This is a genomic window from Pseudomonas carassii (assembly GCF_036324045.1).
In the GTDB taxonomy this organism is placed as follows: domain Bacteria; phylum Pseudomonadota; class Gammaproteobacteria; order Pseudomonadales; family Pseudomonadaceae; genus Aquipseudomonas; species Aquipseudomonas peradeniyensis.
Map to the genome: position 1 here is coordinate 57,672 of NZ_JAZDCT010000016.1, position 55,893 is coordinate 113,564.

The following is a 55,893-nucleotide window of genomic DNA, read 5'->3' on the forward strand; positions in this document are numbered from 1 at the left end:
AAAGGCGTGCCGCTTCCTTTCGGCGCAATCAATAACCGTCGCAGCCTGGTGGCACTGGATAACCTGGTTGACCTGGTGCTGACCTGCATGGTCCATCCCGCCGCGGCCAACGAGACGTTCCTGGTCAGCGATGGCGAGGACCTTTCCACCACCGATCTGCTCAAGCGCATGGCCAGGGCACTTGGCACGTCGGCGCGGCTGTTGCCGGTACCGGCGATCCTGCTGACGCTGGGGGCGACACTGCTGGGCAAGCGCTCTCTGTCGCAGCGCTTGTGCGGATCGCTGCAGGTCGATATCGAAAAGACCCGCACACTGCTGGGCTGGGTTCCTCCGGTCGGTGTGGACCAGGCGTTGGCTCAGGCCGCACGGCATTTTCAGGACAATGTGAATAAATGACTCAATGGTGGCTGGTGCCTTTCGTGGCGCTGATTTCCCTTCTGATGACCGCGGGTCTGCGTCGTTACGCATTGGCCAGAAGCATCATCGATATCCCCAACGCCCGCAGTTCGCATGTGGTGCCGACGCCGCGAGGCGGGGGCGTGGCGATTGTCGTCTCGTTCCTGTTGGTGGTGGTGGCGCTCGGTGTCGCCGGTCAGTTGGCCTCCGGTCAGTTGATCGGGCTGGCGGGGGCGGGTGGGCTGATCGCGGTTATCGGGTTTCTTGATGATCATGGCCATATCGCCGCACGCTGGCGGTTGCTGGGGCATTTCATTGCGGCGGCCTGGGGCCTCTACTGGCTCGGCGGCATGCCGCCCCTGCAGGTGTTCGGGGTGGTTGTCGACCTGGGCTGGTTGGGGGCGGTGTTCGCGGTGTTCTACCTGGTGTGGCTGCTCAATCTCTACAACTTCATGGACGGTATCGATGGCATTGCCAGTGTCGAGGCCATCTGTGTCTGCGCGGGGGCTTGCCTGCTTTACTGGTTGGGTGGTTTCGAGCAACTGATCGCACTGCCGTTGATCCTGATCATGTCGGTCAGCGGCTTCCTGTACTGGAATTTCCCGCCTGCGAAGATTTTCATGGGCGATGCCGGCAGCGGCTTCCTTGGTATCGTTCTGGGCCTGCTGTCGCTTCAGGCGGCCTGGGTATCGTCGCAGCTGTTCTGGTGCTGGCTGATTCTGCTTGGGGTGTTCGTGGTGGATGCGACCTTCACCCTGATCCGCAGATTGCTGCGTGGCGAGAAGGTCTATGAGGCCCATCGCAGCCATGCCTACCAGTTTGCTTCGCGCCGGGTGGGTGGTCATTTGCCGGTCACACTGGCGGTGGCGCTGCTCAACCTGTGCTGGCTGCTGCCGGTCGCGCTCGGCGTACTGCTGTTCGATCTCGACGGGTTCCTGGCGCTCCTGGTTGCCTACCTGCCGCTGGTGGGGTTGGCCGTCGCCTATCATGCAGGTGCTGCCGAGCGTTGACCGGCTCGGCAGGAAGTTGATGGGCCTGGATTTCAGAAGAAGAATTAGCTTTGCTGATGAGGAGCGGTACAGTGGTAGGAAGGGGATGGGAAAGAATGCGGACGTCGCTGCTGGGGTTGCCGCGGGCCAAGAAACGGCTGGTGCAGGTGCTGGCCGATGTCGTGCTCGTGTGGGTGGCCCTGTGGCTGGCGTTTGTCGTTCGCCTGGGGATCGACGAGTACGCCGCGCCATTTCGTGATCACGTGTGGCTGTTCGTTTGCGTGCCACTGGTCTCGATTCCGTTGTTCATCCGCTTCGGCATGTATCGCGCGGTAATGCGCTACTTCGGCAATGACGCGTTGATCGTCATCATCAAGGCGGTGACGCTCTCGTCGCTTATCCTGGGTGTCATCGTCTACTGGTCCGCCAACCATCAGTACCTGGTGCCGCGCTCCATCATCTTCAACTACTGGTGGTTGAGCCTGGTGTTGGTGGGCGGCTTGCGCCTGGCCATGCGTCAGTACTTCATGGGGGACTGGTTCTTCGCCTCGCAGCACATGCCGTTCAGCAATCGTGACGATGGTTTGCCCAGGGTGGCCATCTATGGCGCGGGCAGCGCGGGCAATCAGCTGGTTGCGGCGCTGCGCATGGGCAAGGTCATGCGGCCTGTGGCGTTCATCGATGATGACGGCAGTATCGCCGATCGGGTGATCGCGGGCTTGCACGTCTATCGTCCCGAGCAGATCCAGCGGATGATTGATGTCACTGGAGCCCAGGAGTTGCTGCTGGCCATACCTTCGGTCAACCGCATGCGCCGGCGCGAGATTCTTGGGCTGCTCGAAGGCTATCCGTTGCACGTGCGCAGTGTGCCAGGGTTCATGGATCTGGCCAGCGGCCGGGTCAAGGTCGACGACCTGCAGGAAGTGGACATCGCGGACCTGTTGGGGCGAGACGCTGTGCCGGCGCAGGCCGACCTGCTCGAGCATTGCGTGAAAGGCAAGGTGGTTCTGGTCACGGGGGCCGGCGGTTCGATCGGCTCGGAACTGTGCCGACAGATCCTGAGGCTTCAGCCCAGTACCTTGTTGTTGCTCGAGCACAGTGAATTCAATCTCTACAGCATTCTCAGCGAGCTCGAGAAGAGCATCCGCCGTGGTTCGTTGCCAACCCGGGTCCTGCCGATCCTCGGTTCCGTGCGCAATGCCGCGCAACTGTTGGACGTGATGTCCACCTGGCGCGTCGAGACCGTCTATCATGCGGCAGCCTACAAGCATGTGCCGATGGTCGAGCACAATATTGCCGAGGGTGTACTGAACAACGTGATCGGCACGTTGAATACCGCGCAGGCGGCGCTGCAATCCGGTGTGGCCAACTTCGTGCTGATTTCCACCGACAAGGCGGTGCGCCCGACGAATGTCATGGGCAGTACCAAGCGCCTGGCCGAGATGGTGCTTCAGGCGTTGAGCCGCGAGCTGGCGCCGGTACTGTTCAATGACCCCGGCAATGTCTCTAGAGTCAACAAGACCCGTTTCACCATGGTGCGTTTCGGCAATGTACTTGGTTCTTCGGGCTCGGTCATTCCCTTGTTCCATCAGCAGATCAAGTCGGGCGGCCCCTTGACGGTGACCCATCCGAAAATCACGCGCTACTTCATGACCATTCCCGAGGCCGCGCAGCTGGTGATCCAGGCCGGGTCCATGGGGCAGGGAGGGGATGTGTTCGTGCTCGACATGGGGGAGCCGGTCAAGATCGTCGAACTGGCCGAGAAGATGATCCACCTGTCCGGTCTGAGCGTGCGTTCCGATACCAATCCGCATGGCGACATTTCCATAGAATTTACCGGTTTGCGACCCGGCGAAAAGCTCTACGAAGAGTTGCTGATCGGTGACAATGTGGTCTCTACCCGACACCCGATGATCATGAGCGCCCAGGAAGACTATCTGGATTGGGAGTCACTCAAGTCGCGGCTGACCGTGCTGCTCGAGGCGATTTCGTCCGACGACTACGCCATGGTCAGGCAGCAGTTGCGGGAAATGGTCAGTGGCTACAATCCCGATGGCGAGATCGTCGACTGGATCTATCTGCAGCGCCGTCGGGAGCCCTGAGCCTAAAGATCGCTGAGGCGGCAGGTGGTAATCTGCTCCCGCCCCAGTTCGATGAGCGTCAGCGCACCATCGGAAAATGAGCAGCCCGTGTCGATGTAGATCACGTTTCCCAGTCGTAGTACCTGCGGTACCGTAGAGTGACCTACATACAGACGGTCTACCCCATTGACCGGGCGGGTGTCCATCGAGGTGATGCGATTTCTGGCGTATAGCGCCTGGGTCTGGGCCTTCCGTCGAATTTGTGGATCGCTGGCTTGCAGAAGTGTCATGGCCCTACCCCAATCGGGAGTGGGGGGGCTTTCCGGCAAGTCTGCATGAATGACGCCAATTGGCTCGCCGCACGTGCGCTGGATTTCAATCGCCAATGGCAGGGTTGCCAGGGCGGCAGCGATGCGTTGCTGCTCGGCCGGCGCCAGCCGATGGAACCATTCGCCACCATTACGTGCGTGACGGGCCGGGTCGCCAACCCCTGCTGCGCAATCGATGGCCATCTGCTCATGATTGCCACGTACGGCGTGAAGCCAGGGATAGGCTAGCCACTCCAGCGCTTGCTCGGAGAAGGGGCCGCGATCGACCAGATCTCCAGTGGAGAACAGACGATCATGAAGGGGGGCAAAGCGCACCTTCGACAGCAGCTGACGCAGCAGCTCAAAGTGCCCATGAACATCGCCCACGACAAAATCCCGCCCTTTGAAATTGGGAGTTACAGATTTGAGTGGGGGAGTGAAGTCAGGGAGAGGCACGCCAATGCTCTGTAGGAAAAGTCATCAAAATATCTGGCGCGAGTTTATCAGGAGCGCACGGGGCATGGCACTTTTCGAGGGCTCGGCATGCGCTGTCGCTGGAGGGTGGCAACTGATAGGGCGCGTTTCACAGCGGTGAAAGTGCCGATTTATTTACCTGTCACCTCGCAGGAGTCCGCGCAGTGGCAACACACCTGATCGAATGGGTATCTGACGGCGAAAATACTCGGCATGATGTCATGGCGCCATCCTGGGCGCAACTGTCAGGAGGTGGTTAGACTATGCAACACAGCTGCATCCGGCTAAGATCATTGACTGTCAACTGATGATGATGCTCATGTGGCCGTGGGGGCTTCGGAAAAAGGGAGTTTTGTGACTGTATTTGCTTATACCGGGATGTCTTCCAATCGCGTCGATCAACGAGAAAGCCCAGTGTCGCCTGCCGTTGCAATTCTGATGGCAACCTATAATGGTGGGGGGTATTTGCGTGAGCAACTGGACTCTTTCGAGCATCAGAGCCACAAGCACTGGGTGTTGCATGTGTCCGACGATGGCTCAACTGACGATACGCTAAAGCAGCTTGAAGCATTCGGTGTGCGCTGTGGTGGAAAATTGCAATTGGTTCAGGGGCCTCGGCGTGGGTATGTGGCAAACTTCCTGTCGCTGGTCTGCCGGGTCAAGGGGGACTACCAGTACTACGCTTGGTCCGACCAGGACGATATCTGGAACGTAGACAAGCTTGAAAGGGCAGTTGCACGCTTGGCCACTGTGCCGGAGTCGGTGCCAGCCCTCTATTGTGCTCGCACTCAGTTGGTCGACGCCAAGGGTGCGGCCATCGGCTTTTCACCTCGCTTTCTCCTGCCGCCGACGTTCTCCAATGCATTGGTGCAGAGCATCGGTGGTGGTAACACCATGGTCTTCAATCGTGCTGCCTGCGAGCTGTTGCGTGAGGCGGGTATGGAACTGGAGCTACCGTCCCATGACTGGTGGGCTTATCAGCTCGTTAGTGGTGTTGGCGGGAGAGTCTTCTATGACGAAGTTCCTGTTTTGCTGTATCGGCAGCATGACGGAAACCTGATTGGCAGTAACTCGAGTTGGCAGGCCCGCCTGGTGCGCATACGCCTTCTGCTACAGGGGCGATTCTGCGAGTGGAGCGAAATGAATGTTGCAGCACTTGAGGCAATGCGCCATCGCTTGAACAGTGGCAGTCAGCAAGTGTTGGCGGACTTTATGCGTGCACGAAAAGCTAAGTTGCCCTTGCGTCTGTTGCTGGTGCTCAAGGCGAGGCTTTACCGTCAGACACTGTTCGGTAACTTGGGGCTTATGGTCGCGGTCCTGCTAAAAAAAATATGACGATAAACGACGCGGTGCTCTTCGGTCGTTTCTGTTTATGCGCTGTGTGCAATTTTCTGTAGAGCGGCCTATGAAGATATTGTTGCTAGGGAAGAACGGCCAAGTGGGTTGGGAGCTGCAGCGCAGTCTTTCCCCTTTGGGCGAGCTTATTGCCCTTGATTCTAGAAGTTCCGATTTTTGCGGTGATCTTGAAAATACAGCTGGTCTTGTCGACTCGCTTCAACTCATTAAGCCGGATGTCATTGTCAATGCGGCTGCTTATACCGCAGTCGATAAGGCTGAGGGCGAGCAGGATAAAGTCTTCCGAATCAATGCGCAGGCGGTGAGTGTGCTTGCTGAGCAGGCTGCACGGCTTGACGCATTGCTTGTTCATTACTCTTCTGACTATGTCTTTGGTGGGGCGGGTGCGCATTATCAGCAGGAGTCAGAGGCTGTTGCGCCCTTGAATTGCTATGGTGCGAGCAAGGCGGCTGGGGAGCTGGCCATTCTGCAAGCTGGCTGCAGGTTTTTGACGTTTCGCAGTAGTTGGGTTCACAGCGCTCATGGTCAGAATTTCACCAAGACCATTTTGCGCCTGGCTCAGGAGCGGGAAAACTTGAGCGTGATCAATGATCAGTTTGGGGCGCCGACCGGGGCCGACCTGCTTGCCGATGTGACGGCTCATGCCATCCTGGCGGTGGGGCGCCGCGCCGAGTTGGCCGGCCTTTACCATCTGGTTGCGCAAGGGGAGACCACATGGTGTGATTATGCCCGTTTTGTCCTGGAGCAAGCCCGCTCGGCCGGACTGGTGCTTAAGGTCCAGCCTGAGGATGTCCGTGCCATTGCAACGTCGGATTACCCAACTCCTGCAAGGCGCCCAGGTAACTCAAGATTGTCCACCGCTAAACTGCGAAGCGCGTTTGAGTTGAACGTTCCGTTCTGGAAGGATGGGGTGGCGCGCACAGTGGCTGAAATATTCGAGCGTAGGTAGGGCCTGCGAAGGGGCGCCTTGGTTGCGCTCTCGGTGGAAGGTTGGAATAGGGAGATTGAAGAGATGAAAGTAACGCCTCTGGATATTCCGGAAGTCTTACTGCTGGAGCCTCGGGTGTTCGGTGATGATCGCGGCTTTTTCTTCGAGAGCTTCAATAGCAAGCGTTTCGAGGAGGCCGTCGGGCACCCGGTGACGTTCGTGCAGGACAATGAGTCGTGCTCGAAGCAAGGGGTTTTGCGTGGCATGCACTACCAGGTGGAGTGCCCCCAAGGCAAGCTGGTTCGGGTGACCGAGGGGCAGGTGTTCGATGTCGCGGTCGATATCCGCAAAGGCTCACCGACGTTTGGACGGTGGGTCGGTGAGTATCTTTCGGCGCAAAATAACAAGCAGCTGTGGATTCCGGCAGGTTTTGCGCACGGTTTTCTGGTACTTTCCGAAACGGCGCGTTTCAACTACAAGGTCACCGACTACTGGTACCCGGAGCACGAACGGTGCATCCGCTTTGACGATCCGCAGATCCAGATTCAATGGCCGGTTAACGCAAGTATTCCGTCGCTCGCGCCCATCCTGTCCGACAAGGACCGGGAAGGGGCGATGCTGAAGGATGCAGATCTACTTTAAGGGAATGGTGGGTTTACAAAATGGCAATACAACTGTTTGTACCGAACTTCAGGGTCGACGAGTGCCTCGCTGAAATTCGCGAGTGCCTGGAGAAGGGCTGGACTGGCCTGGGCTTCAAGACCGTGGCAATGGAGGAGGACTGGAAAACCTACACAGGGCTGCCCCACGCTCACTTCCTGAGCTCCAATACAGTTGGTCTGCACTTGGCAATCGAACTGTACAAAACCAAATTCGGCTGGGCGGATGATGATGAGGTTATCACCACCCCGTTGACCTTCGTTTCCACCAATCACGCCATCCTGTATGCCGGAATGAAACCGGTCTTTGCTGATGTCGACCAATACCTGTGCCTTGATCCGGAAAGTGTGGCCAAGCGTATTACACCGAAGACCAAAGCTCTGATTTTTGTTGGTATCGGTGGTAATACTGGTCAGTACGAAAAAATCGTCAAGCTGTGCCAGGATAACGGCATCAAGTTGATTCTCGACGCGGCTCACATGTCGGGCAGCCGCTTGAACGGCAAGCATGTTGGTGTCGATGCGGACGTGACTGTCTTCAGTTTCCAGGCGGTGAAAAACCTGCCAACCGCTGACTCGGGCATGATCTGCTTCAAGGAGAAAGAAGATGATGATCGCGTTCGTAAGCTGACTTGGTTGGGCATCAACAAGGACACCTATGCGCGTACCGCTGCGCAGGGTGCCTACAAATGGATGTACGATGTCGAGGAGCTGGGCTACAAGTACCACGGTAACTCGATCATGGCGGCCATCGGTCTGGTGCAGCTCAAATACCTCGATCAGGACAACGCCTACCGTCGCCAACTGGCCAGCTGGTACCGTGAAAACCTGGCGAATCAACCGGCTATCCGAATTGTTGATGTCGCACCTGGATGCGAGTCTTCCACTCACCTGTTGCAGGTTCGTGTGAGCAATCGTGATGAGCTGATGGTTGCACTTAACGAAAATCAGATTTATCCGGGTGTGCACTACCGGGACAATACTGAGTACGGACTGTATTCCTTCGGTGAGGGCACCTGCCCACAAGCCGCCCAGGCCAGCCGTGAAATCCTGTCGATGCCAATGCACATGGGCCTGACCCGTGCGGATGTCGATACTGTCTGCGACCTGCTGATCCGCTACGCGAAATGAAGCGCCAGGTCTCTCCTTTCGGCGATGGCGTAGTGGAACTACGCCTACTCGAGGAGCGTGACCTGCACACCACCTTGTCCTGGCGAAACCGGGACGAGGCTCGGGTGTGGTTCAAGACTTCGGCGCCGTTGACCATGGACCAGCATGCAGGTTGGTTCTCCAAGTATCAGCAGAAGAATGATGACTTCCTGTTCGTTGTCGAGTCCGGGGGGATGCCGGTAGGGCAGGCTTCGGTCTATGCCATCGATTGGGAAAAACGCAGTGCTGAAGTCGGGCGCTTTCTGGTTGCACCAGAAGGTTCTGGCAAAGGCTTCATTGGTCGGGCATGCGCCGAGCTAGTAACTTTTTCACGGGACGTTCTGGGGCTGGGTTACATCTTCCTGGAGGTGCTCGAGAGCAATGAGCGTGCTATCCGTCTGTACCTGCAGAACGGCTTCAGTGAAGAGGGTCGTAGTGATGGCCTGATTCGCATGGGCCAGTCGTTGTCTCCGGTGGGCGCCAAATGATGCGAATTGCAAAGCTCAGCAGAGACAGTTTCCGCTCGCTGATGATGTGGCGAGTCTGGATGTTTCTTGGGGGGCAGGATATCAAGGCCAGGTTCCGCAGGTCGTTTTTTGGACCGCTGTGGATGGTGATGACAACCGCATTTTTCGTGGGGGGGGTCGGCGCGGTTTACGGTCTACTGTTTGGCCAACCTGTTGCAGAGTTTCTGCCCTATCTCGCTTGTGGATTCACCATCTGGGGTTTTTTAGTGACCTCGATTGTGGAGGCCAGTACCGCTTATGTCAGGGCTGAGGGCTACATCAAGCAGTTTTCCTACCCCAAGCAAATATACTTGTTGCGAAATTTGGTCTCTGCTTCCATTGCGCTGCTGATTGGTTTGCTGGTGATTGTGCCCGTGCAGGGGTTCTTCCACCAATTAAATGTGATGGGATGGCTGCTGGCAATTCCTGGGGTAATGCTTCTGCTGCTGGCCGCGCTGGGGCATATTACTGTCAGTGCCTATCTTGGTACTCGCTTTCGGGACTTTCCCCACGCCATGAGCGTACTGCTGCAAATGCTGTTTTTTATCACGCCTATCATGTTCCCGGCTAAAGTATTGCAAGCGAAGGGGCTAGACTTTGTTTATCAGTTCAACCCGCTTTACTATCTCATTGATGTAGTGCGAACTCCAATTTTGACTGCGGACTTTGCAAGCGTTGAGAGTTACGCATTTGCTGCTCTCTATATCGTGTGCTGCTGGTTCGTGGCGCTTTTGATCGCGCTCAAGCTCGATTCTCGTGTGGTTTTCCTATTATGAGCCAGGCATCGCTTTCCCTAAAAAATGTTGATGTTACCTTCCAGGGTACATTGAGTACGCACGAGGGATTGAAAGGTCTCGTCAAGGGGCTTGCTGGCAGGCGTACGGAGGGCGGCACCGGTAGTTATCAGATTCAGGCGCTGAAAAATATCTCACTGGAAGTTTCACAAGGTGAGCGAGTTGGTTTGATTGGTCTGAATGGAGCAGGTAAAAGTACCCTGCTCAAGGTGCTCGCTGATATCTATCCTCCTACATCGGGCTCTGTCAAGATTAAAGGCCATGTGTGCCCAATGTTTGAGTTTGCCACTGGATTCGAGATGAACCAGTCTGGCTGGGATAACATCCGCATTCGTGGGCTGCTCCTCGGTATGACGCCGGCGGCAATTGAGGCAAAACTTCCGGAAATTGCAGAGTTTACCGAGCTGGGCGAGTTTCTTGACTATCCAGTGCGTACGTATTCTTCAGGGATGTTTATTCGCCTGGCGTTCGCGGTATCGACCAGTATCAATCCTGAAATCTTGTTGATTGACGAGGTCATGGGCGCTGGAGACATTGCGTTTGCTGAAAAGGCGAAGCGCAGGATGTTTCAGTTCATGGAGCAAGGGAAAATATTGGTATTTACGACTCATAATTTCAATATGCTTAAAGATTTTTGCAGTCGCACCATTTGGCTCAATAAGGGCGAAGTTGTAGCGGATGGTGCGACTGCTGATGTAGTCAAGGAATACAGTTCTGCTTATGCGGGTTGAGCGGATTTTAGTGTTATAATTATTAAATTCAATATTGTTCAGGTTTTGTCTCGGGGTGGCTTCCGAGATGATTGCCTGGATCGGATGAAGTTGTAGTTAATTTTTAGCACCTTGGATGGTGCGCCCTGGGGTGGTGTGGTGAAAGTAGAAAAGTTGCTGTCTGCTTATAAGTTTGAATCGGCTGATGGTTTTGAGGCGCTTGAGCCTGATGTTTCAATTATTTTGCCAACCTATTCTCGCGCAGCTAGTGGTCTGTTTGAGCGGGTGGTCAGAAGCATATTAAGCCAGCACCTTTCCAACTTTGAGCTGATCATCATCGACGACGCTTCTACGGATGGAACTGAGGCGCTCATCAAGCAATTTATGGCGGAAGACTCGCGGATTGCGACCCTTCGCTACGCACAACGAATTGGCTTGCCTGCCATCTCGGTCAATCTGGGGTTCGAATATTCGCGCGGGCAGCGAATACTATTTGCTTTTGACGATAACGTACTGACACCGCACGGTCTGTTGGCTTTATATGACCATATGCAGCATGGCAGCGTGCGCATATGCTATGGTCAAACGCGCATGAAGACCGAGCTGGGCTGGGTATTGCTGGGCGATGGAGACTTTGATAGTCACTTTGCCCGCTATAACAACAGCATCGGCAATGGGGCAATTCTCTTTGATCGCACTGTCTTCGATGAAGTCGGTCTGTATGATCCGCATGTTATTATTGCGAGGCTTTGCGATTGGGACCTTTGGCGGCGCATGAAGCACATTGGCTTCCATCGGGTAGACACTGTCGTAAACGAAGAGCACGGGGTAACCTTGGCAGACTCGTTGGGCAACTCGCTCAATGGTGACTATGTTGCAGCTTTGGAGTGGGCGCATACCAGTCGAAATGACAAGTTGAAGCCGTCTGTGTGGAAACAGTATGAGATGCTCCAGCCCCCACCTTTCCTGAGTTATCCACGGGTTCTCAAACTCGCAGAAATGGTCGAGCAGTCGTATGGGCATCTGGGCGAGCCTGTCGAACCGATGAGGGACGATACGACGCAGGGATATCTGTTGGTATTGGGCGATATGCCGGTGAGCGGTGAACTTGTTTTTTCGGTCAAGACAGAGCAGATCATAGAAGGCCTTGATCTCAATGTCTTCATGAATTACAAGGAGGACTTCCTTCAGGGGTGTCGTGCTGTAATTATCAGCAGGGTCATCAATAAGAGCGTTGTCGCGCTTGTGGATGTGCTGCGTAAGGCGGGAGTGCCATATTATTATTATCTTGACGATATCCTTGTCTCGGATAAGTATAAAAATCTCTTTTCCCAGCCCGAGTTGATCGAAGCGGCTGCCTTCTATTCATCTCCCGAAGCGCTAGACCTCATTCGTCATGCCCAGGCAGTGCTGGCGACTTCAGACAATCTGGTCAAGGCCATGCAGGCCTATAATGACAAGGTGTTGCGTATTAATTGCACTCCACCACTTGCACTTGGCGAGAGCCATGTAGAAAGTGTCAGCCACTTTTCGCTTTCCGAGGGGGAGTGCATTCGGGTTGGCTTCTTCTCTTCTATTAGCAAGATCAAGGCTTTTCTTCAGTATAAGGCCGTATTCGAGCGGATTCATCAGGAGACCGGACGAAAGGTTGAACTATACATTCCTTGTTTTCCCGCACAAATGCCAGAGCTGGAAGCGTTTTTCGCTGATGCGATGGCCTATGTACGCCTTAAGCTGGTAGTGCGTGAGTCTAGTTATGTAGACTTTATTTTTAAGGCTCGAGCTGAACGCCTTCACTATTTGATTCACTCGTACAATGCCGAGGAAGTGTCGGGTACGGATTTCTATCTGTATAAGACATTTAATATATTGATTTCGGCTTACTTGTGTAATGTTGTCCCCGTTGTCCCTTTGCGACCACCCTTTGGAGAGCTTAAGGACAGTAATCCTGTGCTGGGTGAATTGATCACTACTTCGGATGATGAAGTTTTTGCAGTTATGATGGCTTCCCTGAATAAGCCTTCTGTTGCGCGACGCTATATAAAGGCGATGGATGCGTATATTCAGCGCTATTATCCAAATAGTATTAATCAAACGGTGCTCGACGATATTTTGCGAGCGCATCCGGCGCAGTATGATAATGTACTTGAGCTGGATATGTCCGATCTTGTTGTTCCACGATTAGTGTTCCCCAGGCGGCCTGTTGCCCTACGCCGTGACAGTGCGGTTCCGGTGGCACAATTCCGGGAAGACAACGTGGAGGATAAACCGTTCGTACTAATCCACCATCCGGATGCCGCTTACTTCCGTCGTAATCAACTGATTGTGGAGGCGCTGCAGGCTTACCCGGTAATCTGTTTCATACCCAATGCGTCGCCTGGGTTGCTGAAGGGGCTGTCAGACGAGTACCGCGGAAGCAATATTCAATGGTGTGCCGACATGCGCGCAATATTGGAGTGCATGGCGTCCGTGGGGTTGCTGATCAGCCCGTTTGTATTGCCCATCCCTTCTCACGAGTCAGCGTGGCCTCTGCTTATGAGCGCCCGTCGCCTGAAAATTCCGGTGCTGGGCGTCCAGCATGGTTTGTTCCAGTTAGGGTTGAATCAGCGTGACGGCGGAGCTCACGGAATCGTCTCGTACAGCGGTCCCGTATTCTCGATGCCCATGCGACCGGTATGCGATGTCATGCTCGACTGGTTTGATGGCGAAAGCGGCATTGGTTATGCGCGTGACACATCAGTTGTTCGCGGTGTCAAGCGGGGAACTTCCGTGCTCATCGCCGCAAATCTCAACTGGCATATCTATACCCGTAACGAGCGCATGGCCTTCGTTACGGCGGTATTGCAACTGGTACGGCAGTACCCGGATCAGCAGTTCATCTGGAAAATGCACCCAAATGAGAAGTCATCTCCGCAGTGCCAGGAAATGCGAGCCGCCATTCAAGCTGCTGTCGAGGAGTTGGATAATCTGGAAATTCCCGATGCGGTCCTGCCGACCGAATCGCTCATTGCACGGGCCCGCCTGCTGATTACGGCGCCATCCACATTGATATTGGACGCGGAAGCGTCGGCATGTCCGACCGTAGTCTTCAATTGTGCTGCCAATTCGAGCCTGGTCAGCGCAATTGGCCATGAGGCGCGTTTTGGTAATTTCCTGGAGCTGCATAACGTTTTTGTTGACGCCATGGCGGATATACACGCTTGTGTGTTGTCCACAGGACTGCTTAAACCTTTCAACGAACCGCGATTCATCGCATTGGTCGATCAACATCTTCGGCGTGAACCTGCTGATGCTTTTGAAGCGATCAATTGCGCGCGAGAGTTTATGGGGGCTGCTGTAGCGGGTGCTGCCGTGCCTGCGGTACTGCGCCAGGAAATCGCGGCGTTGAAAGTGGAGGTCGCGCGTAATCGCAAGGAGGCGCTGTCCCAACGCGTGTTTATCCAGCGAACGTTGTCCGCCATGCACGCCCAAGCCAAGGGCGTCAAGGGTGACAAGCCATATGTAGCCTGGGAGTCGCTGCCGGCAGGCTTCGATATGCTGAAAGCTTTCACCCAGGCCCGTTTCAGCCGTATCAGCAAGCGAAAGCTGGTACTCAGTCGTGACCTGCGGTCCAGCGTCTATCAAGAATTCATCATGCCCATTGATGTGAGTGGGCTAAAACGGATATCCCTTGCTGTCAGCCCACTGTTGCCGGTCAGCGATGGCGAGTTTGGCGTAGAAATCATCAGTCATGAACAGAAGATTGTTGCTCAGGCGGTAGTCCCGTTCAGTGCAGTGGCTCACGAAGCTCCAACCCATATCGCCTTGGCGTCGGCAATTTCCGAGCTGAAAGCCGGTTGGGGGTTGCGGGTCTTTGTGAGAAACGTCGAAGTACCGGTATTTATTTATGAACTGGGTCGCAACTCTTTGATTAGACGTAGGTCTGCTTCGCTACCTTTGTTGTCATTGCACTGATTTTTGGAGGGTTTGTGACGGAGTCTGTCGTCAATGTATTGATGGTGGTCGAAGGGGACATAGCGACCACCCAGTTGCTCGAGCAGATTCTTGCCTCGGGGCGACGAGAGGGCATTGCCTATCGTAAGGTTATGTTGGTCGACCTGAAGGTCGAGGATATACAGCAGGACACGGTCCCGCTGTTTATTCGTTGTGGTGATCCCTCTTTGAGGTTGTGGATCGAGCGCTTATGTGACGCGCGGCATCCGTATCTTTATTATCTCGATGATAATTTCTGGGAAATTGGAGGGAACTCACCGATCGCCGAATATTATCGGCATCCCTCGGTGCGTGCATCGTTGGAACTGGCGGTGAGCCAGGCGGAAAGAGTATTGACCAACTCGGATGTGCTGGCCGCGTTCCTGGCGCAGTTTAATAAAAGTATAGATATTCTTCCCGCGTCATTCGATTTTTCTTTGATCGAGATCGAGAAATTAGCACCTCAAGAAGAGATTCGAATTGGATTCGCGGGTAGCCCGTCAAGAGTTGATGATCTGGATATCATCAAGCCGATTATGGAGCCGCTCCTCAAAAAGTTTCCGGGGTTAGTGTTCGAGTTCGCCGGGGTCTTGCCAGCTGGCGTGGTTGAGAGTGCACAGGTCAGGTACTTCCCTCATGTGGGTAATTATAATGAGTTTATCGAGTTCAAGCAAAGCCGTCGGTGGTCGATAGGCCTGGCACCTTTGCGTGACACCCCAGCCAATCGCTGTAAAACGGACAACAAATATCGTGAGTACAGTGCTTGCGGTATACCCGCTGTCTACTCGAACATTCCTCCTTATTCTGGATCCGTGACGCCTGATGTGACTGGCCTGTTGGTACCAGACACCGCATTAGCTTGGTGCGAGGCTATCGAACGCCTGCTGGACGATGCAGATTTGCGTTCGGTGATGGCTAAGGCGGCCTACGCAGATGTATTGCAAAGGCACTCGGTGGAAGTGGTGGCGAGCAAGTGGGCAAATTTACTGAAGGATACTGCGCGGCTTGTCGAGCGGTCAGACGTCCAGCCGCTGCAGGAGCATAAACCACAGGTATGGCTGCGGGGGGTTGTATTAGAACTGGAGTCGATCTTGGTCAGGGTTCGTATCGTACATGCCGATGCGGGCCCTTGGGGTGTAATCAAGAAAGCAATTGTCTGGGTGGGTAGAAAAGTATCAATGATCTTCAGTGTTTTCCCTGTCAGAAAGTAAAGTTTCGTTCGCGAGTTGTGTTTTTTTCTGACATGGATGCTTGTGGTAACATTTTAGCTGAATCTTGGGTTGCGTTTGTTGAGTTGGCTGCATAAGGTTCATGGGGCAGCGCAGGAGATGCTGCTGTGTAATCCTCAAGGAGCTAAATATGCGAAGTACAGTCTTTTCCTATCTGTTCTTGCCACTGTTCACTTGCTTAAGCCTCTCAACTACCGCAGCACCTACTGTCGAGCATCCATTGCCGACAGTGAGTGTTGCAGGTACTGCGCAAGGCATGGAAATAAATGTGAATACCGTAGATGCCGCAACACTTGAGAAAGAGTTGTTAGGTATTGGTAGAGCCAAGGCGCAAGCTATCATTACCTATCGCGACACCCATGGTGTCTTCAATTCGCTCGATGAGTTGCTCGAAGTTAACGGTATTGGTAAGGCATTACTAGACCGTAATCGTGATAGGCTGGTGGTAAAGTGATTTAAGCTTTATGGCCGGGCAGGTCTGCTGCCCGGCCAGTATTCATCAAGCTTTATTTATGGTTGGCTTCTTTGGCATCCATTTCAGCATTTCGTTCATGTACTTTTTTTAACTGTTCCTCGGTCAAAGGTAGTTTTTTGGCTGTGTCCCGCAGTAGTAGAAGGCCACCGATGATCGAGCCCAGCGCTAACACGAGTATAAGCCACGCGTACCAAGGCATGGTATTTCTCCTCTCAAGGTCGACGCCTATGGATTATGAGTGAACCATTGGCCTAGGGTTCAATTATAGTAGAGATAGTGGTGCCCCCAAGTGGCCCCACTTCGTTTACAATGCGCGCCGTTTACGACTTGCCAAGAGACCCTGCCCATGTCCGCCTGCCAGACGCCCCTGATCGTCGCCCTGGATTTCCCCACCCGTGACGCCGCCCTGAAGCTGGCCGACCAGCTCGACCCCGCCCTGTGCCGGGTCAAGGTGGGCAAGGAACTGTTCACCAGCAGCGCCTCGGGCATCGTCGAAACCTTGTGCAGCAAGGGTTTCGAGGTGTTCCTCGACCTCAAGTTCCACGATATCCCCAACACCACCGCCATGGCGGTCAAGGCCGCGGCCGAGATGGGTGTGTGGATGGTCAATGTGCACTGCTCCGGTGGCCTGCGCATGATGTCGGCCTGCCGCGAAGAGCTGGCCAAGCGCAGCGGCCCGCAGCCGCTGCTGATCGGCGTGACCGTGCTGACCAGCATGGAGCGCGAGGACCTGGCCGGCATCGGCCTGGATGTCGACCCGCAGGAGCAGGTGCTGCGCCTGGCGGCGCTGGCGCAGAAGGCCGGCATGGACGGCCTGGTGTGCTCGGCGCTGGAAGCGCCGGCACTGAAGGCGGCGCACCCGTCGCTGCAGCTGGTGACCCCGGGTATTCGCCCGGCGGGCAGCGCCCAGGATGACCAGCGCCGGATTCTGACCCCGCGTCAGGCACTGGACGCCGGCTCCGATTACCTGGTGATCGGGCGTCCGATCAGCCAGGCGGCGGATCCGGCCCAGGCGCTGGCTGCCGTGGTGGCTGAAATCCGCGGTTGAATCAGGGTTCGTGGGAGCGGGCTTGCCCCGCGATGGCGTCAGCTCAGGCAATCGCCATCGCGGGGCAAGCACGCTTCCACAAAGTGCCTGGCTGCTGATCTCAGACCTTCAACACCAGCTTGCCGAAATTCTCCCCGCTGAACAGCTTGAGCAGCGTCTCGGGGAAGGTCTCCAGGCCCTCCACCACATCCTCCTTGCTCTTCACCTTGCCGCTGGCCAGCCAGCCGGCCATTTCCTGCGCGGCCTTGCCGTACTCCTTGACGTAGTCCATCACCACGAAGCCTTCCATGCGCGCACGGTTGACCAGCAGCGACAGGTAGTTGGCCGGGCCCTTGACCGCCTCCTTGTTGTTGTACTGGCTGATGGCGCCGCAGATCACCACTCGGGCCTTGAAGCTCAGGCGCGACAGCACGGCATCGAGGATATCGCCGCCGACGTTGTCGAAGTACACATCCACGCCATTGGGGCATTCACGCTTGAGGCCGGCGAGCACGTCCTCGGCCTTGTAGTCGATGACCCCGTCGAAGCCCAGCTCATCCAGCAGGTACTGGCACTTCTGCGCGCCACCGGCTATGCCCACCACGCGGCAGCCCTTGAGCTTGGCGATCTGCCCGGCAATGCTGCCGACCGCGCCGGCGGCGCCGGAGATCACCACGGTTTCGCCGGCCTTGGGCTGGCCGACATCGAGCAGGGCGAAGTAGGCGGTCATGCCGGTCATGCCCAGGGCGGACAGGTAGCGGGGCAGGGGCGCCAGGCGCGGGTCGATCCGGTGCAGGCCCTGGGGCTCCCCGGTGAAGTAATCCTGCACGCCGAGGGCACCGCTGACATGGTCGCCGGGCTTGTAGTCCGGGTGCTTGGAGCTGATCACCTCGCCGACGCCGAGGGCGCGCATGACCTGGCCCAGGCCCACGGGCGGGATATACGACTTGCCTTCGTTCATCCAGCCGCGCATGGCCGGATCCAGCGACAGGTAGAGGTTCTTCACCAGTACCTGGCCTTCGCCCGGCTCGCTGGCGGGCACCTGCTCGTAGGTGAAGTCGTCACGACGCACGGCGCCGACCGGGCGCTTGGTCAGCAGGAAACGGCGGTTGGTGTGGGGCATGGCGGGTTCTCCTGAGCGAGTGTGAAGGGCTGATGATCGGCGGGTTGAATGGGCCGCGTCACGCAAGATCACCGCGAACGATAGTAGTCCAACCGTGCCCTTGATGATGCTGCCCAGCCCGGCGGTGCCCTGACTAGACTCAGCCACGACTTCCCATCCTTTTGCAGGAGCCAGTGATGAGCATGACTTTCTCCGGCCAGGTTGCCCTGGTCACCGGTGGCGCGGCGGGTATCGGCCGGGCGACGGCCCAGGCATTCGCCGCCGAGGGGCTCAAGGTGGTGGTGGCCGACCGTGACGCGACCGGGGGCGAAGCCACCGTGGCGCTGATTCGCCAGGCTGGCGGCGAGGCGCTGTTCGTCGCCTGCGATGTCACCCGCGACGACGACGTGCGTCAGCTGCATGAGCAGGTCATTACGGCCTATGGCCGGCTCGACTATGCCTTCAACAACGCCGGTATCGAGATCGAGAAGGGGCGCCTGGCGGAGGGTAGCGAGGCGGAGTTCGATGCGATCATGGGTGTCAACGTCAAGGGTGTGTGGCTGTGCATGAAGTACCAACTGCCCCTGCTGCTGGCCCAGGGCGGCGGCGCCATCGTCAACACCGCCTCGGTGGCAGGGCTGTCGGCGGCGCCGAAAATGAGCATCTACGCGGCGTCCAAGCATGCGGTGATTGGCCTGACCAAGTCGGCGGCCATCGAGTATGCGAAGAAGGGCATCCGGGTCAACGCGGTGTGCCCGGCGGTGATCGACACCGACATGTTCCGCCGCGCCTACGAGGCCGATCCGCGCAAGGCCGAGTTCGCCGCGGCGATGCATCCGGTCGGGCGCATCGGCAAGGTCGAGGAGATCGCCAGCGCGGTGCTGTACCTGTGCAGCGATGGCGCGGCGTTCACGACGGGGCACAGCCTGACTGTCGATGGCGGCGCGTTGGCGATTTGACTGAGGTTATCCACAAGGTCAGTGCCACGGCTGCGCAGCCGAGCAGCAACACGCCGCCGAAGGCGATCAGCGCCAGTCGCGAGCCGAGCCGGTCACTGAGCAGCCCGGTAAAGATCACCGGCAGGCTGAACCCCAGGTAGGCAAGCAGGAAGAACCCGGCACTGGCCCGGGTCTTCTCGCTCCCGGCCAACTCATTCACCGCCGCCAAGCCGCCCAGGTAGATGAAGCCATAGCAGGCGCTGCTCGCGGCCACGGCGCCCAACAGCACACCCAGCAGATTGCCGCTGTCGGCCCCCCAGGCCAGCAGCGCGTAGCTGCACGGCAGGATCAGCAGCCCCAGCAAGGTCGCCTGGGCACTGGCCAGGCGCCGGGCCAGCGGCTGGAACAGCAAGCCGCAGCTGATCACGCAGAAGGTCGAGAACCCCGACCAGGCGCTCAGCCCGTGCTGGCGCAGGATCCCCGGCAGCAGGGCGATCACCAGCCCGACACAAGCCCAGGCCAGCAGGATCGCCAGGCCATAGGCCAGGCTGCCGGCGGGGTAGCAGGGCAGGCGCAGCATGGCGCTGCGCTGTGCCGGGCGAGGGTCGGGCAGGCGCCAGACCAGCAGCAGGGCGACGGCGGCCAATGCAAGTTGCAGGTGGAAACTGCCGGGGGTGAGGGTCGGCCCGCTTAGCAGGAACAGGCTGGTCAGTGCCGCGCCCAGGCCGAAGCCGAGCGACGTGCTGGCGGTGACCCAGGTGGCGGCGCGGCCACCGGCGTCCGGCGCCATCAGTTCGCTCATGTAGGCAGTGGCGGTGGCCGAGGCAAGGCCTGTGCCCAGCCCCAGGAACAGGCGCGCCAGGCCCAGCATCTGCAGGCTCGGCGCCAGCAGCATGAGCAGCGTGGCGACCATCGACAGGGCCAGCGCGACCAGGATCAGCGGGCGCCGACCTACCCGATCGGCCAGCCCGCCGAGGGCCAGCAGCACCGGCAGCACGCCGAGCACATAGCCGGAGAAGGCCACGGCGGTTGCCGCCGCGCCTTGCCCGGACAGGTCGGCGTAGGTGATGTACAGCGGGGCCTGCAGGTTCACCGCCAGGGTGATCAGGCACAGGGCGAAAGCCAGCAAGGCTGGGGCATGGCGAGTGGACATCGGTACGGATCCGCAAGGCAGTGACAGTGACTGGCAGCATCGGCCTTGGCAGAGGCGCTCGCCAAGGCACACTCGCGGGGCATTTATGCTTAACTGTTTGCCTGAAAGCAGCGAACACTTGCCATGCATTTTCATCTTGATCGTAACCTTCCCATCCCCTTGGTCCAGCAACTGACCGAGCACCTGCAGGCCTGGATCGAACAGCAGCGCCTGCGCCCCGGTGCGCGCCTGCCGTCGATCCGCGCGCTGGCCAAGGCGCAGTCGGTAAGCGCCTCGTGTGTGATCGAGGCCTACGACCGCCTGGCGGCCAACGGCTGGCTGGAGGCGCGACATGGTGCGGGCTTCTTTGTCGCCGAGCGCAAACCGGGCCTGCGGCCCGACCCTGGGGAGCCCTGGGGCGAGGCGATCGACGGCAGTTGGCGGCAGTTTCGCGAAGGGCATGAACAGTTGCTCAAGCTTGGCTGCGGCTGGCTGCCGGTGGCCTGGCGCGCCGAAGCCGAGCTGGCCCAGGCCATCCGCCAGGTCAGCCGCGGCGCGCCCGAGGCGTTGTTCGACTACTGCCCGCCCCAGGGCCTGGCCAGCCTGCGCCTGCAACTGCACAAGGGTTTGGCGCGGCTGGACATCGCCGCCGAGCCGGAGCGGATCCTCACCACCCAAGGCGCCAGCCATGCCCTGGACCTATTGGTGCGAACCTTGCTGAAGCCGGGCGACACGGTGCTGGTGGAGCGCCCCGGCTACTACAACCTGTACAACTTGTTGCGCCTGCACGGTGTGCGCATGCTCGAGGTGCCGCGCACCGCCACTGGCCCGGACCTGGTGGTGCTCGAGCAGTTGCTGGCCGAGCACCAGCCCCGTTGCCTGTTCATCAATAGCCTGTACCAGAACCCGACTGGCACCAGCCTGACACCCAAGGTCGCCTACCGCCTGCTGGAGCTGGCCCGCGAGCATGACCTGCGGATCGTCGAGGACGACCTGTACGCGGACTTCCAGGACGGCCCGGCCACGCGCCTGGCGACCCTCGACAGCGAGCAGCGGGTGATCTACCTGGGCAGCTTCTCCAAGACCCTCAGCAGTTCGTTGCGCGTCGGCTACCTGGTGGCCGACCCGCCTTTGATCGCGCGCCTGGCCGAACTGAAGATGGTGGCCGGCATCGGCACTTCGCGCTTCGCCGAGCAGGTGGTCGGGCAGATGCTCGCCAATGGCGGCTACCGCAAGAGTGTGCAGCGCCTGCGATTGCGCTTGGGTCAGCACCGGGCCAGGACGCTTGGGCAATTGGAGGCCTGCGGCTGGGAGGTGTTCTGCGAGCCGGTCGGCGGTATGTTCGTCTGGGCCAGGGTGCCCGGACGCGACTTTGCCGAGCTGGAGCGACTGGCGTTGGAGCACGCGGTATTGCTCACCCCGGGCAGCGCCTTCGATCCGCAGGGGCGGGCCAGTGACTGGCTGCGGATCAATGTCGCCTATGGGCAGGATTCCCGAGCCCAAGCGTTCTTCCGGCATGCGGGGCGACCTCCGGCGGTCTGAAAGCGACACGCTCATAGCTAAATGACACCATTCGCGCACGCGGCCCTTGTGACGAGGTCGGCGCCATTGTCACTCTTGCCGTTGGCAGAGGGCCAAAGGCGAGGAGGGCGGTGATGACAGCGACCAAGCACGGTGTATTGGCCAACCTGGGCATGGCGCGCAAGCTGGGCCTGGGTTTCGCCCTGGTGTTGCTGCTCACCCTGGTGGTGGCCGCCATCGGTGTGTATGCCCTGGCCAACGTCGGCCAGCGCTTCGAGGGGCTGCGGCAGATGGCCCAGTTCAATACCGACCTGTTGAAGCTGCGCCAACATGAGCAGGCCTTCGCCCTGCGTTCGGATATCAAGGAGGCCGATGCGCTGCGCACGGGCCTTCAAGGGCTGGTGGAGCGGGCCCGCGCCGCGCCTGCGCTGACTTCCGTCGAGGCCGATCTCAGTGCCTACGGACAGGCCTTCGACCAGTTCGTCCAGGCCGTGCAGGCCAAAGAGCTGGCGCTGGACATGGCCAGCTGGTCGGTGTCGAGCGTGGCCAACAACCTCGATGTGCTGCAGGCCGGTCTGGCCGATGACGGCACCTACACCCTCAAGCAGTCCCAGGGCCAGCAAGGCGGCGAGTTCCTCGAGCAGGCCGGGCAGGTGGCGCAGGTGTCGCGGCTGATGCTCCAGGCCATGGACGAGGCCCGGGTGCGACTGGAACAGAGCCGCAAGGGCGGCGAGGCCGTTGCCGAGGGGCGCATCGCCCAGACAGTGGAGGCAGCCAGCCTGGTGGAGCAGCTCAAGTCGGCGGTGACCGACGCCGGCTACCAGAGCGTGCTGGGCGAAGTGGCCGGGCATATCGCCAGTTTCTCCGAGAAGCTCAACGAGTACACCGACCTGCTGGCCCAGGAACGGGGTATCAAGGACCAGCTGCAGGCCCGGGCCGAGCAGGTCACCACGCGGGTCGACCAGGCCTACCTCGCCCAGGAGCAGGCCATGCAGGCGGAGCTGGCGCGAAACACCGTGGCCATCGCCGCAGCCACGGCACTGGCGTTGCTGGTGGGCGTGCTGGCGGCCTGGTTGATCACCCGCGCCGTGGTTGCGCCGCTCAAGCGGGTGATCAGCCGCGCCCGGCGCATTGCCGCGGGCGAGCTGGGCATCGAGGCTGAGCCGCCGCGTGGCGACGAAGTCGGTCAGCTGCTGCAGGCCATGCAGCAGATGGCCGAGGGGCTGTCTGGCATCGTCAGTGGCTTGCAACAGGGCATCGATCAGCTGGCCGGCAGCGCCCAGGCCTTGTCGGCGGTCACCGAGCAGACCAACCGCGAAGTCGGTAGCCAGAAGGATGAGACCGAGCAGGTGGCCACTGCCATGCAGCAGATGACCGCCACCGTCCATGACGTGGCGCGCAACGCCGAGCAGGCGGCCCAGGCGGCCCAGGATGCCGATGACAAGGTCGAGTCGGGGCAGCAGGTGGTGCGCCAGAGCATGCAGCGCATCGAACAGCTGGCGGCGGCGGCCGAGACCGCCAGCAGCGGTATCGACAGCCTCAGCGCCGAGATCCATACCATCGGTGATGTGCTCGAGGTGATCAAGAGCGTGGCCGAACAGACCAACCTACTGGCGCTCAACGCGGCGATCGAGGCGGCCCGCGCCGGCGAGCAGGGCCGTGGCTTCGCCGTGGTTGCCGACGAGGTGCGCGCCTTGGCCCGGCGCACCCGGCAGTCCACCGAGGAGATCGAGCGGCTGGTCGCCAGCCTGCGCGGCAATGCCCAGCAGTCGGTGACGCAGATTCGCGGCAGCACCGAGCTGGTGCGCCTTGCGGTGGCCGACACGCTGCAGACCGAGAGCGCCCTGGGCAGCATCGCCGCGGCAGTGTCGTTGATCCAGCAGATGAATCAGCAGATCGCCGCGGCGGCCGAGCAGCAGAGTTCGGTGGCCGAGGAGATCAGCCGCAGCGTCACGCAGATTCGCGGCAGTGCCGACCAGGCGGCGCTGGCGATGGAGGACAATGCCCGCTCAAGCGTCGAGCTGGCGCAGTTGGGGATCGACCTCAAGAGCATGGTTGGCCACTTCAGGCTGTGAAGGACCCTGTAGGAGCGGCCTTGTGTCGCGAAAGGGCTGCTCAGCAGCCCTCGATCTCATCGTAGGCGCATAAATCGCCGGGGCCGCTTTGCGGCCCTTTCGCGGCACGAGGCCGCTCCTACAGTGGGTGCGCGCAGGGCTTTAGACCCTGCGCGGACTGAGGATCAGCAAGGTCAGCACCCCCGCCACGATCCCCCAGAACGCCGAGCCGATCGAGAACAGGGTGAACCCCGACGCCGTGACCATGAAGGTGATCAGCGCCGCCTCGCGCTCGCGCGCCTCGCCCATGGCCACGCTCAGGCCGTTCATGATCGAGCCGAACAGCGCCAGGGCGGCGATCGACAGCACCAGTTCCTTGGGCAGGGCGCCGAACAGCGCTGCCAGGGTCGCGCCGAAGGTGCCGGCGATACCGTAGAAGATCCCGCACCACACCGCCGCCGTGTAGCGCTTGGCCGGGTCTTCATGGGCGTGCGGCCCGGTGCAGATCGCCGCGCTGATCGCCGCCAGGTTGATGCCGTGGGAGCCGAACGGCGCCAGCAGCAGCGAGGCGAACCCGGTGGCCGAGATCAGCGGCGAGGCCGGCACCTGGTAGCCGTCGGCGCGCAGCACGGCGACGCCGGGCATGTTCTGCGAGGTCATGGCCACCACGAACAGCGGGATGCCGATGCTGATCGTCGCCGCCAGCGAGAAGCTCGGCATGGTCCACACCGGGGTGGCGATCTCCAGCTGGAAGCCGCTGAAGTCCAGCAGCCCCAGGGCGCCGGACAGCGCCGTGCCGACCAGCAGCGCGGCCAGCACGCAGTAGCGCGGTGACAGGCGCTTGACCAGCAGGTAGCTGAAGAACATGCCCAGTACCAGCAGCGTGCGATGCTGGGCGGCGACAAAGATCTCGCTGCCGATCTTGAACAGGATGCCGGCCAGCAGGGCCGAGGCGAGCGAGGCGGGGATGCGCCGCACCAGGCGCTCGAAACTGCCGGTCAGGCCGCATATCAGCACCAGCACGGCGCAGGTGATATAGGCACCGATGGCCTCGCCGTAGGTGACGCCGCCGAGGCTGGTGATCAGCAGCGCCGCGCCGGGTGTCGACCAGGCCACGGTGACCGGAGTACGGTAGCGCAGCGACAGGCCGATGCTGCACACCGCCATGCCGATCGACAGGGCCCAGATCCACGACGAGATCTGCGCGCTGGTCAGGCCGGCGGCCTGGCCGGCCTGGAACATCAGCACCAGCGAGCTGGTATAGCCGGTGAGCATGGCGATGAAGCCGGCGACAACCGCCGACGGGGAGCTGTCCGCCAGCGGCCGCAGGCGCGCGGAGGTGGCATCGGTCATGGGGAATTCCTTGTACAGGTGTAAGCAGTTTTTTCAGGCTACCGTGCAATGGCGTGATCCTTGCCATACAGCAGGCATTGCATTTAGCCGTACAGTCGCCAACTATGGGGTATTACTGCGCAACTGCGTGAAAGGGGAGGGGCGATGTACAAGGTGTATGGGGATTACCAGTCGGGCAACTGCTACAAGGTCAAGCTGATGCTGAGCCTGCTCGACCGTCAGTATGAGTGGCACCCGGTGGATATTCTCAAGGGCGAGACGGAAACGCCCGAGTTCCTGGCCATGAACCCCAACGGCAAGGTGCCGGTGCTCAAGCTTGAGGACGGCACCTGCCTGTGGGAGTCCAACGCGATTCTCAACTACCTGGCCGATGGCAGCGAGTTCCTGCCCAGCGAGCCACGCCTGCGCACCCAGGTGCTGCAGTGGCAGTTCTTCGAGCAGTACAGCCACGAGCCGTACATTGCCGTGGCGCGCTTCATCCAGTTCTACCTGGGGTTGCCCGACGAACGCCTGGAGGAGTACAGGGGGCTGCACAAGGGCGGCTACAAGGCGCTCAAGGTGATGAACAAGCAGCTGGAAATGACGCCTTACCTGGTCGGCGAGCAGTATTCGATTGCCGATGTGGCGTTGTATGCCTATACCCATGTGGCGCATCAGGGGGGCTTCGACCTGACCGAATATCCGGCGGTGAAAGCCTGGCTGGCGCGGGTGGCCAGTCATCCACGGCATGTGCCGATGGTGGATTGACTCGCTGTCGCCCCCTGTAGGAGCGGCCTTGTGTCGCGAAAGGGCTGCGCAGCAGCCCTCGGTCTCAGCGTCGACGCATAAATCGCCGGGGCCGCGTTGCGGCCCTTTCGCGACACAAGGCCGCTCCTACAGGGGTTGTGTACGTGCTTCAGACCGCCGCGAAGCGCTTGTCCAGATAGGCAATGATGTCCTTGGACTCATACATCCAGGTCACCTTGCCGTCCTCCTCGATCCGCAGGCACGGCACTTTCACCCGACCGCCGCCTTCGAGCAGCGCCTGGCGGTGCTGGGCATCGTTCTTGGCATCGCGCAGCGACACCGGCACGTTCAGGCGGTGCAGGGTGCGGCGGGTCTTCACGCAGAACGGGCAGGCGTGGAACTGGTACAGCGCCAGGCCCTTGGCCTGCTGCTCGACCTGGGCCTGGGCCGCGGCATCGCGCTGCTTTTTCGCCGGGCGGCTGATCCAGTCGCCGAACACGATTAGCTGGCCGAGGCCGACCCGCAGGGCTTTGACGATCATGGGCAACTCCTGAAATGAAAAAGCCGACCCCATGGGGTCGGCTCGGGACACAGGCCGATCACTTGATCAGGCTGAGGAACTCGCTGCGGGTGGAGGCGTTGTCGCGGAACTCGCCGAGCATCACCGAGGTGAGCATGGTCGAGTTCTGCTTTTCGACACCGCGCATCATCATGCACATGTGCTTGGCCTCGATGACCACCGCCACGCCCGCGGCGCCGGTCACCTGCTGCACGGCCTCGGCGATCTGGCGGCTGAGGTTTTCCTGGATCTGCAGGCGACGGGCGTACATGTCGACGATCCGCGCCACCTTGGACAGGCCCAGCACCTTGCCCTTGGGCAGGTAGGCCACATGGGCCTTGCCGATGAACGGCAGCATATGGTGTTCGCACATCGAGTACAGCTCGATATCCCGGACCAGCACCATTTCGCTGTTGTCGGAGGTGAACAACGCGCCGTTGGTCACTTCTTCCAGGGTTTGCTCATAACCGCGGCAAAGGTACTTCATGGCCTTTGCGGCCCGCTTGGGCGTGTCGAGCAGGCCCTCGCGGGAGACGTCCTCGCCGATCTGGCTGAGGATCGCGGTGTAGTTCTGTTCCAGGGACATGGATCTACCTGTGGAAAATTTCGCAAAGACGAAGGGTACGGCGACGACGGCGGCGCTGCAAGCGCGATGTCACTCGTCGCGGCCTTCGAGCATGGTTCGCTTGAGCATCACGTACACCGCGCCGGTGCCGCCGTGGCGGGCCTGGCACGAGGCGAAACCGAGCACCTGCGGGTGCTGGCGCAGCCAGGTGTTGACGTGGCTCTTGATCATCGGGCGCTTGCCGTCCAGGCGCGCGGCCTTGCCGTGGGTGACGCGCACGCAGCGTACTTCGAGCTTGGTCGCCTCGGCGATGAAGTCCCACAGTGTCTCGCGGGCCTTCTCGACGCTCATGCCGTGCAGGTCGAGGCTGCCCTCGAAGGCGATCTGGCCGAGCTTGAGCTTGCGGATCTGGGTTTCCTGGACGCCGTCACGGCGCCACATCAGTTCGTCCTCGGCGCCGACGTCGATGACGAACTGGTCGGACAGGCCGTCGATCACCAGCGGCTGGTCGCTGCGGATGGTCGCCGCCTGGCGCAGGCCGGCCAGCTGCTTGCGGTCGGCCTTGGGTTTGCCGACTTCGGCGCGGTCGTGCTTGATCGGCTTGACGCCCTGCACTTGGCTGCGGAAGAGGGAAAAGTCGTCGTCTTGCATGGTGCCTCCACGTGGGCGGCGTAGTTTACGCGACTGTGCGTCGGAGTGAAGCCCTGAGCTGCGCGCGGTTTGTGTAGGAGCGGCCTTGCGTCGCGAAAGGGCTGCAAAGCAGCCCCAGGATTTCCGCTTCGATGCATAGATCGCAGGGGCCGCTTTGCGGCCCTTTCGCGGCACAAGGCCGCTCCTACAGGGGGGGCGTAAATCTGTCAGTCGTGCTTCTTCATCAGGTGCGGCGACAGGTTCAGCTCGCGCCCGCGGCGCAGGCGGATGCGGCTGCGTCGCCAGACGCGCACGCCGATCCACAGCAGCAACAGCCCGACCACGACGAGAATTGCCGCCAGCGGGCGGTTGGCATTGAGCTCGGCCAGCGCGGCGTAATTGCCCAGCAGGCCGGCAAAGCCGGCCATGGCGAGCAGTATGCCGAGGGTGGCCAGCAGCACGGAAAGGGCGGCGGCAACCCGCGCGCCCCAGTTGCTCGGCTCGCGCTGGCGCAGGCGCTTGGCATCGAAACTGCCTTTGAGCTTCATTCGAATTCCTCAGGATCTGGTGGAGCTGATCCGGATTTCGACCTGCGGGTCACCTTGGGGTTCCGCCCGTCCGCCGGGCGGTCGTGGCTCAGACCAGGCTGGCGGTGGGGGCGACGCAGGCGAAGTTGTCGGCCATCACGGCCATTTCGCACTGGTGGATCTGCGCGGCGGGGATCACGGTGTCCTTCAGGGCCAGGTCACGGGTCGCCGAGGCGTCTTCCACCAGGGTGCAGCGATAACCATAGTCCTTGGCGCGGCGCACGGTGGTGCTGACGCTGGAGTGGCTCATGAAACCGCAGACGATCAGGTCGAGATGGCCGAGCTCCTGCAGCGTTTCGTGCAGCTTGGTGTTCTTGAAGGCGTTGGGCATGCGCTTTTCGATGACGATCTCACCGGCGCGCGGCTCCAGGCCCGGGATGAACTCGCCCGCCGGACCCTGGGGGTCGAAACGACCGCCGACGGTGCCGAGGTGGCGCACGTGGATGATCGGGCGGCCGGCCTTGCGGGCGGCATCGAGCAACCTGGCAATGTTCGCCACGGCCTCGTCCATGCCCGACAGCGCCAGCGGACCGCTCAGGTATTCCTTCTGCGCGTCGATGACGATCAGGCTGGCTTGGCCCAGCTTGGCCGGCGGGTAGTCGCGGCCAGTGAGGCGGAACATCGTGGTTGGAACGGACATCAAGGGCTCCTTGGGTAGGGCTTTTGTATACCTATTCTCCCTTGCCTTGACGTCAATGTGAATGGTTGACAGCGCAGACAGCGTGGTTGCTGGCTTGTGGCTATCTGTTTGGCTATCGGAGGAAACAAATGTGCGGTGTGGGCTGTTAGACTTTTGTCCTGTCTGAAAAGGAGTACCCCGTGATCACATCCCGCCTGCGCACCCTGCGCGACCATATCCGCTGGGCGGTCAGCCGCTTCCATGAACACGAGCTGTTCTTCGGCCACGGTGCCGATAACGCCTGGGACGAAGCCCGCCTGCTGGTGCTCGGCGCGGTGCACCTGCCCTGGGAGGTGGCCGACAGCTACCTGGACTGCGCGCTGGAGGATGACGAAACGGTACGCCTGCAGCACCTGCTCAAGCGCCGCATCGAAGAGCGCGTGCCCACCGCCTACCTGTTGGGCGAGGCCTGGTTCTGCGGCATGTCGTTCATCGTCGACGAGCGGGTGCTGGTGCCGCGCTCGCCCATTGGCGAGCTGATCGAGAAACGCTTCGAGCCGTGGCTGGCCGCGGAGCCTGCGCGCATCCTCGACCTGTGCACCGGCTCCGGCTGCATCGGCATCGTAGCCGCCGAGGTGTTTCAGGACGCCGAGGTAGTGCTGGCCGACCTGTCCTTCGACGCGCTGGAGGTGGCCAACCAGAACATCGAGCGGCATGGCCTCGATGAGCGGGTGTACACCGTGCAGGGCGATGGCTTCGCCGGCCTGCCGGGGCAGCGCTTCGACCTGATCCTTTCCAACCCGCCGTATGTCGATGCCGAGGATTTCGGCGACATGCCGGCCGAGTACCACCACGAGCCCGAGCTGGGCCTGGCCTGCGGCAACGATGGCCTGGACCTGGTGCGGCGCATGCTGGCCGAGGCGGCCGACCACTTGACCGACAAGGGCCTGATGATCGTCGAGGTGGGCAACAGCCAGGTGCACGTCGAGTCGCTCTATCCCGAGGTGGACTTCGCCTGGCTGGAATTCGAGCGCGGTGGCCACGGAGTGTTCATGCTGACCGCCGAGCAGTGCCGGCAGCATCAGGAGCTGTTCAAGGCGCGGGTCTGACGGATTCACACCGCCCCCCTGTAGGAGCGGCCTTGCCGAGGCGTCGGACCGGTCGGAAAGGGCTGCGTAGCGGCCCCAGGATTTCAGTGTTGACGCAAAGATCGCTGGGGCCGCTTTGCGGCCCTTTCGCGACGCAAGGCCGCTCCTACAGGGATCGCGTAGGGCGGGTCAGCGGGTGGCGATCCAGATCAGCAACCCGGCCTGGAACACCGCGAACGCCACCAGGCAGGTGATGGTGAAGCGCAGGCCGCTGTCCTCGCGGCGGTACTTGGCCACCCGCTCGTCACGCTCGCGCAGCTGGGCTTCCTTCTCCATCAGGTTCTGCTCGGCCTGCTGCAGCATGCCGGCGGCCTCGAGGTTGTCCACGCGCTGCACCTTCTCGGTGTTCCAGCCACCCTTGAGCTGGCCCACCGGCGTTTCCACCACGCGGCCCTTGAGCAACTGGCCGTCGGTGTATTCCACCGCCAGGCCGACGCTGCTCAGCACATGATCGCGGCGCAGGCGGGTGTCTTCGTTCAGGGCGTCCTTGTTCGGCAGGCTCATGCCCTCGACCCGGTAATGCGAGCAACGCTGCTGCAGCCACTGCACCGCCTGCGCCAGCAGATAGCGGCCAAGGCCTCGGTTCAGCGGCTCCAGTTGCAGGCCGGCCGCGTCGCCGATACGTACCGTGCGCGCTTCGTGGTCGACGCGGATGTCCAGCTGGTTCTGTTCCTTGCGCACCTTCTGCCCCGGCAGGCGGATTTCCATGCGCAGCAGGCTGTGGGCCTTGTCGTGGCGCTCGGCATAGCCGAACTGGACAAAGCGCAGCGGGCGGGCGCCGCTGTTGCGGTCGGTCGGCAGCGGCGCCAGACGCAGCAACTGGAAGTGCTCGGCGGCAAGGTCCGCCCAGGGCAGCGGGGCGCTTTCCGGGGCTTGTTCTTCGGTCGCCTCGGCGGCGGGGGCATCGGTCATCAGGGAATCCTCAGGTGCACGGCGGCCGGGTGCCGGTACCTGCAAGGACATCGCAGATGTGGGCTTGCCCGCGATCAGGGCGCGCATGCCCCCGGATCACTGCCTTCTTAGCCGCGTTATCGGCAGGCCTGGTCAATACCTGAGGGCGCTTTCAGGCCTGCGGCAACCCGTGAATGAACAGGACGATGCGTTCCCCCAACTCACGGGCCAGCGGCAACTCGGGATTGCGGTAGCTGTCCCGCTGCAGGCCCATCTCCCGCGGGCTGATGCGCAGCATGTGATTCATGCCGTCGATCAGCGCCAGCTGGGCGTCGGGCTTGGCCGCCTTGAGGCGCTCGGCGTCGGCCACCTCCACCTGGATGTCGTTGCGGCCCTGGACGATCAGCGCGGGCACCTTGAGCCGGGCGAATGCGGCCGCCGGATCCTGGTGCAGCAGGGTGATCAGGTACGGCTGCACGCTGGGGCGGAACACCTGGCGCAGCGGGGCGGGCACGTCGAGGCTGGTCTGCCCGGCCTGCAAGCGGTCGATCAGCGCCACGCCTCTGGCCAGTTGCGCCGGGGGCAGACGCTGGGCCAGTTGTTCGCGCAGCACGTCGGCCACCGGCCGGCCGCTGCCGGCCAGGGTGATCACCGCGCTGGCGCCGGCCTGTTCGGCGGCCAGGCTGGCGATCAGCGCGCCTTCGCTGTGGCCGACCAGAATCAGCGGGCCGAAGCGCGGGTCCTGGCGCAACGCGCGCCCCCAGGCCACCACGTCGGCGACATAGCGTTCGACGCTGAGGTCGCGTTCGTCGGGGGTGGCCGGCTGGCTGGCGGCCACGCCGCGCTTGTCGAATCGCACGCTGGCGATGTGCTCGCCGGCCAGCAGCAGGGCGAGGCGCTTGAGGTTGTCGATGCGTCCGGAGGCGGGGTTGTTGCCATCGCGGTCGGTAGGGCCGGAGCCGGCGATGATCAGCACCACTGGCGGCGGGGTGGCTTGTTGCGGCAGCAGCAGACTGCCATGCAGCACGCCCTGGCCGGTGTCCAGGTCGATGGGGCGCTGCAGCACGGTGGGGGCGGCCTGGGCGAGGCTGGCGCAGAACAGCAGGAGCAGGGCGGCGAGGCGCGACTTCATGGACGGGGTACTACATGGGAAGTTGTGGGTTCGACATTACGCCACCGCGAAGGTTCGCCGACCTCATGGCCCCGGCAAAACCGTTTCGTGGGAGCGGGCTTGCCCCGCGATAAGGCCCGCACGCCCCCCAAATCCCCGCTGTTTTCCGTATACTGCCGCTTTCGACCACTTCAGGCAGATTCGCGGAGCGTCCATGTCCGGCAATACCTACGGCAAGCTGTTCACTGTCACCACCGCTGGCGAGAGCCATGGCCCGGCGTTGGTCGCCATTGTCGACGGCTGCCCGCCAGGCCTGGATATCTCCCTCGCCGACCTGCAGCACGACCTCGACCGGCGCAAGCCCGGCACCAGCCGGCACACCACCCAGCGCCAGGAACCGGACGAAGTGGAGATCCTCTCCGGCGTGTTCGAAGGGCGCACCACCGGCTGCTCGATTGGCCTGCTGATCCGCAACACCGACCAGAAGTCCAAGGACTACTCGGCGATCAAGGACCTGTTCCGCCCGGCTCACGCCGACTACACCTACCACCACAAGTACGGCATCCGCGACTACCGTGGCGGTGGCCGCAGCTCGGCGCGCGAGACCGCCATGCGCGTGGCGGCTGGCGCCATTGCCAAGAAGTACCTGGCCACCCAGGGTATTCGCGTGCGCGGCTACATGAGCCAGCTCGGCCCGATCGAGATCCCGTTCAAGACCTGGGACTCGGTCGAGCAGAACGCCTTCTTCAGCCCTGATCCGGACAAGGTGCCGGAGCTCGAGGCCTACATGGACCAGCTGCGCCGCGACCAGGACTCGGTGGGGGCGAAGATCACCGTGGTCGCCGAAGGCGTGATGCCGGGCCTGGGCGAGCCGATCTTCGATCGCCTCGATGCCGAGCTTGCCCATGCGCTGATGAGCATCAACGCGGTCAAGGGCGTGGAAATCGGCGCCGGCTTTGCCAGCGTCGCCCAGCGTGGCACCGAGCACCGTGACGAACTGACCCCCGAGGGCTTCCTCAGCAACAACGCCGGCGGCATCCTCGGCGGTATCTCCTCGGGCCAGCCGATCGTCGCCCACCTGGCGCTCAAGCCGACCTCGAGCATCACCACCCCGGGCCGTTCGATCGACGTCGACGGCAACCCGGTCGAGGTGATCACCAAGGGCCGTCACGACCCGTGCGTCGGCATCCGCGCCACGCCGATCGCCGAGGCGATGATGGCCATCGCCTTGATGGACCACCTGCTGCGTCACCGGGCGCAGAATGCCGATGTTCGGGTAGATACGCCGGTCTTGCGTTGATCGACTCATCCTGGGGCCGCGTTGCGGCCCATCGCGACACAAGGCCGCTCCCACAGGGGACATGCGATTCCTGTGGGAGCGGCCTTGTGTCGCGAAAGGGGCGCGCAGCGCCCCTACGGGGTTGACGCATGCCCCCGATCCCCTACTGGCGCCTCTCCAGCTTCTACCTCTTCTACTTCGCCCTGCTCGGCTCCACCGCGCCGTTCCTGGCCCTGTACTTCGATCACCTGGGCTTCTCCCCGGCGCGCATCGGCGAGCTGGTGGCCATCCCCATGCTGATGCGCTGCGTCGCCCCCAACCTGTGGGGCTGGCTGGGTGACCGCAGCGGCCAGCGCCTGCTGATTGTGCGCCTGGGCGCGCTGTCGACCCTGGCGACCTTTTCGCTGATCTTCTTCGGCCAGAGCTATGCCTGGCTGGCGATGGTCATGGCCCTGCACGCGTTCTTCTGGCACGCGGTGCTGCCGCAGTTCGAGGTGATCACCCTGGCCCACCTGCATGGGCAGACCGCGCGCTACAGCCAGGTGCGGCTGTGGGGCTCGATCGGCTTCATCCTCACCGTGGTTGGCCTTGGGCGCCTGTTCGAATGGCTGAGCCTGGACATTTATCCTGTGGCGCTGGTGGCGATCATGGCCGGGATCGTCGCCGCCAGCCTCTGGGTGCCCAACGCGCAACCCGTGGAGCAGACCGAACGACGCGGGGCAGGGGGCTTCCTCGCGCAGGTACGGGCGCCCGGCGTGCTGGCCTTCTATGTGTGCGTGGCCCTCATGCAGCTCAGCCACGGGCCGTACTACACCTTCCTTACCCTGCACCTGGAGCACCTGGGCTACAGCCGCGGCGCCATCGGCCTGCTGTGGGCGCTCGGGGTGGTGGCCGAGGTGCTGGTGTTCATGGCCATGAGCCGGATCTTTGGCCGTTTTTCCGTGCGCAAGGTGCTGCTGGCGAGCTTCCTGCTGGCCGCCTTGCGCTGGTTGTTACTGGGCAACCTGGCCGATATCCCGGCGGTGCTGGTGTTCGCCCAGGTGCTGCACGCGGCCACGTTCGGTTGTTTCCACGCCGCGGCCATCGCCTTCGTCCAGGCCAGTTTCGGCGCCCGCCAGCAGGGCCAGGGCCAGGCGCTGTACGCGGCGCTCTCGGGCACCGGCGGCGCGCTGGGTGCCTTGTACTCGGGCTACAGCTGGAAACTGCTGGGCCCGCACTTCACCTTTGGTATGGCCAGCGTCGCGGCGCTCGCGGCAGCCGTTATCATTGCCTTCCGACTCAAAGACAGCAGGAACCACCCCTGATGAGCATCCTCAGCGTATTCGACCCGTCCAGCCCGGAACTGCCGCACAAGGTGCTGACCCACCACGACGACATCGCCGCGACCCTGGCCGAGCAGGGCGTGCGCTTCGGCCGCTGGCAGTCCGGCGCGCGCCTGCGTCCGGGCAGCAGCCAGGATGAGGTGGTCGCTGCGTGCCGTGGGCCGCTCGACCAGCTGATGACCGCTCATGGCAGTGGGGTGTTCGCTGTGCTCAGCCGCGATGGCGTCGACCCGAGCCAGGCCGACCTGCGCGACGAGCACGTGCATGACGGCGAGGAAGTGTTCGCGCTGATCAGCGGGCGCGGCCAGGTCAGCCTTCGCCTGGGGGATGCGGTGTACGCCGTGTTGTGCGAGAAGGACGACATGCTGGTGGTGCCGGCCGGCACACGCCGCTGGCTGGACCTGGGCGACACGCCGTTTTGCCTGGCCCTGCGCCTGTTCGCCAACGAGCAGGCGCTGCAGCCGCGTTTTACCGGCGATGTCACGGCCCGGCAATTTGCCGGGCTCGACGAACTCTAAGGAAATTGGCTCGCGGGGTCGCCTCTGCTCACGCCGTCCGTGGGTGAGCGCAGGCGTGCCCCGCGAAGAGGGGCGCGCGATCAGCGGTAGGTCGGCAGGGCGAAGCGTTGCTGGCTCTGCAGCATCGAGATCACCGGCAGCTCGCTCGGTTGCCCGGCCAGGTCGCGGCGGATGGCGCTGATCGCCCAGGACAGTTGCTCGGCGCTGTGCAGCTGCGCATAGGTCAGCACGCGGCGGGTGACCACGCCGTCGCTGGCGCGCAGGGTCAGCAGGACACCACCGTCCGGACGCGGTTGGGTGGTGACCTGGTAGGCGGCGAAGACCGAGGCGAATTTTTCCTGGATGAGGTCCATATCAACTCCTGACTGTTGTACTGGCAGACTTGAGTTGATGATTGCAGCGACCGTGCCAGTCTTTGCATCAAGAAAAAACCTTTAAAATCAATATCTTAAATTTGATTTTGGAAGATCGTGCATTGCAATCTGCACGCCCGTGCATTTTGCACAGTGCATTTTGCACGGTCATAGCCTGGCTCTCTGCCGCCGATAGAATCTGAACCTTGGACCGCTCGCCGCTGCCTGATGGACACTTGGCCCATTGCCAGATGCCAGGAGGTTCCCGATGTCCGATCACCAGCCCACCACCATGACCGCCGAAGAAACCGCGGCCTTCGCCGAGGAGGTCTTCGAGCGCGCCCGCCGCGGCGACGCGACCATGCTCGGTCGCCTGCTCGACGGTGGCCTGCCCGCCGACCTGCGCAACCACAAGGGCGATACCTTGCTGATGCTGGCCAGCTACCACGGCCACCACGACGCTGTGCGGGTGCTGCTGGCCCATGGCGCCGATCCGCTGATCGCCAATGACAACGGCCAGTTGCCGATGGCCGGCGCCGCCTTCAAGGGCGACCTGGCGATGATCCGCCTGCTGCTCGAGCACGGCGTGCCGGTGGATGCCGCCGCCGCGGACGGCCGCACCGCGCTGATGCTGGCGGCGATGTTCAACCGCCTGGAGATCATCGACTACCTGCTGGCCCAAGGGGCCGATCCGGCGCGACGTGACGCGGCCGGCGCCACCGCGCTGGCGGCTGCGCGCACCATGGGCGCGGTGGATGCCGCCGCACGCCTGGAGGCGAAGGCCGGCTAACCCTTCAGGGGCGTTTGCGGCTATCCTTGGCGCCTTTCACGCCAACCCGCAGGGCCCCCCATGAAAGACCAGTTGCTCGAACTCATCCGCCTCATCGGCGCCGGCTGCATGCGCGATGAGGATATCGAGCGCATCGCCGCCGAGGCCGCCCAGGCCTACGCCGACCCCGCCGCCTTCCTCGCCGCCAACCCGGACATCAACTACGACGACACCTTCCCGTTCCCGCTGGGCGAATGGGTGGTGGTCGGCAGCCTGCCCGATACCGTGCTGTTCCAGGCCGACAGCTACCAGGACCTGTTCCAGCGGATCAGCGACTCGTTCGACAAGAGCGTGCCGTTCACCCTCAAGCCCAAGCAGCTGGCGCGCACCGAGGCGCTGACCGCGCTCAACCGCATCCAGGTGCAGATGGGCGCGCTGAACAAGGAAGCCGGGGGCTACGTGCTGCTGAACTTCAGCCAGTTGCTCGATGACGAGCTGCAGATGGTGATGGTGGGGCAGAACGACCTGGCCCGTGTGCTGGAGTTGGGTGAGGCAGTCGGCATCAAGGTGGAGCCGGCGCTGGAGGCGCTGAAGGTGGCGGTGCACGTCTAAGCAACGATTCCCCTTGTAGGAGCGGCCTTGTGCCGCGAAAGGGCCGCAAAGCGGCCCCGGCGATATCAGCTTGATACACGAATCCTGGGGGCGCTTCGCACCCCTTTCGCGGCACAAGGCCGCTCCTACAGGGATTGCGTATTGGCCTTTCAGCCCAGCGCGGTATCAAGAAACATCATCACCGCGAACCCGCCCATCAGCCCCAGCGTCGCCGCGGTCTGGTGCCCATTGCGATGGGTCTCCGGAATCACCTCGTGGGACACCACGAAGATCATCGCCCCCGCCGCCAGGCCCATGCTGATCGGGTAGGCCAGGGCGAAGCCGGTGGAAATGCCCAGGCCAATCACCGCGCCCAGCGGCTCCATCAGGCCTGAACCGATCGCCACCATCATCGCCTTGAAGTTCGACAGCCCCGTGGCGCGCAGGGCCAGGGCCACGGCCAGGCCTTCGGGAATGTCCTGGATGGCGATGGCGCTGGTCAGCGGCAGGCCGATGTTCATGTCGCCGTTGGCGAAGCTCACGCCGATGGCCATGCCCTCTGGCAGGTTGTGCAGGGTGATGGCCAGCACGAACAGCCACACACGGTTGACCCGCTCGGCCTGCGGCCCGCAAGGGCCGGTGCTTTCATGCTCGTGCGGGGTGAAGCGGTCCAGGCCCAGCATCAGCAGTACCCCGAGGCCCATGCCCAGGACCACGGTGAAGGCCGCCGCCGGGCCGTTGCCGGTGATCTCGCGGGCGGCGTCCAGGCCCGGCAGGATCAGCGAGAACGAACTGGCGGCGAGCATCATGCCGGCGGCAAAGCCCAGCATCACATCCTGGGTGCGGGCGTTGACGTCGCGCAGGATCACCGCCAGCACCGCGCCCAGGGCGGTGGCGCCGAAGCCCGACAGCCCGCCGAGCAGGGCCAGGTGCAGGTTGTCGGCGTGGTCGCCGTTGACCGCGTTCCAGAGGCTCGCCAGCAACAGCGCGGCGACGGCCAGCAAGCTCAGCGCCAGGCCGGCGCTGAGCCAGGGCGTTTCCTGGGCCTGTTGTCGCCAGGCGCTGAACAGTGAGTCGGGGGCGGCGCTTTGGGTGTGGGCGGGGGGCATGGGAACCTCGGGACAGTGGATGCCGGCAGTCTAGCCACTGGCCGGTACGCCTCGCCAAGGATTCCCTTCTATCGAGGCCATAGCCAGCTATGCTCTTGAACACATTTACCGTGCGGGAGCGCCACCATGGGGTCCACCTTCAACAGCCTGGTCGGCCTGATCATTCTGGCCCTGGACATCTGGGCCATTCTCAATGTACTCAAGAGTGGCGCCGAGGTCGGCATCAAGGTGCTGTGGATCCTGCTGATCCTGCTGCTGCCGGTGCTGGGGCTGATCATCTGGGCGATCGCCGGGCCGCGGGGCAATGTGCGGATCTGACTATGGGGACATGGCACCGGCGTTGCCGGTGATCGCGGGGCAAGCCCGCTCCTACAGGTTATGTAAGCGATAGTTGCTCTCGACAAAATTTTCACACTCGATTTTTGAAAATCCGCGCCGCACAATGCGGCCTTGGTCTCACCTCGCGTGCGAGGTGGCGATCACCAGGCTGTCGGCGACTTCGCCTTCCCGCAAACCGCAATCCTAGGACCTCTCCATTCATGGCTAACACGGACGCCTTGAAGCAACAGGGCGTGCGAGGCTCGTTCTCGCCGACCCTGAAATCCCACCTGGCCTACACGTTGCTCAGTGGCCTGGTGATCATGCTGATGCTCAGCCTGGTGCGCCTGGCGCTGCTGGTCTACAACAGCGACATGATCGGCGACACGCCGAACTCGACCGTCGCCGAAGGCTTCCTCAACGGTCTGCGCTTCGACCTGCGGGTGGTGGTGTACATCAGCATCCCGTTGCTGCTGGCGCTGCTCAGCCCCTGGCTGATGGCGCGCCGTGGGCTGTTCCGCTTCTGGCTGACCATCGCCTCGAGCGTGGTGATGTTCCTCGGCCTGATGGAGATGGACTTCTACCGCGAATTCCACCAGCGCCTGAACGGCCTGGTATTCCAGTACATCAAGGAAGACCCCAAGACCGTCATGAGCATGCTCTGGTACGGCTTCCCGGTGGTCCGCTACCTGCTGGCCTGGCTGGTCGGCACCTGGCTGCTGAGCCTGCTGTTCAAGGGCATCGATCGCCTGACCCGTGGCGAGCAAAGCGTCCAGCCCGCCAGTAGCCGCAAGCTCGCGCCGTGGTATGGCCGCCTGGCAGTGTTCATGGTCGTGCTCCTGGTAGCCGTGGTCGCCGCCCGCGGCACCCTGCGCCAGGGGCCGCCGATGCGCTGGGGCGATGCCTTCACCACCGACTCGAACTTCGTCAACCAGCTGGGCCTGAACGGCACGCTGACCCTGATCGACGCCGCCAAGAGCCGCTTCGGCGAGGACCGCGCCAACATCTGGAAGCCGGTACTCGAGCAGCCGCTGGCCACCCAGACCGTGCGCGAGCAGCTGCTGACCGCCAACGACACCCTGGTCGATGCCGACGAGGCCGCGATTCGTCGCGACTTCGTGCCGCCCGTGGCGAACACGCTGCCGGTCAAGAACGTCGTGGTCATCCTCATGGAAAGCTTCGCCGGCCACTCGGTGGGCGCCCTGGGCAGCCCGAACAACATCACCCCGTACTTCGACAAGCTGGCCAAGGAGGGTCTGCTGTTCGACCGCTTCTTCTCCAACGGCACCCATACCCACCAGGGCATGTTCGCCACCATGGCCTGCTTCCCCAACCTGCCGGGCTTCGAGTACCTGATGCAGACCCCGGAAGGCGGCCACAAGCTGTCCGGCCTGCCGGCGCTGCTCAGTGCCCGCGACTATGACGATGTCTACGTCTACAACGGCGACTTCGCCTGGGACAACCAGTCCGGGTTCTTCGGCAACCAGGGCATGACCACCTTCATCGGCCGCAACGACTTCGTCGACCCGGTGTTCTCCGACCCGACCTGGGGCGTGTCCGACCAGGACATGTTCAACCGTGGCAACGAAGAGCTGGCCAAGCATGATGGCAAGAAGCCGATCTACGCGTTGCTGCAGACCCTCTCCAACCACACGCCGTACGCCTTGCCCAAGGACCTGCCGGTGGAGAAGGTCACCGGGCAAGGGCGCCTGGACGAGCACCTGACCGCCATGCGCTATTCCGACTGGGCGCTGGGCCAGTTCTTCGAGAAGGCCCGCAAGGAGCCGTACTTCAAGGACACCCTGTTCGTCATCGTCGGTGACCATGGCTTCGGCAATCACCAGCAGGTCACCGAGCTGGACCTGGGCCGCTTCAACGTGCCGCTGCTGCTGATCGCTCCAAGGATCCAGGAGAAGTTCGGCGCGGTCAACCACACCGTGGGTACCCAGGTCGACATCGTGCCGACCATCATGGGCCGCCTGGGGGGCCAGGCCCGTCACCAGTGCTGGGGCCGCGACCTGCTCAACCTGCCTGAGGGCGACCAGGGCGTGGGCATGATCAAGCCGTCGGGCAGCGAGCAGATCGTCGGCCTGGTGCAGGGCGACCGCATCCTCATCGAGTCCAAGGACATGACCCCGCGGATGTACCGCTACCAGCTGGGCCGCGAGTTCAAGGCCGAGCTGATCGAAAGCCCGGATCAACCGGAAATGCTCAAGAAACTCGAGGCCTATATCCAGACCGCGACCAAGAGCCTGCTGGACAACACCGCCGGTGTCGTCCACGGCACGCCGAAGTAAGGCCGCCGCCGGCCTCATGAAGCCCGCCCTGAACCGGCGGGCTTTTTTCATGCGGTTTCATGTATGTGGCTGAACATTTATCCCAGCGCCATGGTCAAGTGAGTACGCCGTTCCATTCACCGTTGCGTCAGCGAGGGTTGATCGATGAAAGCATGGGAAGTCAGCTTTGCCGACCAGAAGGGCGAGCCGCAGACGCTGCTGCTTGATGCCGAGCAATGCCCCAGCGAGGAGGATGCCGCCCGCGCGATCCGTTCGCGGCTGTTTCCGCTCATGGACGAACTGGACCTCAACGACTTCCAGGACCGCAGCTTTTCCCCCACGGCACGTTGGCTCAAGGAACAGAGCGGCGTGACCATCACCACCATTCGCGAAGCGCCCTGAACCGGGTGTCTCTGGCGTAGCGCCAACGCAGGCGCTACGCTCAAGTCAGGCGCCGGCCTTCTCTGCGGGCCGCTGCCGTTTCCATCGCGTCTTGCAATCCGCTCGTATTGTCAGGCATTCCCTGTGTGCCAGGCAGGTGCGTTGTGCACGGAAAGTCTATCCATTGCTTTGCAGGAGGACGTTTCATGAGCAGCCAGAACGACGACATCAGCAGCAGTGTCCTGCGCCAGATGAAAGCTGGCGGTTTCGATTTCACCCGCATCCACCCCATCGAATTCTATGCCGTGTTTCCCAGCGAGGCCGGTGCCCGCCGGGCGGCGGGGCAGTTTCGCGGCGAATCGCTCAACGCCCAGGTGAGCGAGCGCGACGACGGCGCCTGGCACCTGGAGTTGAGCAAGGTGATGTACGCCACCCATGGCGGCATCGGTGCCTTCGAGCAGGCCTTCGAACGGGTGGTTTCGCCCTACGGCGGCGAAGTCGAGGGCTGGGGCGTCAAGCAGGAAAGGCCGATCGCCTAGGCCCTGCCAGGGCGTCAGTGCGCTTTGCGCCCCGCCATGTGCTTCAGGTAGGCCAGCACGGCATCGAGTTCCGTCTCGTCCAGCACCTGGGTGGGAAACCCGGGCATCTTCGCCTGCGGCCAGTGCCGCAGGCTTTGCGGGTCGCGAATGTACTGGCGCAGGTAGACCGGCTGAAAGTACTCGGTGGGGTTGTGCGGCAGGTTCAGGTCCGGGCCCAGGTGCGCGTCGCCGGCGCCATTGAGGCGATGACAGGCCAGGCAGTTCTGCTGGAACAGGGCAAAGCCCCGGCGTACCGGGTCGTTCTCGGGCACTGCCGGGTCGGGCAGCAGGGCGGGGAAGCGTGTCTCGACCGGGGGTAGGCGGCGGATGCTGGCGATCTGATACGGCCATTGTTCCGGGCGAATACCGCTGGCCTGGGGTTGGGTCCACACCAGGTAGAACGGCCCGGCGCCTGGTTTGCCTTTGCTCAGCGCGGGCCAAGGGTGGCTGGGGTCTTCGATGGCCAGCCAGGCCTGCGCCGGACCCGCCTGCAACAGCGCCCCTGCGGGCATCTCGGCGGCGAAGCCATCGAGGGCCACGGCCTGCAGGTGATCGCTCGGTTTCACGCCCTGCAGCAGCACAGCCAGAGGCACGGCGCGGTAATGCAGGGTGCGCTTGTAGGCCACGTCCTGTTCGATGGTAATGTCCTGCACCTGGGGGTGGGCCAGAAGTTGTTCGCTGGTCCAGTGGCTGCTGTTGTCGCCCAGTTCGAGGTTCAGCTGCGCCGCCGGCAATGTCGGGGCGAGCAGCAGGCAGAGCAGGGCAAGACACAGGCGCATGGGCAATCTCCAACCATCAAGGTCGGCAGAGTACCCGTGCGTGATCGGAGAAGGCCACCGCCGCGTTCAGCCGAACAGCCGGGTGAGGTTCGGCAGGATCAGCAGCAGCGTCGTGGCGAAGAGTATGAGGCCGGCTTGGCGTACCTTGGATTGTCTGAACATGGCGGACCGCCTTCTTGTTGTTATTCCTGAATAACCCTTGGCTTCCTTGTCTAGCGTCGGGTCGATCGCAGCGGCGTGATGGCACGCCGTTTCTGCTTGCCGCGTGTATCTGGATATACAACCAACAGTAGGGCCCGCGTCATCCCTGTTTCAGAACCCTTTGTTCTAAGATTTATCATGTCGATTCCTCATGGCTTTAAGGCCACTGGCCACCCCGCTGGCACGCTCAGGCTAGACGAGTGCGCGGCAGGGGTTACCAAGGGTTACAGGGCCTACCGTTCGTCCGGACATCCTACTTGCTTGTGCGGCCCTTTCGCGTCAGTCTCTACAGCAAATCCCACCCACATGTCGTTCAGGACTACCCCTATGTCGTTACGCATCTGCATCCTTGAAACCGATGTCCTGCGACCGGAGTTGATCGCGCAGTACCAGGGCTACGGAAGGATGTTCGAGCAGCTGTTCTCGCGTCAGCCGATCGCGGCCGAATTCGATGTGTACAACGTGATGAACGGCGACTATCCCCCGGACGGCGAACGCTTCGATGCGTACCTGGTGACCGGCAGCAAGGCCGACTCGTTCGGCGACGATCCGTGGATCCAGACGCTCAAGGCCTACCTGCTCAAGCTCTACGAACGTGGCGAGAAGCTGTTGGGCGTGTGTTTCGGTCACCAACTGCTGGCGCTTACCCTCGGCGGCAAGGCCGAGCGCGCCGACAAGGGCTGGGGCGTGGGGGTTCACCGCTACAGCCTGGCGGCCCATGCGCCGTGGATGGACCCGCAGGTGTCCGAGCTGACCCTGCTGATCAGCCACCAGGACCAGGTCACCGAGCTGCCCGAAGGGGCCACGGTGATCGCCTCCAGTGACTTCTGCCCGAACGCCGCCTACCACATCCGTGACCAGGTACTGTGCTTCCAGGGGCACCCGGAGTTCGTCCATGACTACTCCCGGGCATTGCTCGACGCGCGGCAGGCGTCGCTGGGTAATGAAGTCTATGAGAAGGCGGTGGCCAGCCTGGCCACCGAACACCAGGGGGATCTGGTGGGCGAGTGGATGCTGCGTTTCGTCCAGCAGTCCGGCACTCGCGCGACCTGAGATCCGCATCGACGCCAATCGCGGGCTCGCCCGCGATTGGCGTTACAGCCAGCCCGAACGCTTGAAGCTGTAATACAGCCCCGAACAGCCCAGGGCGATCACCCCCAGCACGCCGAAGTAACCGTAGCGCCATGCCAGCTCCGGCATGTTCTCGAAGTTCATCCCGTAGATCCCGGCGACCGCCGTGGGAAACGCCAGGATCGCCGCCCAGGCCGCGAACTTGCGCTGGGTGATGCTTTGCCGTGACGACTCCAGCAGCATGCCGATCTCGATGGTCTGGCTGGCGATGTCGCGGATCCCGGCCAGATCTTCCATCTGCCGCGTGACATGGATCTGCACATCGCGAAAGTACGGGCGCATGTTCTTGTCGATGAACGGGAAGCTCAGGCGCTGCAGCTCCTCGCTGATCTCCACCATCGGCGCCACGTAGCGGCGCAGGCGCAGGATGTCGCGGCGCAGGCTGTGCAGGCGCTGGATGTCCTCTTCCTTGAGCGAATTGCCGAGCACACTCTGCTCCAGCTCCTCGATCTCGCCGTGGATGGCCTCGCTCACCGGCTGGTAGTTCTCGGTGACGAAATCCAGCAGGGCATAGAGCACGAAGTCCTCGCCGTGCTCGAGCAGCAGCGGGCGCGCCTCGCAGCGCTGGCGCACCAGGGCGTAGGACTTCGAGTGGCCGTTGCGGCAGGTGATGATGTAGCCGTTGCCAGCGAAGATATGGGTCTCGATGAACTCGAGCTTTCCTTCGTGGCGCACTGGCGAGTAGGTGACGATGAACAGCGCGTCACCAAAGGTTTCAAGCTTGGGCCGGCTATGTTTCTCCAGGGCGTCCTCAATGGCCAGTTCGTGCAGGCCGAACTGGCGCTGCAGGTTGGCCAGTTCCTCGGCGTTGGGCTCTTCCAGGCCGATCCAGACGAAGTGTCCGGGCTTGCGCGCCCATTCAGCGCCCTCGTCGAGGCTGATGTTGGTGACCTTCCTGCCGGCGCTGTACACCGCCGATGCGACGACTCGACCCATGGTTGTCCGCTTATCCGATTGAACACGCTACACAGCTTGGGCTGTGAAGCGGCACGGGGCAAGTCCGCGCGCCGATCAGGGCGCGGTGACTTCGCTTTCCATATGGTCGATGCAATGCTGCATCTGGCTGCGGCATTGCTCGATCAGCGCGGGCAGGTCCTGTTGGGTCAGGCCCGCGGTGGCGATGGGGGCCAGCGAGCGAATGATCACGGTGCGCTGGCGCCAGCTGTTCAGGCCCAGGCGCTGGGTGTAGCGGCTGACGCACACCGGCACGATCGGCACGCCGGCCTCGATCGCCATGTGGAAGGCGCCCTTCTTGAACGCCAGCAACTGCTCGCCGGGGTTGCGCGTGCCTTCGGGGAAGATCCAGATCGAGGTGTCGTCGCGCAGGGTCCGGGTGGTGGTCTGCATGGCCTTGCGCGCCTGGTAGGCGTTCTTGCGGTCGATCAGCACATTGCCGCCCAGCCAGAACAGCTGGCCGAACAGCGGGATCCAGCCCAGGCTCTTCTTGCCGATGGCCACGGTGCGGCGCGGCACGACCTGGCCGATGATGAACAGGTCATAGTTGGACTGGTGGTTGGCGATGATCACGCAGCCGGGGGGCTGGTCCCACAGTGGGCCGACCTCGGCCTTGACCTTGATGCGCATGAGCCAGGCGGCCGGCACGCTGTACAGGCGGGCGAACAGGCGGCTGTTGTCGGGGTTGAACGGGCGCAGCAGGCCGATCACCAGACCGACGACACCCACGAGCAGGAAGTGCAGCGCCAACAGGAGCATGCGAAGCATATAAAGCATGGTACGACTCACACCGGACAGTCGCGGCGCAGTGTACGGGTGTGCACTGTCAGGGGCAAACCTTGCAGTGCTTCTTGTCGGCGGGGCATCTGTGGGAGCGGGTTTACCCGCGAATGCGTCGGTGGATCCACCGCAGCCTTCAGGTACTACGCCAACCTGTAGGAGCGGCCTTGTGTCGCGAAAGGGCTGCACAGCAGCCCCAGGATTTCAGCGTTGTTGCAAAGATCGCCGGGGCCGCTTTGCGGCCCTTTCGCGACGCAAGGCCGCTCCTACAGAGATCACGCCAGTTGATAAATCCCAGCAAGACTGTTGCTCCCACAGGTCTTGCATCAGCTGTTCAGATCAGCCCAAGTGGTTCTGATCCGCCAGGATCGCTTCGTCCAGCGCCTCCAGCAGCGCCTTGCGTACCTTCAGCTTGGTGTTCTTGTGCGCCAGCATGTTCAGCTTCTTGAATTCGCGGGCCGCGGCCAGGGCGGTTTCCTGCAGCTGCTCGGCGGGCACCACCTTGTCGAGGAAGCCGGCTTCACGGGCGCCCTGCGGGTCGAACACCTCGGCGTTGTTCACCGAGCGCTGGAACGCCGCGCGGCCCAGGCGGTCGCGGGCCAGCTCGATACCGGCGTGGTGCATGGTCATGCCGATCTGCACTTCGTTCAGGCAGATCTTGTAGGGGCCTTCGACCCCGATGCGGTAGTCACCCGACAGCAGCAGGAAGGCGCCCTTGGCCACGGCATTGCCGGGGCAGGCGACGATCACCGGGAACGGGTGCGACAGCAGGCGGCGGGCCAGGGTGGAACCGGCGGTCACCAGGCCGACGGCCTCCTTGGGGCCGGCGGTCATCACCTTGAGGTCGTAGCCGCCGGAGAGAATGCCCGGCTGACCGGTGATGATCACCACCGCGCGCTCCTCGATGGCGCGATCGAGCGCGGCGTTGAAGGCTTTGATGACTTCCGGGGAGATGGCGTTGACCTTGCCGTTGTTCAGGGTCAGGGTGGCGATGCCGTCTTCGGCATGGTAGGTAATCAGCTCGCTCATGGCAGAGTCCTTTGGAGGGCGTGGCGATGACGTTACCCAGCGGCACCGGCCAGGTAAAGCGCCAAGACTGACTGATCAGTCAGCGTCGCGTCCTTGTGCCCTGTGCCACCGGGGCGGGGGCGCGAGGCGCGGGAAAAGCGCTGGGCACAATGGCAGCATTGCCCTGATTGCCCCGGCTTTTTGGCCAATTGGCTTAAGCGCATGAAAATTCTAAAAAAAATGCTTGCCAAAGGAAAAGGCTTCTACTAAATTAGCGCGCCTCGACAGGCTGAATAGCTTGAAGAGAAAACGGTGAAGTGTCCGAGTGGTCGAAGGAGCACGCCTGGAAAGTGTGTATACGAGAAATCGTATCAAGGGTTCAAATCCCTTCTTCACCGCCACATTCTACGAAAAGCCCCCGAATCGAAAGGTTCGGGGGCTTTTTGTTTGTCTCGCGTTTTTGTTGAAGCCCTGATCGCGGGGCAAGCCCGCTCCCTTTGGCGTGGGAGCGGGCTTGCCCCGCGATGGCGCTGTCAGAAACTGACGGAAGCCGACAGGCGTGCCGTGCGCGGTGCTCCCTGGAACAGGTAGTTGTCGCCCAGGTAGTCGCCCACGTCGCGCCAGTAGCGCTTGTCGAAGACGTTGTCCACGGTCAGGCGCAGCACCGTGTCGTAACCGCCGATGGTCGTGCGGTAGCGGCTGCCGACGTCGAACACGGTATAGCCGCCGACTTCTGCGTCGCCCGTGTGGCTGGCGTACTTGCTGGCGCTGTAGCGAGCGCCGCCGAGCAGGGCCAGGCCGGGCACGGGCAGGGCGTAGTCGGCCTGCAGCGCCGCGCGCAGGCGCGGGACGTTGATCGCCTGGTGGCCTTCGTAGGCGTCGGTGTCGCTGTTCTGCACGCGGGCGCGGATCGCCGCGGCGCTGGCCTGGATCTGCAGATTGGAAGTCACCCAGCCGCTGGCGCCGAGTTCGAGACCGGTATTTTTTTGCTGGCCCGACTGCACGTAGGTCGGCGCCGGGGTGTCGTCGGGGCGGGCATATTGGTAGGCCTGGCGGATCTGGAACAGTGCCGCGCTGAAGCTCATGCCCTGCCAGTCACGCTTGATGCCGACTTCGAGCTGGCGCGACAGGGTGGGGGCGAGGATTTCGAACGGGTTGCTGGCGAACCAAGGTGCCGTGCCGCCTGCTGAAAGACCCTTCGAATAGCTGGCGTGGAGTGTGGTGTCCGGTTGAGGTTTATAGATCAACGCGGCGTTGGGCAGCAGTTGGTACTGCTGGGTATGGCGCTTGGCGACACCGTTCTGGTCCCAGGTTTTCTCATCCAGGCGTACTTCCCGGGCACCGATCACCGTCTGCCAGTGTTCGTTGAATGTTATGCGGTCGCTGACGAACAGGCCGTACTGGCGGCTGTCGAGGCGGCGCTCGCTATGGCCAAGCGGATTGTCGGAAGGATCCAGCGCGGGGATGCCGGTGTAGATGTTGCCGGGGTGTAGCGGATCGAGCAGCTCGTTGAAGCTGGGGCGCTGGTCGAGCGTACGGCGCTGGGCGCTGCTGCCCAGGGTCAGTTCGTGGCCTACGCCGAGGGCGTCGAAGCGCCCGTCGAGCATGGCCTGGGCCTCGTCGATGCGGCGGGTGTCGTCGGGGCTGCGGAAGTCGTAGATATCATAATTGCCCTCAGGGCTGAAATGCGATGACCAGCCCCCGTTGCTGCCCCAGGCAAACGCACTGTAGTCATCGATCACCACCTTGCTGCGCGAAGCGCTCAAGGTGCCGTTCCAGTTGTCGTTGAACTGGTACTTGAAGCGCCCGCCCAGGTTCAGCGAGTCGTTCTGCACCGGCTTGGCCCAGGACTGCCAGGCCAGGTGATCCTTGGGATCGACGCCGTGGGGCAGCTGGCTGCCACCGAGCAGTTGATAGCCCGGTACCGAATATTGCTCGCGGTGCTGGTACTCGGCGTCCAGTTCCAGCACGGCATTCGGGTTGATCTGCCAGTCGAGCGCCAGGGAGGCGAAATCCCGCTTGCCGTCGGCGTGGTCGACATAGGAACGGATGTCCTCGTGGGCCAGGTTGACCCGCAGGCCGAACTGGCGTTCGGCGCCGAACCAGCCGCCCAGGTCGGTGGCCAGGTAGCGTTCGCCCTGTTCGTTGCTCGAGACCGTGACCGAGCGCACGTCCTCGGCGCGCTTGGTCACGTAGTTGACCAGCCCGCCGGGCTCCGACACGCCGCTCTGCAACCCCGAGAGCCCCTTGAGCAGTTCCACCTGCTGCTTGTTTTCCAGCGCCACGTTCTGCTCACCGGCGATGGTCTGGCCGTTGATCCGGTAGCTGCTGGCGGCATTGAGCTCGAAGCCGCGCACGTTGAAGTTCTCGTAGTAGCCGATCGGCGCGTAGCTTTCGCCCACTGAGGCATCGCTTTGCAGTACCTCGCTCAGCTTGCGCACCTGACGGTCGTCCAGCAGCTGGCGGCTGAACACGCTGACCGAGGCCGGGGTGTCGAGCAGTGGCGCATTGTGCAGGCCGCCGACCTGGGCTTCGCGTGCCTGGTAGCCGGAGTTGTCCTGAACCTCGGAGATGCGTACCGGGGCGAGGGTCACGCTGTCCTCGGCCAGGCCCTGGCCACTGTGCAGGGCCAGGCCCAGGCCAAGCAGGCCAAGGGGCAGGCGGGGGCGAAGCGGGGTCATGCAGGGCTCCTTGAAAAGTGGACGCGCCGTTATCGCTCGGCAGCTGTCGGGCAGGCAAAAGGGCGCCATGGTAGCAGGCTGCCAAGGGAGGGATTCGATGTTTCAGGGGAAACGTTCGCGGGCCTGATGCATACCCTGTAGGAGCGGGCTTGCCCCGCGATTGCCGTGGCACGGTGCATGGCACCGGCTGCGCCGGTGTTCCGGGCGGTGCGGCGTTCCGACAAGCCCGCTCATACAGATGCATCTGCCCCTTTTGGAATCAGGCTTGTAATGTCAGAACGAACGAAGCACCCGTCGATTCAGGCCGCCGCCGGTCGCTGGTGACGGCGCCAGTTGTCGTCGATCTTCGACCAGGTCTTGCCGTCGGTGATGGCCAGCAGCTTGCGGCCATCCTTGAAGGTGGCGAGGAAGGTGACTTCCTCCTCCTTGCCGCCCAGCAGCAGGCCAGCCAGCAGGCCGACCGGGCCGGCCACCAGGGCGCCAGCCACGCCCCAGCCCAGGGCGCCACCGAGGCTGCGGGTCGATTCGAGGTTAGCCAGCTTCAGATCCTTGATCCGCGCCAGCGAAATGCGTTCGCCGGGCGAAGGGCTGCGCGGGGTCTTGAGTGTGAGCGCTCCATTGCGATACTCGCCTTCACCTTGCAAGAAATCGCCGGATTGCACCGTGAGTCTTGTCATTGCGTCGTCCTGTCAGGAAGGGGTCTTTGACCAACGCCTACTGAGCGCTCGCCACGTTGGCAAGTCAACGGTCAGGCGACGGAGGGTCGTGCGGTGGGATGTCGCGTAGTAAAGCGCCTAAACGAGCGAGCGCTGACGCTCAACAAGTGAAAGTCGCATTTTCGAAAGTAAACTTCGAACCGTTGTCTATAACTGCCGTGGGTCATGACTGTAACTAATGCTTCTCGCTGGCGCCGTTGATCCATCGCAGTTTGCGCAAATTAGTACGGCGCAGTTGAGTTTTCGAAAACGAAAAAATGACGTCAAAAAACGCTGGACATCAAGTTTCAATGTGTGTCAGTTTTTTTGCGCCTCATAAAGGCGAGTGACAGGAAGTTCTCGCCCGGTGGGAGAACCCTGTCGGACATCAACTGCTTTTTTGTAAACAAGGAAGTAATCTGCATGTCGAAAGTCAAAGAAAACGCCATTGTTTCCGCCGTTTCCGCACTGCAACCGAAGGGCCCAAGTTCTTCCTTCGGCCTGATCGACAGCTTTGCCCACCAGTACGACCGCGGCGGCGCGAACATCAATGGCAAGAAGTCCTTCACGGCCGACCAGGCCGCCGATCACATCCTGCGTGACGGCGCGTCCTGGAAAGACCTGAACAAGGACGGCACGATCAGCCTCACCTACACCTTCCTGACCAGAGCACCATCGGACTTCTACAGCCGCGACCTGGGCACCTTCAGCCAGTTCAGCGACCTGCAGAAGCAACAGGCCAAGCTGTCCATGCAGTCCTGGGCGGACGTGGCCAAGGTCACCTTCACAGAGGCGGCATCGGGTGGCGATGGCCACATGACCTACGGCAACTTCAGTGCCAGCAATGGCGGCGCGGCATTCGCCTACCTGCCGTTCGACGGCCCGGGCTCGCACAAGGGTGAATCCTGGTACCTGATCAACAGCGGCTACCAGGTCAACATCAACCCGGGCACCGGCAACTACGGTCGCCAGACCCTGACCCACGAGATCGGCCATGTACTGGGCCTGTCCCACCCCGGCGACTACAACGCTGGCGAGGGCAACCCGACCTACGCTGATGCCGACTACGCCCAGGACACCCGTGGCTACAGCGTCATGAGCTACTGGAGCGAGAGCAACAACGGGCAGAACTTCGTCAAGGGCGGCGGTCAGTACTACGCCTCGGCCCCGCTGATGGACGACATCCTGGCGATCCAGAAGCTCTACGGCGCCAACTACGCCACCCGTGCCGGCGACACCACCTACGGCTTCAACTCCACCGCAGAGCGTGACTTCTACTCGGCCACCTCGGCCTCGTCGAAGCTGGTGTTCTCGGTGTGGGACGGTGGCGGTAACGACACCTTCGACTTCTCCGGGTTCACCCAGAACCAGAAGATCAACCTCAACGAAGCGTCGTTCTCCGACGTTGGCGGCATGGTCGGCAACGTTTCCATCGCCAAGGGCGTGACCATCGAAAACGCCTTCGGCGGCTCGGGCAACGACCTGCTGATCGGCAACGCGCTGGCCAACGTGCTCAAGGGTGGTGCCGGCAACGACATCATCTACGGCGGTGGCGGTGCCGACCAGCTGTGGGGCGGCAGCGGCTCGGACACCTTCGTGTTCGCGGCAGTCAGTGACTCGACCAAGGCGGCGCCGGATCGCATCATGGACTTCACCTCGGGTGTGGACAAGATCGACCTGTCGGCCATCTCCGCGTTCGCCGTGAACAAACTGCCGCTGCAGTTCGTCAATGCCTTCACCGGTCATGCCGGCGAGGCGCTGCTGACCTACGACCAGGCCACCAACCTGGGCAGCCTGTCCATCGACTTCACCGGAAACAGCTCGGCTGACTTCCTGGTGACCACCGTTGGCCAGGCCGCTGTCACCGACATCGTGGTCTGATGCAACAGGGGGCGGCGCTTGCGCGTCGCCCCTTTTGCCGGTGAGACGGACGAATGAAAGCAAACCTGCGAATGATCGCGCTGGCCGCGATCCCCCTGATGTCGATGACCGAGGTAGTCATGGCGAGCAGCCTGTTACTCCCCAACGCCGCGCAACTGGCCGGCCGTTGGCAGCTTTACCCCGAACAGCAGCAGGCGCAGGCCTGCAACCTGCGTCTTGGCGCCACGGAAGGCGAAATCGAAGGTGATCTGGAGTGTGCCAAGGGGCTGATAGGCCTGCGCCCCGGCAGCTGGCTGGTGACCCCCGACACCCTGGCCCTGGTGGGCGGTGACGGCAGCAGCGTGGTGCACTTCAGCCGCAAAGGCGCCCAGCGCTACGCCTGGACCACTTCGGACGGCAAGCAACTGGTGCTCGAGCGCCTCGACAAATAATCCCCACCTGGAACTAAAAAGTTTCAGGCGAGCCAGGGCGAAACATGAAACTACCGAGCAAAAAGCCCGGGGCGCCTTTGTGGGCGGCACTCGGCGAACATAAGTCGACCTTGATCAGCGTGGGCTGTTTCACGGCATTGATAAACTTGCTCATGCTGGTGCCGTCGATCTATATGCTTCAAGTGTACGACCGTGTACTGAGTTCGCAGAACACCACAACTTTGTGGGTGTTGACGCTGATGGTGGTCGGCTTCTTCGTTTATATAGGCGGGCTTGAGGCGGTACGCAGTTTCATTGTCATCCGCGTGGGCAACCAGCTGGAGAAAAGTTTCAACTTGAAGGTCTACCGCGCCGCCTTCGAGCGCAACTTGCGCCAGCGTGACGGCGCCGCCGGACAGGCCCTGGGCGATCTGACCCAGCTGCGCCAGTTCATCACCGGCCCCGCGCTGTTCGCCTTCTTCGATGCGCCCTGGTTCCCCATCTACCTGGCGGTGATCTTCGCCTTCAACGTCTGGCTGGGGGTGATGGCCACGGTCGGCGCGCTATTGCTGATCGCCCTGGCGATCCTCAACGAACGCCTCACCCACGCCACCCTGGCCGAGGCCAGTGGCTTCCAGCAGCAATCGACGCAACTGGCGGGCAGCCAACTGCAAAGCGCCGAGAGCATCCAGGCCATGGGCATGCTCGGCGCCCTGCGCCAGCGCTGGTACACCCTGCATGGGCGCTTCCTCGACCTGCAGAACAAGGCCAGTGACACCTCGGCGGTGATCACCGCCACCAGCAAGGGCCTGCGCCTGTGCCTGCAATCGCTGGTGCTGGGGCTGGGCGCGCTGCTGGTGATCGAGGGGCAGATGACCCCGGGCATGATGATCGCCGGTTCCATCCTGATGGGCCGGGTGCTCGCCCCGATCGACCAGCTGATCGCGGTGTGGAAGCAGTGGAGCGGCGCGCAGCTGGCCTACCAGCGCCTGGACGGCCTGCTGCGCGAGCACCCCGAGCCGCCGACGCCGATGCCGCTGCCGGTGCCCACCGGGCAACTGGCGGTGGAGCAGGTCAGCGCCGGCCCGCCCGGGCGCAACCTGGCCACCCTGCAGCAGGTCAACTTCGCCCTGGCGCCGGGTGAACTGCTCGGCGTGCTGGGGGCTTCCGGCTCGGGCAAGTCGACCCTGGCCAAGGTGCTGGTCGGCGTCTGGCCGACGATCAGCGGCCATGTGCGCCTTGACGGCGCCGAGCTCAGTCAGTGGGACCGCGATGCCCTGGGCCCGCACATCGGTTACCTGCCGCAGAACATCGAACTGCTGCGCGGCAGCATCGCCGAGAACATCGCCCGCTTCGGCGAGCTGGACGGCGTCAAGGTGGTCGAGGCGGCCCGCCTGGCCGGCGTGCACGAATTGATCCTGCGCCTGCCCCAGGGCTACGACACGCGCCTGGGCGAGGAGGGCGTCGACCTTTCCGGCGGCCAGAAGCAGCGCATCGCCCTGGCCCGCGCCTTGTACGGCGATGCCCGGCTGATCGTGCTTGACGAACCCAACTCCAACCTCGACAGCCACGGCGAGGCCGCGCTGGCCAGCGCCATCGTCCAGCTCAAGGCCCAGGGCCGCACCGTGGTGCTGGTGACCCACCGCAGCGCGGCGCTGGCCCAGGCCGACAAGCTGCTGGTGATGAACGAAGGGCGCATGCAGGGCTTCGGCCCGGCCCGCGACATCCTCCACGCCATGGGCCAGGCCCCGGCGCAACGCCCGCTGCAAGCCGGAGGTGGCGCATGAGCCAGCACACCCGTGATGCACGTTTCCATGTTCGCCTGGGGTGGCTGCTGACCCTGGTCGGTTTCGGCGGATTCATGGCTTGGGCCAGCCTCGCCCCGCTCGACCAGGGCGTGCCGGTGCAGGGCACCGTGGTGGTATCGGGCAAGCGCAAGGCGGTGCAGTCGATGGCCGCCGGCGTGGTCAGCCGCATTCTGGTCAGCGAAGGCCAGCTGGTGCGCCAGGGCGAGCCGCTGTTCCGCCTCGACCGCACCCAGGTGCAGGCCGATGTCGATGCGCTGCAGGCCCAGTACCGCATGACCCGCGCCGCCCTGGCGCGCTGGCAGAGCGAGCGCGACAACCTGGGGCAGGTGCAGTTTCCCGCAGAGTTGCTGGAAGATTCCGACGCCCGCCTGGCGCTGATTGTCGAAGGCCAGCGCCAGCTGTTCGACAGCCGCCGCCAGGCCCAGGCCCGCGAGCAGGGCGCCCTGGCCGCCAGCATCGACGGCTCCCAGGCCCAGCTGACCGGCATGCGCCGCGCGCGCAGCGACCTGCAGGCCCAGGCCGATTCGCTGCGCGAGCAGCTCGACAGCCTGCGCCCGCTGGCCGGCGACGGCTATATCCCGCGCAACCGCGTGCTCGAGTACCAGCGCCAGCTGTCGCAGGTGCAGCGCGACCTGGCGCAGAACGCCGGTGAGAGCGCGCGCCTGGAGCAGGTGATCGTCGAAGCCCGGCTCAACCTGCAACAGCGCCGCGAGGAGTACCAGAAAGAAGTGCGCACCCAATTGGCCGAAGCCCAGGTCAAGGCCGCGACCCTGGAGCAGCAGCTCAACTCCGCGCACTTCGAATTGCAGCACAGCGAGATCCTGGCGCCGGCCGACGGCGTGGCGGTCAACCTCGGCGTGCACACCGAGGGCGCCGTGGTACGGGCCGGCGACACCCTGCTGGAAATCGTGCCCCAGGGCACCGCGCTGGAGGTGGAAGGGCGCCTGCCGGTGAACCTGGTGGACAAGGTGGCGCCGCAGCTGCCGGTGGACATCCTGTTCACCGCCTTCAACCAGAACCGCACGCCACGGGTGACCGGGGAGGTGGCGCTGGTGTCGGCCGACCAGTTGATCGACGAGCGCAGCGGCCAGCCGTACTACGTGCTGCGCAGCACCGTCAGCGAAGAGGCGCTGGCGCGTCTCGAGGGGCTGGCGATCCGTCCGGGCATGCCTGCCGAGCTGTTCGTGCGCACCGGCGAGCGCTCGATGCTCAACTACCTGTTCAAACCCCTGCTCGATCGTGCAGGCACCGCCTTGACCGAACAATAAGGACCGCCAGTGAAGAAGTTCCCACTGATCGGGCTGCTGCTGGCCTGTGCCTGGCTGCCGACCGCCGCCCAGGCGGCCATGGGGCCGTTCCAGGTGTACGAGCAGGCCCTGCGCCGCGACCCGACCTACCTCGCGGCGTTCAAGGCCCGCGAGGCTGGCCAGGAATACCGGGCCATCGGCCGCGCCGGCTTGCTGCCGAACATCTCGTACAGCTACAACAAGGGGCGCAACGATTCCGAGGTGCGCTACCTCGGCGATTCACGCCGGCAAAAGGAGGACCGCAACTACAACAGCATGGGCTCGACCTTCATCCTCCAGCAGCCGCTGTTCGACTACGAAGCCTATTCGAGCTACCGCAAGGGCGTGGCCCAGGCACTGTTCGCCGACGAGAGCTTCCGTGACCAGAGCCAGCAGTTGCTGGTGCGGGTGATGACCAGCTACACCCAGGCACTGTTCGCCCAGGACCAGATCGCCATCAGCGTGGCCAGCAAGCAGGCCTACCGCCAGCAGTTTCAGCAGAATCAGCGCCTGTTCGACGCCGGCGAAGGCACGCGCACCGACATCCTCGAGGCCCAGGCCCGCTACGAGCTGGCCGATGCCGAGGAGATCAAGGCGCGCAACGAGCAGGATGCCGCGCTGCGCGAGCTGGGGGCGCTGATCGGCGAGCCGGCGGTGCGGGTCGAGGACCTGGCGCCGCTGCGCCTGGGCTTCGCCTTGCCGGTGGTCGACCCCAGCGGCTACGAGGCGTGGCAGGAGCGGGCCCTGGCCAACAACCCGCAACTGGCTTCGTCGCGCCAGGCGCTGGAAGTGGCGC

At 62.5% G+C, this 55,893-nt stretch carries 54 protein-coding genes, 1 tRNA gene and 1 pseudogene (2 of these 56 running past the window's edge); 36 read left to right on the plus strand and 20 right to left on the minus strand.

Annotated features, from left to right (window positions below):
* The 3 genes from V0R62_RS13800 to V0R62_RS13810 all read left to right on the plus strand — a co-directional run.
* Positions 1-396 carry the 3' portion of a UDP-glucose 4-epimerase family protein gene (locus tag V0R62_RS13800; RefSeq protein ID WP_330104117.1) on the plus strand. 567 nt of this gene lie to the left of the window's left edge, so 396 of the gene's 963 nt are visible here — the last part of the coding sequence; its start codon lies beyond the left edge, outside the window; it ends in the stop codon at positions 394-396.
* Positions 393-1,406: an MraY family glycosyltransferase gene (locus tag V0R62_RS13805; protein ID WP_330104118.1), complete on the plus strand. Its 1,014-nt coding sequence runs from the start codon at positions 393-395 to the stop codon at positions 1,404-1,406. Before V0R62_RS13800 ends, V0R62_RS13805 begins: the two co-directional genes overlap by 4 nt.
* 95 nt (positions 1,407-1,501) lie before the next feature.
* On the plus strand, positions 1,502-3,487 hold the full coding sequence (locus V0R62_RS13810) for a polysaccharide biosynthesis protein (protein WP_330104119.1): 1,986 nt from the start codon (positions 1,502-1,504) through the stop codon (positions 3,485-3,487).
* Between the two features lie 2 nt (positions 3,488-3,489).
* Here V0R62_RS13810 and V0R62_RS13815 read toward each other — a convergent pair whose 3' ends face one another.
* Positions 3,490-4,161 (minus strand): metallophosphoesterase, encoded by a 672-nt coding sequence (locus tag V0R62_RS13815; RefSeq protein WP_330104120.1) that lies wholly within the window; start codon positions 4,159-4,161, stop codon positions 3,490-3,492.
* Positions 4,162-4,662: 501 nt separating this feature from the next.
* Between V0R62_RS13815 and V0R62_RS13820 the strand changes: the two genes are divergently transcribed.
* The 10 genes from V0R62_RS13820 (at position 4,663) to V0R62_RS13865 (ending at position 16,005) form a co-directional block, all read left to right on the plus strand.
* Positions 4,663-5,583, plus strand: a complete 921-nt coding sequence (locus tag V0R62_RS13820; protein ID WP_330104121.1) for a glycosyltransferase family 2 protein — start codon at positions 4,663-4,665, stop codon at positions 5,581-5,583.
* Between the two features lie 37 nt (positions 5,584-5,620).
* Complete coding sequence (gene rfbD / locus V0R62_RS13825) at positions 5,621-6,553, plus strand: dTDP-4-dehydrorhamnose reductase (protein ID WP_330104122.1); 933 nt, start codon at positions 5,621-5,623, stop codon at positions 6,551-6,553.
* Between the two features lie 63 nt (positions 6,554-6,616).
* A complete protein-coding gene (gene rfbC, locus V0R62_RS13830) occupies positions 6,617-7,174 on the plus strand; it encodes a dTDP-4-dehydrorhamnose 3,5-epimerase (protein WP_330104123.1) in 558 nt (185 codons plus the stop codon).
* 20 nt (positions 7,175-7,194) lie between these two features.
* A complete protein-coding gene (locus tag V0R62_RS13835; RefSeq protein WP_330104124.1) occupies positions 7,195-8,322 on the plus strand; it encodes a DegT/DnrJ/EryC1/StrS family aminotransferase in 1,128 nt (375 codons plus the stop codon).
* Positions 8,319-8,828, plus strand: coding sequence for a GNAT family N-acetyltransferase (locus V0R62_RS13840; protein WP_330104125.1), 510 nt, complete (start codon positions 8,319-8,321; stop codon positions 8,826-8,828). Before V0R62_RS13835 ends, V0R62_RS13840 begins: the two co-directional genes overlap by 4 nt.
* Positions 8,825-9,622 (plus strand): ABC transporter permease, encoded by a 798-nt coding sequence (locus V0R62_RS13845; RefSeq protein WP_330104126.1) that lies wholly within the window; start codon positions 8,825-8,827, stop codon positions 9,620-9,622. The genes V0R62_RS13840 and V0R62_RS13845 overlap by 4 nt, the downstream gene beginning before the upstream one ends.
* On the plus strand, positions 9,619-10,371 hold the full coding sequence (locus V0R62_RS13850) for an ABC transporter ATP-binding protein (protein ID WP_330104127.1): 753 nt from the start codon (positions 9,619-9,621) through the stop codon (positions 10,369-10,371). The genes V0R62_RS13845 and V0R62_RS13850 overlap by 4 nt, the downstream gene beginning before the upstream one ends.
* A 138-nt stretch (positions 10,372-10,509) precedes the next feature.
* Positions 10,510-14,304, plus strand: a complete 3,795-nt coding sequence (locus V0R62_RS13855) for a glycosyltransferase family 2 protein (RefSeq protein ID WP_330104128.1) — start codon at positions 10,510-10,512, stop codon at positions 14,302-14,304.
* 14 nt (positions 14,305-14,318) lie between these two features.
* Positions 14,319-15,533 carry a glycosyltransferase family protein gene (locus tag V0R62_RS13860; RefSeq protein ID WP_330104129.1) on the plus strand — a complete coding sequence of 405 codons (1,215 nt, stop codon included), beginning with the start codon at positions 14,319-14,321 and terminating at the stop codon, positions 15,531-15,533.
* A 148-nt stretch (positions 15,534-15,681) separates the two neighbouring features.
* A complete protein-coding gene (locus V0R62_RS13865) occupies positions 15,682-16,005 on the plus strand; it encodes a ComEA family DNA-binding protein (protein WP_330104130.1) in 324 nt (107 codons plus the stop codon).
* A 52-nt stretch (positions 16,006-16,057) separates the two neighbouring features.
* On the opposite strand, the gene V0R62_RS13870 is transcribed toward V0R62_RS13865, so the two are convergent.
* Positions 16,058-16,225, minus strand: coding sequence for a DUF2897 family protein (locus V0R62_RS13870; protein ID WP_330104131.1), 168 nt, complete (start codon positions 16,223-16,225; stop codon positions 16,058-16,060).
* Between the two features lie 147 nt (positions 16,226-16,372).
* On the opposite strand from V0R62_RS13870, the gene pyrF reads away from it, so the two are divergent.
* Positions 16,373-17,074, plus strand: a complete 702-nt coding sequence (gene pyrF / locus V0R62_RS13875) for an orotidine-5'-phosphate decarboxylase (protein ID WP_046856603.1) — start codon at positions 16,373-16,375, stop codon at positions 17,072-17,074.
* Between the two features lie 100 nt (positions 17,075-17,174).
* Here pyrF and V0R62_RS13880 read toward each other — a convergent pair whose 3' ends face one another.
* Positions 17,175-18,176, minus strand: coding sequence for an NADP-dependent oxidoreductase (locus V0R62_RS13880; RefSeq protein WP_330104132.1), 1,002 nt, complete (start codon positions 18,174-18,176; stop codon positions 17,175-17,177).
* A 176-nt stretch (positions 18,177-18,352) separates the two neighbouring features.
* On the opposite strand from V0R62_RS13880, the gene V0R62_RS13885 reads away from it, so the two are divergent.
* A complete protein-coding gene (locus V0R62_RS13885; protein WP_050704627.1) occupies positions 18,353-19,114 on the plus strand; it encodes an SDR family oxidoreductase in 762 nt (253 codons plus the stop codon).
* On the opposite strand, the gene V0R62_RS13890 is transcribed toward V0R62_RS13885, so the two are convergent.
* On the minus strand, positions 19,065-20,246 hold the full coding sequence (locus tag V0R62_RS13890) for an MFS transporter (RefSeq protein ID WP_330104133.1): 1,182 nt from the start codon (positions 20,244-20,246) through the stop codon (positions 19,065-19,067). The genes V0R62_RS13885 and V0R62_RS13890 overlap by 50 nt on opposite strands.
* 123 nt (positions 20,247-20,369) lie before the next feature.
* On the opposite strand from V0R62_RS13890, the gene V0R62_RS13895 reads away from it, so the two are divergent.
* From V0R62_RS13895 to V0R62_RS26840, 3 genes and pseudogenes are all read left to right on the plus strand, one after another.
* Positions 20,370-21,767, plus strand: coding sequence for an aminotransferase-like domain-containing protein (locus V0R62_RS13895; protein ID WP_330104134.1), 1,398 nt, complete (start codon positions 20,370-20,372; stop codon positions 21,765-21,767).
* A gap of 968 nt (positions 21,768-22,735) precedes the next feature.
* A pseudogene (locus V0R62_RS26835) lies at positions 22,736-22,963 on the plus strand (HAMP domain-containing protein); the annotation flags it as partial.
* On the plus strand, positions 22,958-23,821 hold the full coding sequence (locus V0R62_RS26840) for a methyl-accepting chemotaxis protein (RefSeq protein ID WP_408005684.1): 864 nt from the start codon (positions 22,958-22,960) through the stop codon (positions 23,819-23,821). The pseudogene V0R62_RS26835 and the gene V0R62_RS26840, both read left to right, overlap by 6 nt.
* 141 nt (positions 23,822-23,962) lie before the next feature.
* On the opposite strand, the gene V0R62_RS13905 is transcribed toward V0R62_RS26840, so the two are convergent.
* A complete protein-coding gene (locus V0R62_RS13905; protein ID WP_330104136.1) occupies positions 23,963-25,153 on the minus strand; it encodes a benzoate/H(+) symporter BenE family transporter in 1,191 nt (396 codons plus the stop codon).
* A 144-nt stretch (positions 25,154-25,297) separates the two neighbouring features.
* Between V0R62_RS13905 and V0R62_RS13910 the strand changes: the two genes are divergently transcribed.
* Positions 25,298-25,900 (plus strand): glutathione S-transferase family protein, encoded by a 603-nt coding sequence (locus V0R62_RS13910; RefSeq protein WP_330104137.1) that lies wholly within the window; start codon positions 25,298-25,300, stop codon positions 25,898-25,900.
* Positions 25,901-26,048: 148 nt separating this feature from the next.
* On the opposite strand, the gene V0R62_RS13915 is transcribed toward V0R62_RS13910, so the two are convergent.
* From V0R62_RS13915 to V0R62_RS13935, 5 genes are all read right to left on the minus strand, one after another.
* Positions 26,049-26,420: a glutaredoxin family protein gene (locus V0R62_RS13915; RefSeq protein WP_330104138.1), complete on the minus strand. Its 372-nt coding sequence runs from the start codon at positions 26,418-26,420 to the stop codon at positions 26,049-26,051.
* Positions 26,421-26,478: 58 nt separating this feature from the next.
* On the minus strand, positions 26,479-27,024 hold the full coding sequence (gene folE, locus V0R62_RS13920) for a GTP cyclohydrolase I FolE (protein ID WP_110736603.1): 546 nt from the start codon (positions 27,022-27,024) through the stop codon (positions 26,479-26,481).
* 69 nt (positions 27,025-27,093) lie between these two features.
* Positions 27,094-27,654, minus strand: a complete 561-nt coding sequence (locus V0R62_RS13925) for a Smr/MutS family protein (RefSeq protein WP_186712822.1) — start codon at positions 27,652-27,654, stop codon at positions 27,094-27,096.
* A 206-nt stretch (positions 27,655-27,860) separates the two neighbouring features.
* Positions 27,861-28,181 (minus strand): hypothetical protein, encoded by a 321-nt coding sequence (locus tag V0R62_RS13930; RefSeq protein ID WP_050704636.1) that lies wholly within the window; start codon positions 28,179-28,181, stop codon positions 27,861-27,863.
* Positions 28,182-28,269: 88 nt separating this feature from the next.
* A complete protein-coding gene (locus V0R62_RS13935; protein WP_028691770.1) occupies positions 28,270-28,860 on the minus strand; it encodes a cysteine hydrolase family protein in 591 nt (196 codons plus the stop codon).
* 179 nt (positions 28,861-29,039) lie between these two features.
* Between V0R62_RS13935 and prmB the strand changes: the two genes are divergently transcribed.
* On the plus strand, positions 29,040-29,948 hold the full coding sequence (prmB, locus tag V0R62_RS13940; protein ID WP_028691769.1) for a 50S ribosomal protein L3 N(5)-glutamine methyltransferase: 909 nt from the start codon (positions 29,040-29,042) through the stop codon (positions 29,946-29,948).
* A gap of 168 nt (positions 29,949-30,116) precedes the next feature.
* On the opposite strand, the gene V0R62_RS13945 is transcribed toward prmB, so the two are convergent.
* Together V0R62_RS13945 and V0R62_RS13950 are read right to left on the minus strand one after the other, a co-directional pair.
* Positions 30,117-30,899, minus strand: a complete 783-nt coding sequence (locus tag V0R62_RS13945) for a hypothetical protein (RefSeq protein ID WP_186712823.1) — start codon at positions 30,897-30,899, stop codon at positions 30,117-30,119.
* 151 nt (positions 30,900-31,050) lie between these two features.
* Positions 31,051-32,010: an alpha/beta hydrolase gene (locus tag V0R62_RS13950; RefSeq protein ID WP_330104139.1), complete on the minus strand. Its 960-nt coding sequence runs from the start codon at positions 32,008-32,010 to the stop codon at positions 31,051-31,053.
* Positions 32,011-32,203: 193 nt separating this feature from the next.
* On the opposite strand from V0R62_RS13950, the gene aroC reads away from it, so the two are divergent.
* The 3 genes from aroC to V0R62_RS13965 all read left to right on the plus strand — a co-directional run bounded on the left by aroC (position 32,204) and on the right by V0R62_RS13965 (position 35,108).
* Positions 32,204-33,289 (plus strand): chorismate synthase, encoded by a 1,086-nt coding sequence (gene aroC / locus V0R62_RS13955; RefSeq protein ID WP_330104140.1) that lies wholly within the window; start codon positions 32,204-32,206, stop codon positions 33,287-33,289.
* Between the two features lie 128 nt (positions 33,290-33,417).
* Entirely contained in the window at positions 33,418-34,572 is a 1,155-nt protein-coding gene (locus V0R62_RS13960) for an MFS transporter (protein WP_330104141.1), read from the plus strand.
* Complete coding sequence (locus V0R62_RS13965) at positions 34,572-35,108, plus strand: oxidase (protein ID WP_330104142.1); 537 nt, start codon at positions 34,572-34,574, stop codon at positions 35,106-35,108. Before V0R62_RS13960 ends, V0R62_RS13965 begins: the two co-directional genes overlap by 1 nt.
* Positions 35,109-35,188: 80 nt before the next feature.
* Here V0R62_RS13965 and V0R62_RS13970 read toward each other — a convergent pair whose 3' ends face one another.
* Complete coding sequence (locus V0R62_RS13970; RefSeq protein WP_028691763.1) at positions 35,189-35,461, minus strand: DUF3509 domain-containing protein; 273 nt, start codon at positions 35,459-35,461, stop codon at positions 35,189-35,191.
* Positions 35,462-35,729: 268 nt separating this feature from the next.
* Between V0R62_RS13970 and V0R62_RS13975 the strand changes: the two genes are divergently transcribed.
* On the plus strand, positions 35,730-36,251 hold the full coding sequence (locus V0R62_RS13975) for an ankyrin repeat domain-containing protein (RefSeq protein WP_330104143.1): 522 nt from the start codon (positions 35,730-35,732) through the stop codon (positions 36,249-36,251).
* A 60-nt stretch (positions 36,252-36,311) separates the two neighbouring features.
* A complete protein-coding gene (locus tag V0R62_RS13980; RefSeq protein WP_213883336.1) occupies positions 36,312-36,842 on the plus strand; it encodes a hypothetical protein in 531 nt (176 codons plus the stop codon).
* Positions 36,843-36,991: 149 nt separating this feature from the next.
* Here V0R62_RS13980 and V0R62_RS13985 read toward each other — a convergent pair whose 3' ends face one another.
* A complete protein-coding gene (locus V0R62_RS13985; protein WP_330104144.1) occupies positions 36,992-37,930 on the minus strand; it encodes a ZIP family metal transporter in 939 nt (312 codons plus the stop codon).
* Between the two features lie 126 nt (positions 37,931-38,056).
* Here V0R62_RS13985 and V0R62_RS13990 point away from each other — a divergent pair, with 126 nt between their 5' ends.
* The 4 genes from V0R62_RS13990 to V0R62_RS14005 all read left to right on the plus strand — a co-directional run bounded on the left by V0R62_RS13990 (position 38,057) and on the right by V0R62_RS14005 (position 41,444).
* The gene (locus V0R62_RS13990) at positions 38,057-38,248 is read left to right on the plus strand and encodes a PLDc N-terminal domain-containing protein (protein WP_023629733.1); all 192 of its coding nucleotides are present in this window, start codon (positions 38,057-38,059) and stop codon (positions 38,246-38,248) included.
* A 221-nt stretch (positions 38,249-38,469) separates the two neighbouring features.
* Positions 38,470-40,545 (plus strand): LTA synthase family protein, encoded by a 2,076-nt coding sequence (locus V0R62_RS13995; protein WP_330104145.1) that lies wholly within the window; start codon positions 38,470-38,472, stop codon positions 40,543-40,545.
* 144 nt (positions 40,546-40,689) lie between these two features.
* A complete protein-coding gene (locus tag V0R62_RS14000) occupies positions 40,690-40,926 on the plus strand; it encodes a hypothetical protein (RefSeq protein WP_330104146.1) in 237 nt (78 codons plus the stop codon).
* 185 nt (positions 40,927-41,111) lie between these two features.
* Positions 41,112-41,444 carry a ribonuclease E inhibitor RraB gene (locus V0R62_RS14005; protein WP_028691757.1) on the plus strand — a complete coding sequence of 111 codons (333 nt, stop codon included), beginning with the start codon at positions 41,112-41,114 and terminating at the stop codon, positions 41,442-41,444.
* Positions 41,445-41,458: 14 nt separating this feature from the next.
* On the opposite strand, the gene V0R62_RS14010 is transcribed toward V0R62_RS14005, so the two are convergent.
* A complete protein-coding gene (locus V0R62_RS14010) occupies positions 41,459-42,262 on the minus strand; it encodes a cytochrome c (RefSeq protein ID WP_330104147.1) in 804 nt (267 codons plus the stop codon).
* Positions 42,263-42,790: 528 nt separating this feature from the next.
* Here V0R62_RS14010 and V0R62_RS14015 point away from each other — a divergent pair.
* A complete protein-coding gene (locus tag V0R62_RS14015; protein ID WP_330104148.1) occupies positions 42,791-43,516 on the plus strand; it encodes an amidotransferase in 726 nt (241 codons plus the stop codon).
* A 42-nt stretch (positions 43,517-43,558) separates the two neighbouring features.
* On the opposite strand, the gene V0R62_RS14020 is transcribed toward V0R62_RS14015, so the two are convergent.
* The 3 genes from V0R62_RS14020 to V0R62_RS14030 all read right to left on the minus strand — a co-directional run bounded on the left by V0R62_RS14020 (position 43,559) and on the right by V0R62_RS14030 (position 46,357).
* On the minus strand, positions 43,559-44,530 hold the full coding sequence (locus V0R62_RS14020) for a magnesium and cobalt transport protein CorA (protein ID WP_062361587.1): 972 nt from the start codon (positions 44,528-44,530) through the stop codon (positions 43,559-43,561).
* Between the two features lie 75 nt (positions 44,531-44,605).
* Positions 44,606-45,325: a lysophospholipid acyltransferase family protein gene (locus V0R62_RS14025; protein ID WP_186733707.1), complete on the minus strand. Its 720-nt coding sequence runs from the start codon at positions 45,323-45,325 to the stop codon at positions 44,606-44,608.
* A 342-nt stretch (positions 45,326-45,667) separates the two neighbouring features.
* A complete protein-coding gene (locus V0R62_RS14030) occupies positions 45,668-46,357 on the minus strand; it encodes a crotonase/enoyl-CoA hydratase family protein (protein ID WP_330104149.1) in 690 nt (229 codons plus the stop codon).
* 290 nt (positions 46,358-46,647) lie between these two features.
* Between V0R62_RS14030 and V0R62_RS14035 the strand changes: the two genes are divergently transcribed.
* Positions 46,648-46,737 (plus strand) — tRNA-Ser (locus V0R62_RS14035).
* 132 nt (positions 46,738-46,869) lie between these two features.
* Here the strand turns inward: V0R62_RS14035 and V0R62_RS14040 are convergent.
* A complete protein-coding gene (locus tag V0R62_RS14040; RefSeq protein WP_330104150.1) occupies positions 46,870-49,017 on the minus strand; it encodes a TonB-dependent siderophore receptor in 2,148 nt (715 codons plus the stop codon).
* Between the two features lie 299 nt (positions 49,018-49,316).
* Positions 49,317-49,694 carry a hypothetical protein gene (locus V0R62_RS14045; protein ID WP_186712839.1) on the minus strand — a complete coding sequence of 126 codons (378 nt, stop codon included), beginning with the start codon at positions 49,692-49,694 and terminating at the stop codon, positions 49,317-49,319.
* Between the two features lie 441 nt (positions 49,695-50,135).
* Between V0R62_RS14045 and V0R62_RS14050 the strand changes: the two genes are divergently transcribed.
* The 5 genes in view from V0R62_RS14050 to V0R62_RS14070 are tightly spaced (at most 53 nt apart) and all read left to right on the plus strand, a layout consistent with a single transcriptional unit that may run on beyond the window.
* Entirely contained in the window at positions 50,136-51,593 is a 1,458-nt protein-coding gene (locus V0R62_RS14050) for a serralysin family metalloprotease (protein WP_330104151.1), read from the plus strand.
* A 53-nt stretch (positions 51,594-51,646) separates the two neighbouring features.
* Positions 51,647-52,024: an AprI/Inh family metalloprotease inhibitor gene (locus V0R62_RS14055; protein WP_330104152.1), complete on the plus strand. Its 378-nt coding sequence runs from the start codon at positions 51,647-51,649 to the stop codon at positions 52,022-52,024.
* Between the two features lie 44 nt (positions 52,025-52,068).
* Positions 52,069-53,790, plus strand: coding sequence for a type I secretion system permease/ATPase (locus tag V0R62_RS14060; protein WP_330104153.1), 1,722 nt, complete (start codon positions 52,069-52,071; stop codon positions 53,788-53,790).
* Positions 53,787-55,079 (plus strand): HlyD family type I secretion periplasmic adaptor subunit, encoded by a 1,293-nt coding sequence (locus V0R62_RS14065; RefSeq protein WP_330104154.1) that lies wholly within the window; start codon positions 53,787-53,789, stop codon positions 55,077-55,079. Before V0R62_RS14060 ends, V0R62_RS14065 begins: the two co-directional genes overlap by 4 nt.
* A 9-nt stretch (positions 55,080-55,088) precedes the next feature.
* A protein-coding gene (locus tag V0R62_RS14070; protein ID WP_186733698.1) for a TolC family outer membrane protein crosses the window boundary here: on the plus strand, positions 55,089-55,893 show its 5' portion. It continues 548 nt past the right edge of the window; only the first 805 of its 1,353 coding nucleotides appear in the window; the start codon lies at positions 55,089-55,091; the stop codon falls past the right edge of the window.

Coding starts and splice junctions, on each gene's coding strand:
- V0R62_RS14010 (WP_330104147.1), bottom strand. CDS start 42,262: ATGCGCCTGTGTCTTGCCCTGCTCTGCCTGCTGCTCGCCCCGACATTG.
- V0R62_RS26840 (WP_408005684.1), top strand. CDS start 22,958: ATGGCCGAGGGGCTGTCTGGCATCGTCAGTGGCTTGCAACAGGGCATC.
- folE (WP_110736603.1), bottom strand. CDS start 27,024: ATGTCCCTGGAACAGAACTACACCGCGATCCTCAGCCAGATCGGCGAG.
- V0R62_RS13895 (WP_330104134.1), top strand. CDS start 20,370: ATGCATTTTCATCTTGATCGTAACCTTCCCATCCCCTTGGTCCAGCAA.
- pyrF (WP_046856603.1), top strand. CDS start 16,373: ATGTCCGCCTGCCAGACGCCCCTGATCGTCGCCCTGGATTTCCCCACC.
- V0R62_RS14000 (WP_330104146.1), top strand. CDS start 40,690: ATGAAAGCATGGGAAGTCAGCTTTGCCGACCAGAAGGGCGAGCCGCAG.
- V0R62_RS13960 (WP_330104141.1), top strand. CDS start 33,418: ATGCCCCCGATCCCCTACTGGCGCCTCTCCAGCTTCTACCTCTTCTAC.
- V0R62_RS13925 (WP_186712822.1), bottom strand. CDS start 27,654: ATGCAAGACGACGACTTTTCCCTCTTCCGCAGCCAAGTGCAGGGCGTC.
- V0R62_RS14045 (WP_186712839.1), bottom strand. CDS start 49,694: ATGACAAGACTCACGGTGCAATCCGGCGATTTCTTGCAAGGTGAAGGC.
- V0R62_RS13870 (WP_330104131.1), bottom strand. CDS start 16,225: ATGCCTTGGTACGCGTGGCTTATACTCGTGTTAGCGCTGGGCTCGATC.
- V0R62_RS14030 (WP_330104149.1), bottom strand. CDS start 46,357: ATGAGCGAGCTGATTACCTACCATGCCGAAGACGGCATCGCCACCCTG.
- V0R62_RS13840 (WP_330104125.1), top strand. CDS start 8,319: ATGAAGCGCCAGGTCTCTCCTTTCGGCGATGGCGTAGTGGAACTACGC.
- V0R62_RS13905 (WP_330104136.1), bottom strand. CDS start 25,153: ATGACCGATGCCACCTCCGCGCGCCTGCGGCCGCTGGCGGACAGCTCC.
- aroC (WP_330104140.1), top strand. CDS start 32,204: ATGTCCGGCAATACCTACGGCAAGCTGTTCACTGTCACCACCGCTGGC.
- V0R62_RS13995 (WP_330104145.1), top strand. CDS start 38,470: ATGGCTAACACGGACGCCTTGAAGCAACAGGGCGTGCGAGGCTCGTTC.
- V0R62_RS13910 (WP_330104137.1), top strand. CDS start 25,298: ATGTACAAGGTGTATGGGGATTACCAGTCGGGCAACTGCTACAAGGTC.
- V0R62_RS14055 (WP_330104152.1), top strand. CDS start 51,647: ATGAAAGCAAACCTGCGAATGATCGCGCTGGCCGCGATCCCCCTGATG.
- V0R62_RS13865 (WP_330104130.1), top strand. CDS start 15,682: ATGCGAAGTACAGTCTTTTCCTATCTGTTCTTGCCACTGTTCACTTGC.
- V0R62_RS14005 (WP_028691757.1), top strand. CDS start 41,112: ATGAGCAGCCAGAACGACGACATCAGCAGCAGTGTCCTGCGCCAGATG.
- V0R62_RS14065 (WP_330104154.1), top strand. CDS start 53,787: ATGAGCCAGCACACCCGTGATGCACGTTTCCATGTTCGCCTGGGGTGG.
- V0R62_RS13975 (WP_330104143.1), top strand. CDS start 35,730: ATGTCCGATCACCAGCCCACCACCATGACCGCCGAAGAAACCGCGGCC.
- V0R62_RS14060 (WP_330104153.1), top strand. CDS start 52,069: ATGAAACTACCGAGCAAAAAGCCCGGGGCGCCTTTGTGGGCGGCACTC.
- rfbC (WP_330104123.1), top strand. CDS start 6,617: ATGAAAGTAACGCCTCTGGATATTCCGGAAGTCTTACTGCTGGAGCCT.
- rfbD (WP_330104122.1), top strand. CDS start 5,621: ATGCGCTGTGTGCAATTTTCTGTAGAGCGGCCTATGAAGATATTGTTG.
- V0R62_RS13880 (WP_330104132.1), bottom strand. CDS start 18,176: ATGCCCCACACCAACCGCCGTTTCCTGCTGACCAAGCGCCCGGTCGGC.
- V0R62_RS13980 (WP_213883336.1), top strand. CDS start 36,312: ATGAAAGACCAGTTGCTCGAACTCATCCGCCTCATCGGCGCCGGCTGC.
- V0R62_RS13850 (WP_330104127.1), top strand. CDS start 9,619: ATGAGCCAGGCATCGCTTTCCCTAAAAAATGTTGATGTTACCTTCCAG.
- V0R62_RS13985 (WP_330104144.1), bottom strand. CDS start 37,930: ATGCCCCCCGCCCACACCCAAAGCGCCGCCCCCGACTCACTGTTCAGC.
- V0R62_RS13950 (WP_330104139.1), bottom strand. CDS start 32,010: ATGAAGTCGCGCCTCGCCGCCCTGCTCCTGCTGTTCTGCGCCAGCCTC.
- V0R62_RS13915 (WP_330104138.1), bottom strand. CDS start 26,420: ATGATCGTCAAAGCCCTGCGGGTCGGCCTCGGCCAGCTAATCGTGTTC.
- V0R62_RS13945 (WP_186712823.1), bottom strand. CDS start 30,899: ATGACCGATGCCCCCGCCGCCGAGGCGACCGAAGAACAAGCCCCGGAA.
- V0R62_RS14020 (WP_062361587.1), bottom strand. CDS start 44,530: ATGGGTCGAGTCGTCGCATCGGCGGTGTACAGCGCCGGCAGGAAGGTC.
- V0R62_RS13930 (WP_050704636.1), bottom strand. CDS start 28,181: ATGAAGCTCAAAGGCAGTTTCGATGCCAAGCGCCTGCGCCAGCGCGAG.
- V0R62_RS13885 (WP_050704627.1), top strand. CDS start 18,353: ATGAGCATGACTTTCTCCGGCCAGGTTGCCCTGGTCACCGGTGGCGCG.
- V0R62_RS13965 (WP_330104142.1), top strand. CDS start 34,572: ATGAGCATCCTCAGCGTATTCGACCCGTCCAGCCCGGAACTGCCGCAC.
- V0R62_RS14040 (WP_330104150.1), bottom strand. CDS start 49,017: ATGACCCCGCTTCGCCCCCGCCTGCCCCTTGGCCTGCTTGGCCTGGGC.
- V0R62_RS13935 (WP_028691770.1), bottom strand. CDS start 28,860: ATGTCCGTTCCAACCACGATGTTCCGCCTCACTGGCCGCGACTACCCG.
- V0R62_RS13835 (WP_330104124.1), top strand. CDS start 7,195: ATGGCAATACAACTGTTTGTACCGAACTTCAGGGTCGACGAGTGCCTC.
- V0R62_RS13805 (WP_330104118.1), top strand. CDS start 393: ATGACTCAATGGTGGCTGGTGCCTTTCGTGGCGCTGATTTCCCTTCTG.
- V0R62_RS13845 (WP_330104126.1), top strand. CDS start 8,825: ATGATGCGAATTGCAAAGCTCAGCAGAGACAGTTTCCGCTCGCTGATG.
- V0R62_RS13970 (WP_028691763.1), bottom strand. CDS start 35,461: ATGGACCTCATCCAGGAAAAATTCGCCTCGGTCTTCGCCGCCTACCAG.
- V0R62_RS13990 (WP_023629733.1), top strand. CDS start 38,057: ATGGGGTCCACCTTCAACAGCCTGGTCGGCCTGATCATTCTGGCCCTG.
- V0R62_RS14050 (WP_330104151.1), top strand. CDS start 50,136: ATGTCGAAAGTCAAAGAAAACGCCATTGTTTCCGCCGTTTCCGCACTG.
- V0R62_RS14015 (WP_330104148.1), top strand. CDS start 42,791: ATGTCGTTACGCATCTGCATCCTTGAAACCGATGTCCTGCGACCGGAG.
- V0R62_RS13810 (WP_330104119.1), top strand. CDS start 1,502: ATGCGGACGTCGCTGCTGGGGTTGCCGCGGGCCAAGAAACGGCTGGTG.
- V0R62_RS13890 (WP_330104133.1), bottom strand. CDS start 20,246: ATGTCCACTCGCCATGCCCCAGCCTTGCTGGCTTTCGCCCTGTGCCTG.
- V0R62_RS14025 (WP_186733707.1), bottom strand. CDS start 45,325: ATGCTTTATATGCTTCGCATGCTCCTGTTGGCGCTGCACTTCCTGCTC.